Below are 57472 nucleotides of genomic sequence, written 5' to 3'. Positions count from 1 at the left end.
GCACCGTGTACACCGCCAATCTGTACTTCAGCACCGACTCCGGTCCGGGCATCAAGCTCGGTGCACAGCGGCGCTGGCTCAACAAGCGCGGTCACAAGCTCGGCGGCGAGATCGAGTACTCGTCGCGCCTGCAGGAAATCAGCACCACGTATCAGATTCCCAAGCCGGGGCCACGCAATCGCAACTACACCATCGGTGCCGGCTATCGCGACGAGGAGACCGATACCAGCAGGTCGCGCATGGCGCGCCTTGCTGCCAATGAAGTCACCGAACGCTGGAAGGGCTTCACACGCACGTTGGGATTGCAATATTTGAACGGCGATTTCGAGATTGCCGACCAGCGAGGCTCGACCAGCTTGCTGTATGCCGACGGCCTGCTGACGCGCAAGAAGGCCGATGATGCCTATTTCCCCGCGGCGGGCTACTCATTGTTGTATGGGTTGCGCTTCGCGTTCGAATCCTTGTTGTCCGACACCAGCTTTACGCAGGTGCGCGCGGAGGGAAAGTGGTTGCGCAAGGTCGGTGAGGATGGACGATTCATCGCTCGCGCTGCGCTTGGTGCCATGGTGGTAGACAACTTCGATGCATTGCCGCCGGAGCTGCGCTTTTTCGCGGGCGGCGATCGATCGGTGCGTGGGTTCGACTATCAGCAGATTGGCGAGGTGAACTCCACCGGTGGCGTCATCGGTGGCGAATACCTGGTGGTGGGCAGCGGTGAGTATGAGCACTACTTTCTGGACAACTGGGGTGCCGCGGTGTTCGTCGATGCCGGCGATGCCTTCAAGTCCAGCTTCAACGCCAACGTGGGCACGGGCATCGGCCTGCGGTGGAAATCGCCGATTGGACTGGTGCGCGTAGATATTGCGCGACCGGTGGTTACGGAACTGGATAAGTCGTGGCGCGTGCATCTGGTGATCGGGCCCGATCTGTGAGTTGCATGTGATCGATATGAAGGGTGCGGTCAAAAAAACGTTGCTCTGGACTGGCGCGGCGATCGGGTTGCTGATCGTCGTGCTGGTCGGCGCCATCCTCTGGGTGCTCAACACGCAGTCGGGGACTCGTTTTGCCGCCGCGCGTGCCAGCGCCGTGCTGGGCGAGAAGCTTGCGATCGGTTCCATCGACGGCTCGATCGCCGGCCCTCTGCGCATCACCAATTTGCGTTACTACGATCCGGCCGCGGGCATCGATGCAAATGTCGCCAGCCTGGAGCTCGATCTGGTGCTCGGCGATCTGTGGCGCTGGCTGGTCCATGTGAAGCGTCTGGAGATCAGCGGCATCGACGTTCTGCAGCTGCAGCCGACCGAGCCGCCAGCGCCTGAAGAACCTTCCAAGCCGTTCTCGCTGAAGCCGCCGATCGATATTGCTGTCGATTCCTTTCTCGCGCGCGACGTGAAGGTACGCAATCCCGAGACCACTGTTGTCGCAATCACGCGGGCCCAGTTTGTGGGACAGTGGACCCAGGAAGCCCTGGCGGTGGAAACATTGGACGTGCGATCGCCGCAGGGGTTCGTGAAATTCGGCGGTCGTGTCGCGCAGGGCAATACCTACGTCGGCAAAGGCACTGGGCAGTTTCGATGGACCGCTGGGGAACGGACCGTGGCCGGCACGCTGGTGCTTTCGGGAAACGATACCGATGCATTCCTCGCGGTGGATCTCTCCGCTCCGTTGGATGCGCAGTTGAATGCGAAGATGGCGCAGTCGAGCGATCGCAACTGGCAACTGCAGCTCGACGTGCCACCCTTCGATCCGCGCGAAGAGCTGATGCCTGACTCGAGCTTCCATAGCCTGGCCGCCTCGTTGCGCGGCGAGGGGACGTTGAATCAGGGCGTCGTCGGCGGGCGGTTGACCATCAACGACGAGCCGTTGGTACTGGATTCGGTGCGTTTCACTCGCTCCGAAGAGCGGCTCACGCTGGAAAGTCTGTTGCACATCGGCCAGAGCGCCGGCGAAGTCGTTGCAAATGCCGACATTCAGTTTGCGGAAGACTCGTGGATCAGCAAGGTCGGCGCGCGCTGGCGCGATGTGGTGGTGCCGTCCGCGTGGGTGGGACAGGAATTGTTCACTCATGGCCAGCTGGATTTCGACGGCAATCCGCAGCTGTACAACGCGCAGGGCCAACTCACGCTCGGACCGCAGAAGCAGCAGGCTGAGATTGCTCTGCAGGTGCGCGGCACTCCCGAGCTCGTTGATTTGCAGCAGTTCGACATCGTTCAGAAGCAGGGACGACTGGCCGCCAGTGGCAAGGTGAACTTGAAGCCGGAGCTGGGCTGGGACGTCAACGCGCGCGGCCAGAACTTCGATCCGGGCGCGTTCGCGGTCGAATGGCCCGGCAGCTTACGCTTTCAGCTCGCCACGCAAGGCAAGATGACCGAGCAGGGGCCGGATGCCGCTTTGAAGCTCACCGAGCTGCGCGGCCGTTTGCGAGGGCGTCCGATTTCCGGTGACGCCGATATGACTTTGAAGCCGCCTTACTTGCCCGCGGGCACGTTGGCCTTGAGCTCCGGCCAGAGCAAGTTGCGCGTGCGGGCGGCGGAGAGCGACCAGATCGATGCGAACATATCGGTCGACGTAGCATCCTTGAATGATTGGCTGCCGGATTCTGGCGGCGAACTGACGGCGAACTTTCGCGTGCTCGGCAAGTGGCCCGACGTCGACATCAACGGCAACGCACGCGGCCGCGATCTGCACATGGAGGAGATGCGGCTCGGTGAGCTGAATCTCGAAGCCGATGTGAAGAAGCCGCTCGAGCCGGATGGATCTGTGAGGTTGACCATGGCGGGTATTGCGGCCGCCGGCTTCGAATTCGACACGCTGCAAGCCAGTGCTTCCGGCAATGCCGCCGAACATCGCGCCGAGCTGAGCACCACGGGACAGCCGCTGCAATTTTCGATCGCGATGCAGGGCGGCCAACAGGAGGACGGCTGGTCTGGCAGCGTGCAACGTCTCGTCCTCGATGTGCAGAACGCTGCGCGTCTCAGCTTGCGAGAGCCGGTCAACATCGTCATGAAGCAGCAGGCTGTCGATGTTTCGCGAGCGTGCTTCGTGGATCGTGATATCGAGCTTTGCATGCAGGGCGCGTTGCAGCCCGACGGCTCCATGCAGGGCAACTATTCGCTGGCGAATGTGCCGCTGGCGTTGGCGAACTCGCTGTCGAGCGAGGAGCTGCCGCTGCGATTCAAGGGACTGATCGGCGGTCAGGGCGACATTCGTCGTGACGGGGAGGGGAATCTCTTCGGCAATGCTTCGATTCAATCCGAGTCAGGCAGCATGTCGCGGGTTCTGGCGCTGGCCGAGGGCGATGAGCCGGAGGAAGAAGAAACCTTGCTGTCTTATCGAGACTTCCGGATCGAGGCGAACCTGTCCGGCCAGGATGCGCGTGCGTCGATCAGCGCGGGGCTGCAGGAGAACGGTTCGATTCAGGGCGAGGGTGAAGTGCGTGGACTCAATCAGCCCGACGCGCAAATCAATGGGCGGTTGAATGCGAGTTTGCCGGATCTGTCGCCGTTCGGGGTGTTTGCTCCGCAGATCGCAAATCTTAAAGGCCGCTTGGATGTCCAAGGCAGCGTCACGGGTTCGTTGCAGGAGCCGGCGATCACTGGCCAGGTAACCGCGGCGGAGTTGGCGGCGGATATTCCGGCGATCGGCCTGAGATTGAAGAACGGCCGCCTGGACGTCCGGCCGAGCTCGCCGGAGGAGTTTCAGATTTCCGGTGGTGTCGATTCCGGAGAGGGCACGATCAAGTTTGCGGGTACCGCCACGGCCAGTGGCGTCATCAACATGCAGCTCGATGGCGATCGGTTCCTCGCGGCGGATATTCCTGGCGCGAAGGTCGTGATCACGCCGGATCTGGACCTGGTGCGCAACGAGGAGCGCATGACCTTGTCGGGCAAAGTCACGATTCCCGAGGCGGATGTGAATTTGCAGAAGCTGCCGAAAGGTGGCGATCAGGCGCAGGCGGCGTCGCCCGACGTCGTCATCGTAGATGCGGAAGCGCAGGATGAGGCGGCGGAGCAGGCGATTCCGCTGTACGCGAATATCACGGTGTCGCTGGGCGACGAGGTCAATCTCACCGGATTTGGATTGGTGGCCAAGGTTGCGGGCAATCTCGATGTGCGCGAGCGGCCGGGGACGGAAACGGTCGGGTCTGGCGATATCAATGTCACCGGGACATACAAAGCTTACGGCCAGGATCTCACGATTCAGCAGGGCCAGCTGCTGTATGCGTCGACGCCGCTGGACAATCCGAGATTGCGGATCGAAGCGACGCGCACGGTGGATGAAGTGACCGCCGGGTTGAGGATTCGAGGCAGCGCGCAGAGTCCGGAGCTCACGGTGTTTTCAGATCCGCCGATGGGACAGGCGAATGCGCTTTCATACATCGTGGCGGGCAAGCCGTTGGATGACATCGGTTCGGGTGAAGGCGAGGGCGACGCCGTGCAGGCGGCGACGCGCTCGCTGGGGGCTGCGGCGGGTGGTTTGCTTGCCAAGAATGTGGGCCGCCGGCTGGGGGCGGATGAGTTGGCGGTCAAGGATGACGCGATGTTGGGTGGGGCGGCGTTGACGGTGGGACAGTATCTGTCGCCGCGTGTGTATTTGAGTTATGGCGTCGGGTTGTTCGAGCCTGGCGAGGTCATCACTCTACGATACAAACTCTCCCGGGATCTCTCGGTTCAGGCGCAGCGTGGGCCTGTAGATACTCGGGCGGGGATTGAGTATCGGACTCAGCGGTAGGCGGTTAAGAGGCGGGCTTCGGATCCAAGCTGCCGGGAGGAGATACCCAGCCCTGTCACTGCTGACACGTCGGTGGTGACGTTAGGGGTGACGGGCTGGTGTTGGACGGGCTGGTGTTGATTGAGGACGCAGCCATGACACAAAGGTTCGACGCGATCGTCATCGGTGCCGGCCAGGCCGGGCCTTCTCTGACGGGCCGGCTGGTCAATGCTGGCATGAAGGTGGCGCTGATCGAACGCAAGCTGTTTGGCGGCACGTGCGTCAACACCGGCTGCATGCCTACGAAAACGATGGTGGCCAGCGCCTATGCAGCACATCTCGCCTGGCGAGCGGCGGACTATGGCGTTGTTACAAATGGATCGGTCGGCATCGATATGAAGCGCGTGCAGGCGAGAGCGGAGAAGGTGACGCTCGATGCACGTGCGGGGCTGGAGAAGTGGCTGAGGTCGATGCAGGGGTGCACTGTCATCGACGGCCAGGCGAGCTTCGAAGGTCCGAATACGATTCGAGTGGGCGAGCAAGTGCTCACCGCGCCGCGCATATTCATCAACGTCGGCGGGCGCGCCAACGTCCCGAACATGCCGGGCGTCAAGGTCGTGCCGTTCCTGACCAACACCACGATGCTGCAAGTCGACTTCGTGCCCAAGCATCTGGTCGTCGTGGGTGGAAGCTATATCGGCCTGGAGTTCGCGCAGATGTTCCGACGCTTCGGTGCGCGCGTTACCATCATCGAGCAGAGCGAGCGGCTGATCGGCCGTGAAGACGAAGATGTGTCGCTCGCGATTGCATCGATCCTGGAAAACGAAGGGATCGAGCTGCGTACTCATGCCGAATGCATTCGTCTTGCACCGCATGCTGAAGGCGTCGAAGCTCATGTGAGCTGCACACAAGGGGCGCCAGCTGTGGTTGGTAGTCACGTGCTGCTGGCGGTGGGGCGTGTGCCGAATACGCAAGATCTTGGTCTGGATCGCGCCGGCATCGAGATGAACGAGCGCGGCTATATAAAGGTAGACGATCATCTGCAGACCAACGTCCCCGGCGTATTCGCGCTTGGCGACTGCAACGGTCGCGGCGCATTCACTCACACGGCATATAACGATTTCGAGATCGTCGCGGCGAACCTGCTCGACGGAGAGGATCGTCGCGTCAGCGAGCGCATCACCGCCTACGCGCTCTACATCGATCCGCCGTTGGGCCGCGTCGGCATGACGGAAGCGCAAGCGCGAGCGAGCGGCACAAAGCTCCTGATCGGCACGCGGCCGATGACCAGAGTGGGACGGGCCGTCGAGAAGGGCGAGACGCAGGGATTCATGAAGATCATCGCCGACGCTCAGTCCAAGCGCATTCTCGGCGGATCGATCCTGGGAGTGGGCGGCGACGAAGCCATTCACGGCATCATCGACATCATGAATGCCGATGTGCCCTACACGAAATTGCAGCAGGCCGTGCCCATCCACCCGACCGTTTCCGAGCTGATTCCCACAGTGCTCGGCGACATGCAGCCGGCTCCATAGTTACTATTCACCAGTCACTTCTGCTGTAAACGGTAGCGGCTTCAGGTCCGGATCGATCCAGGCGCGCCGCGCCATCACGGAAAACAGGTGGGCGCGAACTATAGGCGTGCCCCTTGCACCGGTCAAATGCGCGCCGGTCAAATGGCCGCCGCGACGCTTGATTCGAATGGGCTATTCGCAATATTCGTCAACGAATCCTTACAAATTCGTAATGAACGGATTCGTGATATGCGCCGCGGTGAAGGCGAATGCATGCGGGGGGAATGTACCGCCAGCTCGGCAAGCCGGCGCTGGCGGCACAGGAAACATTCGCGGTGCGGTCGGCCGTGGCCCACCGCGCCGGAATGTCACAATCTGCTACTGCCAGCCGATCACTTGGCCTTGCGAGCAGCCTTCTTCTTGGACGAGCGCAGCGACAGGCCGAGCTTGTGGATGCGCTGGCGGACGGCCGCCTCGGTGCGATCCAGCTGTTTCGCGATGGCGCGGGCCGGCGTCTGCTGCTTGATCAGCGCCTTCATTTCGCGGTCATTCTGGCTCGTCCAACGGACGCGGGAAGTCGCCTTGGAGCTCTTCTTCTTGGCGGGAGTCTTGGATCGTTTTGCTTTAGTTGCCATGGTTAGTCCTCTGGGTAACGCCGCTTGAATCCGCGGCCGTAGTGACAAGTTCCGCGGTGGTGAACTCATCTGGCAATTGTTTGCACCGATACTTAAGTATCGGCTTGACAATTGCCGGCCGGCTGATGAAACTTAAGTCGCTTCTTAACTTTGGATGGAATCTGAATTACAGGTCATGCGAGGGGGGCGGATTATGAGCGAGCCGGCAGCAGTTCACAGCACATTTGTCATCGAACGTACTTATCCGGCCAGTCCGGAGCGGATATTCGCGGCATTCGCCGACCCCGTGAAGAAACGTCGCTGGTTCGCCGAAGGCGAAACGTTCGAAGTCGACCGGTTCGAAATGGACTTCAGGGTGGGCGGAATCGAGCGCGCTCGCTTTCGTTTCAAAACCGGAACTCCGATCGAACCAGGGACGCCGTGTGCCAACGATACTTACTACCTGGATATCGTACCAAATCATCGCATCGTAGTTGCATATAACATGTCGGTGGCCGAGCAACGTATCTCGGCCTCGCTGGGTACTACCGAAATATTTCCTGCAGGGCAAGCATCTAAAGTGATTTATACGGAGCAAGCGGCGTTTTTCGAGGGCGCCGACGGTCCCGCGGTGCGCGAATCGGGCTGGCAGCAGTTGTTGAATCGGCTCGCGGACGAATTGAATCGGGCGTCCCACCGGTAAAAACGGATTGGGAATGTCGCTGCGCAAGCCAAAAGTGGATGTGTCGAGGGTGTTTCATGCGCTCGCCGATGCAACGCGGCGTGAAATATTGGATCGGGTCAGCAAGGGGCCGGTCTCGGTGTCGATGCTGGCCGAGCCCCTGCAGGTGTCGCTGGCCGCGGTCGTTCAGCATCTGCAGGTGCTGGAGGACAGCGGTTTGATTGATACGGAAAAGGTCGGCCGGGTGCGCACCTGCCGTATCGAACCAGCGGGGCTGGCGGCCGCGGAACAATGGATTCACGACCGGCGTGCGCTATGGGAACGCCGCCTCGACCGGCTCGGCGACGTGCTCGCCGAAACCGATGATGAATGAATGTGCTATCCCATTGGGGGCCTGCCCCAATTGGGGCGTGAGCGTCACAACAGCGGCTTGCCACCGGTAACCGCGACGGTCGCGCCGGAAACATAGCTGGCTTCGTCGCTGGCCAGCATCACGTACACAGGCGCCAGCTCGCAGGGCTGGGCCGGACGTTTCATCGGGACCTGCGCTCCGAAGTTCTGCACTTTGTCCTCGGGCATCGAGGCCGGGATCAGCGGTGTCCAGACCGGCCCGGGTGCGACAGTATTGGCGCGGATGCCTTGCTCGGCCAGCAACTGCGCCAGCCCGGCCGTGAAATTCTGGATGGCGCCCTTGGTGGTGGCGTAGGCGAGCAGCGAAGGATTGGGAATATCGGCGTTGATCGAGGCGGTGTTGATGATGCTGGCACCCGGTTTCATATGTGGCAGCGCGGCCTTGGTGATGTAGAACATCGCCGAAAGATTGGTCGCCAGGGTCTTGTCCCATTCTTCGTCGGGAATCTTCTCCAGCTCATCGAAGGTCATCTGGTGAGCGGCGTTGTTGACCAGAATGTCGACCCGCCCGAGCGCTGCCACCGACTTCTTCACCAGTTCGCGGCAGTGCGCCGCCGAGGAAATGTCGCCGGCGACCAATAGACATTTGCGGCCGGCCGACTCGACCAGGCGCTGGGTTTCCTTCGCGTCTTCATGTTCATTGAGATAACTGACGACCACGTCGGCGCCCTCGCGGGCGAACGCAAGCGCGACCGCACGGCCGATGCCGGAATCGGCGCCCGTGATCAGCGCCTTCTTGTCCGTCAGACGATTCGCACCTTTGTAACTGTCCTCGCCGTAATCCGGTTGCGGCTGCATGGCCTTGCTCGAACCGGGTAACGATTGCGACTGCTTGGGGAAGGGTGGTTTGGGAAATTCTTTCCGTGGGGTCATCGATCTCTCCTGGCGCCTGCTCGAAATGGAACATCGACCCGGAACAAGCAGACCGCCGTCCGCAAAGTTCCGCGCTGTCATGCCCGCCCGGTGCGTGGAAAGTTCTCGGCGAGGTGTCGATTCGAGCCGGCCAGGCACGTCCTTGATGCATGAACAACGGCGGAGGCTCGGCACCGGGATAGTCTCGGGCGTCGATCCCGGCCCTTTGCGAGGAGACGTGACATGGCTGAAACGCAGACTTCGGCTCCGCCCCTGGTGCCGGCCAAGGAACTGGCAACCCGGGGCAAGATCAACTTTCCAAACGAAAGCGTGGAGTACCGGCGCGCGCGCATTGAATTGCTCGCAGAAGAAATCGAGCTGCGCCGTCACATCGAACGGGTCGCCGAGATGCGGCGCGCTTTGCCGCCGGGTGGGGAGGTCAAGAAGCGATACCGGTTTCAGGGCGAGCGCGGCCCGGTGAGCTTCGCCGAATTGTTCGGCGATAAGCAGACGCTGCTGGTCTATAGCTATATGTTCGGTCCGCAGCGCACGCGGCCATGCCCGATGTGCACCTCGTTGCTGAGCGCCTGGGACGGGGAAGCGCAGGACATCGAGCAGAACATCGCGCTGGCGGTTGTGGCGCAGTCCCCGATCGAGAAGCTGGTGGCGTTCAAGAACGAGCGAGGCTGGCGCAACCTGAAGTTGTATGCGGATACCGACCGCGACTACAGCAACGACTACCTGGCGAACACGCCGGAGTTCGAGGACAGTGCGGCCGTAAATGTGTTCACTCGGCGTGACGGCGTGATCCGCCATTTCTGGGCGGGAGAGATGGGCTTCGAACACGCCGATCCCGGCCAGGATCCCCGCGGCGCGCCCGATCTCATGCCGATCTGGACCGTGCTGGATTGCACTCCGGAAGGGCGCCGGCCCGATTGGTACCCCAGCCTCGAGTATTCTGGCTGAGCGGACCGGCATCGATAGGCGAGTGGCGCTCGATGCGCCGCTCGCCAGCAGAACGAACTGACTCCATCGAGCGACGGCCCGCGCAAGGGCGCCGCTTTCGCGCCATCTGATATATTCGCGACAAAGTTCGCTGCCGAGGAAGGATTTGCGTGTCGATTGCGCCGTCCTTGCCCGATCATGACCATGGAAGTCAGTATGTCTCGACCCACGTTGCTCATCACGCGTCGCTTACCCGCCTCGGTGCTGGAGCGGCTGCGCGCGCGCTATGAAGTGACCGTCAATCCCGACGATCGGCCGCTCGGCCGGGAAGCGCTGTTGATGGCGCTGCGAACCTATGACGCATTGTCGCCCACCATCACCGACAAACTGGATGCGGCGCTGCTGCTCAACTCGGGACTGAAGACACGCATCATCGCGAACTTCGGCGCCGGCTACGAGCACATCGACCTGGAGGCCGCCAGGAGTGCCAATCTGGTTGTGACCAACACGCCTGATGCGTTGACGGACGCGACGGCGGAGCTGACCCTTCTGTTGATCCTGATGACGAGCCGACGTGCGGGCGAAGGCGAGCGCCTGGTGCGTGCCGGGAAGTGGAGCGGCTGGGCGCCGACGCAGTTGCTGGGCACGGACGTCAAGGGCAAGACCTTGGGGCTGATCGGCTTCGGCCGCATCGCCAAGGAAGCTGCGCGACGGGCGCGTCTCGCGCTGGGCATGCACATTGCCTACCATTCACGAAGCCGCGCCAGCGCAGAGGAAGAGAGTGCGTTGAGCGCCGAGCATCATGCAACGCTGGACAGTCTGCTTGCCGTCTCCGATGTGGTCTCCCTGCATTGCCCCGGCGGCGCGGCCACGCATCACATGATCAATGCGCAGACGCTTGCGCGCATGAAGCCGAGCGCCATTCTGATCAACACCGCGCGCGGTAGCATAGTGGACGAGGAAGCCCTGGCCACGGCGCTGGCACAACGACAGATCGCGGCGGCCGGCCTGGACGTCTACGAACGTGAGCCTGTGGTTTCGCTCGCGCTGCGTGAATTGGAGAACGTTGTCCTGCTGCCGCATCTGGGGAGCGCGACGCTGGCGGCACGTACTGCGATGGGCATGCAGATGGCGGATAATCTGGACAGCTTTTTCTCGGGCAGGACGCCGCCGAATCGTGTGGCCTAGAAGGTAGTGGTTGGCGGTTAGCGGTTAGCTGTTAGTCCGAAGGCAGGCTAAATTCCCGCTAATCTAGACAACCGCTAACCGCTAACCACTAACCACTATGGTTTCGCCAAGCGCCGCTGATCTGATCGAACGCGCGATTCACGCCAGGCTCTCTGTCTGGGGGCGCCATCCGCTGGTCTTGGGCGTGTGCGGCAGCCAGGGCAGCGGCAAGAGCACGGTGTGCAAGACCCTGACCACGCGATTGACTCAGTCGGGCCTGAAGGTCGCCAATCTGTCGCTCGACGATTTGTATCTACCCCTCGCCCAGCGCGTGACGTTGGCGAAGCACGTGCATCCACTGCTGAAAACGCGCGGCGTGCCGGGTACGCATGACATCAAGCTCGGTGTTCACACCTTACATGCGTTGGCGCATGGCGGGCGTGTGCCTTTGCCGCGCTTCGACAAGGCGGTCGACGACCGTCGCCCCCAAGAAGAGTGGGATTCGATCGAGGGGCCAGCACAGGTGGTGCTGTTCGAGGGCTGGTGCGTCGGCGCTCGCCCGCAGACGCTCGATGCGCTGGATCGGCCCGTGAATGCGCTGGAAGCCAATGAAGACCTGGATGGCCGGTGGCGTAGATATGTGAACGACGCATTGGGCGGTGAGTACCAGCGCCTGTTCGGGAAGATCGATTTCCTGGTGTTGCTTGCGGCGCCGTCGTTCGACGTGGTGTTGAAGTGGCGCACTCAGCAGGAACACGAGTTGCGTGCGCAAACCGCGGGTGACACTTCAGGCGTGATGTCGGACGCTGCGTTGGTGCGCTTCATTCAGCACTACGAGCGGCTGACCCGCCACATCCTGATCGACATGCCGGGCAGGGCCGATTTGGTGATCCGCCTCGGGCCGGATCGCAGCGTCGTGAGCTGAACCGTCACGGCAACGGCCGCAATCCTTCCGCACGCACGCGCCAACCTTCCTTCGGGAAACCGGGAAGATGCGACAGCTCGCCGTCCCAACCCGCCGCCATCAAACCCACGGCGAGCAGCAATCCGCCGTTGGATGGAAAGTAGGTCTCGGCAAGCCGCCGATAGCCGGCGTCCGTTCCTGCTTGCGCGGCGGCGGTTGGCACGAGATCGGCGGCATGCTCGTTGAGATGTACGCGCGGCGTCATGCCACTGACGCCGAATTGAAGGTTCCTCGACGCGTGCAGCAGGAAGTCCACGGCCTCGTCTGGCTCGTGCAGGCGCGCAGCCGTCATTGCCAGTAACGGAAAGTCCCAGCCCCAGGTCTGGCGCAAATCCCAGTGCGATTCCACGGCGCGCAACGTTCGCCGCATGGTTTCGCGATCCACGCTCGCGCCAGGTAGTAGCCCAAGCGCACCGAGGAACGAGGGATGGTCGCGATTCCAGCATTCGTTGGCAGTCTTGCCATTGGAGCATTCCGGACTGCGAGCCTGGTCCCACTGCTGAGGAAAGGACTCGACAGCGAGATACAACCCGTCCCGTTGCGGCAGTTGAGAAAGTTTCTGCAGTATGCGATCCCACTCGGGCTTGCGCGGCAACTTCAGGCGTTCGCGCCACTTCTGCGCTGTCTCCAGGCCAAAGCGAAAATATTCCAGCTCGAAAGTCGGATTGAACGTGGTCAGGGGCGGAAATACTTCTTGCGCCGGAATCAGCGGCGGGCCGAGTACATAGCGATCGCGAGCTTCATCATGGTGAGCGTAAGAAGCGAGCAGCTCCGCGGTTTCGAACACCAGCTCTTGATACTGCGCGAGCGTGACCGGGTTGGGGCGGTCGCGATAGATCAGCTCGGCAAGAAAGATCGGATGGGGTTGCTGCCACATCAGGAACGGCGTGATCGTGCTCGGACTCTCGCGGCCTTCCGGTCCGACCATCTTCGGCCACCAGGCGCCGCTCAGGCCATGAGAAGCAGCCCGCGCGTTGGCCTGGGGCAGATGTTGTTGATACCAAGGCATGCTGCGTTCAAGCAGCTCGGTGCGACCCCAGGCAGCGAAGTGCGCGGCATGCCAGGGATGCATTTCGAGATGGAACTTGCCATTCCAACTGTTGGAGAACAGTCCTTCTTCCTGCGGCGGTAAGGCGCCTGCCGCGTTGATTGCCATCAGATACTGAGAGAGCACCACCCGACGTTCGAGCTCGTTGGCGCGCGGATCGGTGCTGCCGGAGAAATCCACCACGCCGCCATTGTTCCAGTGAGCGTCCCACTGCGTCTCGACGAGTGCGCGCGTCGTCGCAGCCGACGGCAGGGATTGCTGATGGCGTTCTTGAGAGAACAGCACGCTGAAGGTGAAGCGGCCATCGCTGTCTTGCGGCTGCACGCGAATCGTATGAGGGCCGACGGATTCGAAGCTCACGTCCTCATCGCTCGCAGCCTCGACGAAGTAGCGCGTGTCGTCGAGGCGTCGCTCCAGGGACAATTGCCGTGCCGTCCTTGTCAGCACCCGAGTCGTGTGACGCTCGGGGTGCTGCCAGTCCGCAGGATTGGGATTCAACTGCGCGGAGACGCCCGGAAATTTCAGGTCGAGCCCGAGCCGCGATCGTTCCAGCGCGGGTGCATTGACTCGCACCAGCAGCAGGTCGAGGCGGGGATGCACGCTGGTTTCGATCTCCACTGGCTGCCCTTCGAACTGGAAGTGGCTATGCAAGGTGCCGCTCCACAAGTCCAATGTCTGCCGCGTCTGCTTCAGATCGTCGAACCGTGCCGGCTTGCCATCGCTTGACAACAGATGCAGCGAGACGCGGCCCAGAGAGAAGCGATGCGGGTTCTCGCGCAGCCATTGAATCTCGGGGCGCTTGGCCTCGGACCAATCGCGCAGCCAGGGAAACAGTTGTTCCTTGCCGCGCACGTTCACGGGCACGAGGCTGTCTTCGTACTTGAACTGCCGGGGATTCGGAAAACTGTGCCAGGCCCACTGCGCCTGCGTGAGCAGCGGTGTCAGCGGCGAATACTGTTCCTCAAATGTCTGCAGCCCGGTGATGTCGGCGGTGAACGCGAAGTTGCCATTGCCGACCATCAGGGGCGCCGACGGATCGACGCGCGTGAGGGTCGGATTGTGGCGTTTGATCAGCGCTTGCCGGTCGATGCGGGTGTCTTCGACGCGCAGCCAATCGAAGTCGACGAACCCTCCGCCCTGGTCGTTCGAGCTGAAAGTGAACAATGCGGGCCGGGCGCCTTTCCACCAGCTGAACATCAGCTTGGCGCGGGTGCCAAAGGGCTGGAACGTCTTGCCTTCGTCGAGGCTGTAAGAATAGCGAGCGAGCTCGTCTTCGACGTTGACGCGCAGGAGCAGCGACTCCGCAGCGATGGGGTCGCCCAATGTGTCCTTACCTGCATATGAAAAGGTGAGCCGCCGCTTGCCGGACTGCTGCGTCAACCCGATCCAGCTGGGGCGTTTGCCGAACATGGCCAGCCCGGCCTTCTGACCATCGCGCATGTCCTTGACGAGGATGCGCGTCGTGATCTGCGACGAGCGGCCGTGCAGCACTTGAGTCAGTGTGTTCTTGGTGCTGACGAAATTGGGCGCGCCCAGCGCTTTCAGCCGCAAATGGCCGCGGCGCTCGCTCAAGCTCCAATGCGTGTCCGCGGGATTGTGATTCCATTCCCATTGCACGCCGAGCGTGGCGCTGTCGAATTCATCCGACGTTTGCAACGACACGGGGTCCGGTTTGCCGCCCACATCGGGTACCGGATGCGACAGCACCGGCTGACCATTCGGTGCGCCCGGCAGCAATTCACCCATCACGGGCCAGCCGTCCTCCCAACGCACCGGCTGCATGTGAACGATGCGCCCGTACGCGCCGGTACTGTTGAAATGCAGAAACCAGCCTTCCCCTGAAGGCGTCTCGACGTAACCGCCCTGGTGAGGCGCTTGCACATGAGTCGTGCCTTTCGAGAGCACGGTGCGCACATCATAAGGACCGTAGATGTCGCGCGAACGGAGCACCGCCTGCGGTCCTTCGCCGACGCCGCCATAAGGCGCGAAGATGTAATAGTAGCCGTCGCGCTTGAGCAGCTTGGGTCCTTCGAGAATGGGCAAACGCTCCTTGTCTTCGACGATCACCTTGCCGCCATCCAACACCGTGGCGCCGTCCGCGCTCATCTTGCGGAGGATCAACGGGCCGGCCCCGACACGTGAATGAATCAGATAGGCGTTACCATCGTCGTCCCAGAGCGGGCAGGGATCTTCCAGGTTGGGCTCGTCGATCACTTTGACCGGCGCGCTCCAAGGTCCTTCGGCGCGCGCTGCGCTGGCCATGAACACGCCTTCGGTAGGCGTGGCGAAGTACACATAGAAGCGGCCGTTGTGATGACGAATTGCGGGCGCCCATACGCCGGCGGCATAACGGTGGCCCATCCTGGTATTGAAAGGAATGCGTTCGGTACTGTCGTCGAATTCCACCGGACCGGACAGGTCGTAGCTGGGATGGAAGTCGAGCCGCGACAGCACGTGCCCGATCAGGGTCCAGTGCACCAGGTCCTTGGACTTCAGCACCGGTAGCCCCGGAGAGAAGTGAAACGTCGACGCCACCATGTAGTAGCTGTCGTCGACCCGAATCACATCCGGGTCGGAATAGTCCGAATGCAGGACCGGATTGCGATAGACGGCGGGAGAGTCGGCGGCGCTCGTCAGGGGGATGACGAGCGCCGCAGCCAGCCACACCGCACCCGCCAGGGCCGGTGTGCCAGTGCGAACGAACGCAAACGGCTTCATCGATACATCATTCCCTGTGGCGGCGTGACGTCATGGGAGTGACCGTCACGCCGCCACCTTTCGATCACAGCGTGCGGACGGTCAAGCCTATGAACATGGTGCGGCCATTGTAGTCATAGGTCGCAGGCCAGGTGTTGGCGCGGACCTGTGAGCTGCCGACCACCGGCGGGTCGTCGTCGAGCAGGTTGTTCATGCCGCCAAAGACTTCCACCGAGCGGCCGACGTCGAACGAGAACGAGAAGTCCAGATAGTTCTGCGCATCCAGCTTGGGATTCACCAGGTCGGCATAGGCCGGCGGCGTGGCGCCTGCGCGCAGCGGCAGCAGGTAACGGTCGACGGTCACATCGTCGATGTACCGATGCCGCAGGCTCAGGCTCAACGGCCCGCTGGTCCAGGTGAAGCGAGTCACGCCCTTGAGCTCGGGAATGGGCTCGCCGCAAGTGGTGCCGTAGGCGCCGACGCAGCGGTTTTTCACATTGGGGAACGCCTGCACCGGCGTCAGTGTGAATTCGTCGGTGTGCGTCCACGCCGTGCTGATATCGAGCGAGCTGCCATTGCCGAACAAGCCCCAGCCGAAGTCGAAGCCGTAGCGCGCCTGCAGATCGATGCCGGATGTTTCCAGTCCACCGGTGTTCGCCTGCCGGATCTCGGCATAGTAGGGAATGCTGATCTCGCCGGTCACCGGGTTGCGATTGATGGCTCGACAGAACTCGCTGTTGATGTCCTGGATGATGTTGTAGCAGAGGTTCAGCGTGTTGTTCAGGCCGCCGCCGAGCTGCGCGATGGCGCCATCGAGCGAGATGTCGAAGTAGTCCAGCGTGATTGCCAGTCTCGGCAACGCGCGCGGCGTGATCACCACACCGAAAGTGCGGGTGTCGGACTCTTCTTCCCCGACGTTCGGATTGCCGCCGAACAACGCGGGAATGATCGTATTCGACTGCACGCCGCTGCCGAACACGTTGGCCGCGGGGACTCCGCTGGCAATACACAAGTCACGAACGGTTTGGGTTTGACCCGAGATGGGCTGCCGGTCCGAACAAGGATCGGTCGCCGGTTCGACGCTCTGTCGCAGGCCGCCGTACAGATCCGCGACATTCGGTGCACGAATGGCGCGCTGGAATTGACCGCGGAACGCGATGTCCTCGTTCATGCGCCAGTCGAGACCATAGAGATAGGTCCAGACGTCGCCCACGCCCTCCAGATCGTAGTCGGAACGACGGAACGCGGCATTGGCGGTGAGGTTGTCGACGAAGGGCAGATTGGCGAGCAGCGGAATGCGCAGCTCACCAAAGATCTCTTTCGCCGTCACATCGCCTGCGGTCGGCAAGCCCGGATTGAAGCCGACCACGTCGCCGGAGCGCAGGAACTCATCAGGCACGAATTCCGACGAGGCGTAGCGCCACTCCACACCGAGCGAGACACCCACCGCGCCGGCGGGCATGTCGAACAACTGGCCTGACAATGTCGCGGCCGCGACTTGCAGCTCCGCTTCGGTCACGTTGGTCGCGCCGATGGAAATGGCGTCCACCGCGGCGTCGGACAGGTTGGCGCCGAAGATGTTCGCAATGGGGGCTGCTCCATTGTTCGACAGCAGCGCGGACGCGAAGCGGCTGCGCGAAACGTTGCCTGACTGCCGGCTCGTTTCTTCGGTGCGCGCAAACGTGTAGTAAACATCGTAAGCGAGACCGCGCAGGAAGCTGTCGGAAACATCGCCGATGTCGCCACGCATGCCCAAGGCCATGCGCCAGACGTTGCGATCGGAAACGTTCTCGCGCAAGCCCACTTCGACCAGGCGGCGGCCGACGTTGAGCACGGCGAAGCCGTCGTTCGGATTGTTGATGCGGGAGCTGGAGCCCGTGGTGATGGTGGTCGGCCCGGTCTCGGCCAGGTCGAGTTGTCGCAGCAACTCCTGCATCGGCGGCGCGAGATACGGGTTGTCTACGTCGAGCAGGAACGGGCCACCGATATTGGTCGGCGCCAGCTGCTGGTCGACGCGATTGTTGCTGAAGTGGAACTCGACGTAACCGGTGGCTTTTTCGGTGAAGTCGTAATGACTGAAGGCGTTCACCATCCAGCGTTCCTGCGGCACCTGCAGATAGTTGTCCGGGCCGAGATTGAAATCGTCTTGCGGCTGGAGTGCCGGACGGACCGTGGTGCCGGCGTCGTCGAATGTGAAGCCACGCGGCCCCATGCCGGCGAGTCCGGCCGCGGTCAGAGCGGCGTCGATACCGGCATTGGACGTTGGCGAGCCGAACAGCGGCACGCCGGTGAAGCGGCCGTTGGGAATGTCGCCGCTGCCGCCCGCGATCAAGCCGGGTACGCCGCCGGCCTGGCGGCAAGTCGAATTGTTCGGCACGCTGACTGGTACACCGGCGCGCCTGCGGCTGAAGGAGTCAGGCGTGACGTAGCCATCGGACAGCGAGTCGAATGCCCATTCGCCGCGTTCGCCGCGAGTGATGGCGCCGCGATTGAGGTAGTTCACCGATACCACCGCGTTACCGCGGCCTTCAGCGAAATTGCCGCCGATGGTGAGATCGATGTTGTACGTCGGCGTGGTGGTCGGGCTGTCGTAGCTGGTTTGCGCCGTTGCTTCGACACCTTCGAAGTCATCGCGCATGATGAAGTTGACCACGCCCGTGATCGCGTCCGACCCATACACTGCCGAAGAACCGCCGGTGACGATTTCAGTCCGCTCGATCAGCGCGGTGGGAATGGTGTTCAGGTCGGTGACCTGTTCCGGGCCGTAGATGGCGAAGCGCCGGCCATTCACCAGTACCAGGTTGCGCGAAGGGCCGAAGCCGCGAAGGTTCACATCCGCGGTGCCGCCGGGGACGGTGTTTGCCGAGGCGCCGCCGTTGGTGGAGGCGACGAACTGAGGCGCATCGCTGAGGATCTTCTCGATGTTCGGCGCGCCCGACAGCTTTATATCTTCAACGCCTATGACGCTGACCGGCGTCGACGTATCGATGCCCGTGCGCGCGATTCTCGAACCCGTGACCAATATTTCTTCCACTTCGGCGCCCGTTTGCGCGGCTCGAGTGTCTTGCGCCAACGCCTGCATGCCGAACGTGGAACCCGCGAATACCGCGCCAAGGCCGAGCGCCACCGCTCGCCGGCAAGGTTGATGTCTCCTGACCATTCATAACCCCCTAAGAAGAACAAATTTGTATCCAGCGCCCCGCCTGCGGCGTGAGCGGATTTGAATCGTTTTGATACTTACCGGCTGTCACCGGCCTTGGTTTTGGCTCCCCCTGGCTGATATCGGTACCATTTTGTTGCCGTCATGACCGACAATGAGCGAGAATTATCATAGTTGATCGAAGTTGGCTAGAGGCGCCGCGACCGAAGCGTGCGCCTGTCGCGCTGGCAACGCTCGACAAACGTGATCGACTGAAGCAGAGGTGTGCTTCCGGGTCAGCTCGTTCCGCAGGCGGCGCGACAGTCGCGCCAGCCGTGACAAGACGCTTGTTTTACAGGGGGTTCATGCATGACAGATCAAGATCCTTCCGGCCTCGATCGACGCTCGCTGCTGAAATCGGCGGGAGTCATGGCGCTGGGACTCGCCAGCACGGCGTATGCAGCCGTGCCCCGGAAGCGGTACGCGGTGGTGGGAGTGGGCTCCCGCGCACGCATGTTTACGGACGCCATCACGGGCAAATTTCGCGACGCCAACGAAGTAGTTGCCGTTAGCGATACCAATGCTGGTCGGGCGGCGCTGGCGGTGAAGACCATTGCGGCCACGGGCGCGAGCAAGCCAAAGGCTTATCGGGCGTCGGACTTCGATCGCATGATTCGCGAAACCAAGCCGAACACAGTCATCGTCACTTCACCGGACGCCACTCACGATGACTACATCGTGCGGGCGTTGGACGCGGGTTGCGATGTCATTACGGAAAAGCCGATGACCACTACAGCCGAGAAGGCGCAGCGCATTCTCGATGCCTGCAAGCGCAACGGTCGACACGTGCGGGTGACGTTCAACTATCGGTACTCGCCGCCACGCACTCAGATCAAGGAGATGCTGATGAACGGCGACATCGGCGAAGTGCTCTCGGTGGATTTCAACTGGTTGCTGAACACGGTGCACGGCGCGGACTACTTCCGCCGCTGGCACAGCAACAAAGCGATCTCCGGCGGGCTGATGGTTCACAAGGCCACGCATCACTTCGACCTGGTGAATTGGTGGCTGGGAGCGCAGCCGGAGTCCGTGGTGGCGGTGGGCGAGCGCCAGTTCTATACGCCCGCCATGGCCAAACGCATGGGCTTGAAGGGTCATCACCAGCGCTGCCGGACCTGCCCGGAGCAAAGCGCCTGCACCTTCTATTTCGACCTTGCCGCCGATGCGGGCCTGAAGGCGCTGTACCTGGACAACGAGCAGCACGACGGCTACTTCCGGGATCAATGCGTGTGGCGTCCGGAGATCAGCATCGAAGACACCATGAACGTCGTGGTTCGCTACGACACCGGCACGACGCTGAGCTATTCGCTCAATGCGTTCAATTCCTGGGAGGGGTATCACATCGCGTTCAACGGCACCAAGGGCCGCATCGAGCATTCCGTGGTCGAGCAGGCTGGTGTGGCGGGCGCGGACGAGACACAAGGCAAGATCAAGGAGGATGGTGTCACCACGCGAATCATTCCGTTGCGAGGCACGCCGCGTGACATCGAGCCCTGGACGGGAACCGGCGGTCACGGCGGCGGTGACGATGTGATGTTGAACGAGATATTTGGCGATGCGCCGACGGACAAATACAGGCGCGTGTCGGACGAGCGCGGCGGTGCCTATTCGATTCTGGTCGGTGTCGCCGCGAATGAGTCCTTCGAGACCGGAAAGTCGGTTCGCATCGATGAGCTGGTTACCGGGCTGACGCCGCCAGAGCGCGCGCCCATGCCGAGCCGCACGGCGTCGCTGCCCATGCCCATGCGAGTAAAGATGCCGTAAACAACAGGGGTTCGGCGCTCGCGTGTAACGCGAGCGCCGCGGCAGCCGGCTCGGTATCATCGCGAGCATGACGCGATCGATCGAACGATGACGCCCGGGCCACTACTCACATCGAAGGTGCACGAGCAACTGCTGCGAGCGTTGCGAGCGGGTGCGGTCGAAGTCACATGCTCACTGGATCTCGACCGTACCGCCACCACTGTGGCGGTCGAAGAATCGGGCTGGACCTGGCAGGGCCAACGCTATCCCTATCTGGAAAAGTGCAAGGAACGCACGATCTACTATTGGAACGATGGCGAGTTCTCGCCGGTGTCTCGCTACAGCTCGTCCCTGATCAAGCTGGTGCCCACCGAGTGGGGGCCACCGACCTTCGAGATCGACGGCATCAAGATGCTGGTCAGTGAGAAGGTGTCGCCGTACCAGGATGCCGAGAGCAAAGTGGCATTGATCGAACCGCGCGGGAAGGTGGTGCTCGATACCTGCGGCGGGTTGGGGTACTTCGCGGTGTGGTGTCTGGCGGCAGGCGCGGCGCGGATCGTTTCGTTCGAGAAGAACCCCGATGTGATCTGGCTGCGGACCTTGAATCCCTGGTCGCCGCAAACAGGCGGCGCGCTGTCACTCACTCCAGGGGATGTCGCCGAGAAGATCATCGAAATACCGGACGCCTCGGTCGATGCCGTGCTTCACGATCCGCCGCGCTTCGGCATTGCTGGTGAGCTGTACTCGCAAACGTTCTACGATCACCTGGCGCGCGTGCTGAAGCGCGGCGGGCGAATGTTTCATTACACCGGTGCGCCGAACAAGCTCACCACCGGCCGTGACGTACCCAACGAGGTTGCCAGCCGCCTGAAACGCAGCGGCTTCAGAACGAAGCTGCAGGGCGACGGTGTGCTGGCGATCAAGACCGGCAGCCGGTGAGGCAGGACTACTTGCCGCGCTTTCGCAGACGCGCCGACCGCACGCCCCGGAGGCACCTCCGAGCCGCGCGCTGACAGTCCCGGGCAGTACGGCTGCAGGAACGCGTGGCTGGCTGTGGTAGTCGAAAGCCAGAAGGGTGGTTTCGCGGATGGCTCGACAAATCTGCTGCGCGCAGGCGCTGGCCGCCCTGACTGGGCTGCGTAGTCCTGCGCCAGGGCCGCTGATTATAAGAGCTTATAGACTGCATTAGTTTTCGTGAAGAAATCGTTGCGCTGCTCGTGAGACCATGGCGTGGCCCGGGTAAGGCTAGGCCGACTGGGCTCCCGGGCGCCGCGGCCGACGAAATTGGACGCATTTCACGGTCGTGGCGGTTTTGTCGGGGTCCTGGCCGCTTTCGCCTGCTGGAAAGCCAGCGTGCCGTGGTCGAGTCCGCACATCGGTGTCACAATCGTCATCGGCCGAATGATCGGTCAGGACGCGCCCAAAATGGACAGGGCCGCGCCGCAGAGGGGGCGAAGTACCATGAATGCAGATCGGGCGATTCGAGATCCGTTGGACCAGCACACGCGTGAGCAGGTCGAGGCCGCCCTCGCAGCCCATCAGGGGCAACCCGGGCCGTTGCTACAGATACTCCATGACGTTCAGGACCGGGTTGGCTATGTGCCACCTGCGGCGATCCCTCTGATCGCCGACGCGCTGAATCTGTCGCGCGCGGAAGTTCATGGCGTCGTTACCTTTTATCATCATTTCCGGCAGGCCCCCGCGGGCCGGCACGTGATTCAGGTGTGTCAGGCCGAGGCATGCCGCTCCATGCATTGCGAGAAGCTGACCGAGCACGTCCAGCGCAAACTCGGTGTGTCGCTGCACGGAACCACGCCTGACGGCCGATATACGCTGGAGCCGGTGTATTGCCTGGGCAACTGCGCCTGCAGCCCCGCCGTCATGATCGATGGCGAATTGCACGGCCGTGTCACTCCGGAATCCTTCGACGCGCTGATCGCGCCACTATCATGAATATCAAAGTCTATGTTCCCCGAGACGCCACGGCGCTGTCGCTCGGCGCGGGGCGAGTTGCTGCGGCCATCGAGCGCGAAGCCCAACGGCGTGGCCTGCAGGTTCAGCTCATTCGGAACGGCTCGCGCGGCCTGTTCTGGCTGGAACCGCTGGTAGAGGTCGCAACGGCCGCCGGCCGGCATGCGTACGGACCGGTCAGCGCCCAGGACGTCGCAAGTCTGTTCGACGCGGGCTTTCTGGAAGGGCGCCCACATCCGCTGCATCTCGGGCTCACCGAGGAGATCAAGGAGCTCAAGAGTCAGCAGCGTCTGACATTTGCACGGGTCGGCATTGTCGATCCCGTTTCAGTGGACGATTACCTGGCCAACGGCGGCTACGCCGGCTTGAGCCGGGCACTGAGCATGTCACCGGCAGAAATCGTCGACGCTGTCACTCAATCCGGCCTGCGCGGCCGCGGTGGCGCCGCGTTTCCCACCGGCATCAAATGGAAGACGGTGCTGGATCAGCCGCCACAGCAGAAGTACGTGACCTGCAACGCCGACGAAGGCGACTCGGGCACCTTCGCCGATCGGCTGCTGATGGAAGGCGATCCGCTCATGCTCATCGAAGGCATGACCATCGCGGGCATCGCGGTTGGAGCGACGCAGGGATACATATATTTACGTGCGGAATATCCTCACGCGCATCGGACGTTGAACGAAGCCATCGCCGCGGCCCGCGCCGCCGGCTACTTGGGCCCCAACGTTCTCGGCAGCGGCAAGCAATTCGAGCTGGAGGTCCGGCTCGGCGCGGGGGCCTACATCTGCGGCGAAGAAACCTCGATGCTGGAAAGCCTGGAAGGCAAGCGTGGCGAGGTTCGCGTCCGTCCGCCGTTGCCCGCGATCAAGGGCTTGTTCGGGCAGCCGACCATCGTCAACAACGTGATTTCACTGGCGTCCGTGCCGGTCATCCTTGCCAAGGGCGCGGACTTCTACAAGAACTTCGGCACCGGCCGATCGCGCGGCACGATCCCGCTGCAGCTGGCGGGGAACATTAAGCGCGGTGGCTTGATCGAAAGAGCATTCGGGCTCACTTTACGTGAGCTGATCTACGATTACGGCGCTGGAACGGCCTCGGGCAGGCCGGTTCGCGCAGTTCAGGTCGGGGGTCCGCTGGGCGCCTACATTCCTGAATCGCAGCTCGATACGGCAATCGACTACGAAGCCCTTTCCGCCATTGGCGCGTTGTTGGGACATGGCGGCGTGGTGGTGTTCGACGACACGGTGGACATGGCAGGAATGGCGCGGTACGCGCTTGAATTCTGTGCCAAGGAGTCGTGCGGCAAATGCACGCCGTGCCGGATCGGCTCGACGCGAGGCGTGGAGCTGATGGATCGCGTGATCGCCAACATCGATCGCGAGCGCAACCTGCAGCTCGTGGAGGAGTTGTGCGACACCTTGCTGCACGGATCGCTGTGCGGCCTGGGCGGGATGACACCGTTCCCCGTGCAGAGCGCACTGAAGTATTTCCCTGAAGATTTTCGCAAGACGGTGCAGTAGCCGGAGCTTTAGCCATGCACGCGCTCGATTACATTGATCCAGGAACACCAGCTGCGCCGCAGCCCACGGATGCGCCGGCCAGGCAAGTGACTGTCGAGATCGACGGTTTCTCGGTCACCGTGCCCGATGGCACCTCCATCATGCGCGCGGCCTCGATGCTGGGAAACCAGATTCCGAAGCTGTGCGCCACCAGTTCCTTGAAGGCATTCGGTTCGTGCCGCCTGTGCCTGGTGGAGATCGAGGGACGCAAAGGCTATCCGGCCTCGTGCACCACCACCGTCGCCGATGGCATGAAGATCCGCACGCAGAGCGAGAAGCTGTCGCAGCTGCGCGAGAACGTGCTGGAGCTGTATCTGTCGGATCATCCTTCCGAGGCGGAGTGCTGCTCGACGAACAATCGCTGCGAGTTGCATGAGCAAGCCGCGAAAGCAGGCGTGTCCGAGTCGCGCTATTCGTTGCCGAAGGTCGATGGCGTGCCGGCAGGCCGCAACCATCAGCATTCGCCGAAGGACGAGAGCAATCCCTATTTCGTCTTCAACCAGGATGCCTGCATCGTGTGCTCGCGCTGCGTGCGCGCCTGCGACGAGATTCAGGGTACGTTTGCGCTCACCATCGAAGGGCGCGGCTTCGATTCCAAAGTAGCGGCGAGTCAGAACGAGCCGTTCCTGCAATCGGAGTGCGTTTCCTGCGGCGCCTGTGTGGAGGCGTGCCCGACGACGGCGCTCACGGAGAAATCCATGATCGCGCTGGGCCGGCCGGACAGCACGGTAACGACCACTTGTGCGTACTGCGGCGTCGGCTGTTCGTTCAAGGCCGAAGTCAAAGGCGAGCAAGTCATCCGCATGGTGCCCAACCGCGACGGTCATGCGAACCATGGTCACGCCTGCGTCAAAGGCCGCTTTGCCTATGGTTATGCGACTCATAAGGATCGCATCACCAAGCCGATGATTCGCAGCAAGATCACCGACCCGTGGCGTGAGGTCAGCTGGGACGAGGCGATCAACCATGCGGCGTCCGAGTTCAAGCGCATTCAAGCAAAGTATGGGCGCGATTCGGTGGGCGGTATCACGTCGTCTCGCTGCACCAACGAGGAAACATTCCTCGTGCAGAAGCTGGTGCGTGCGGCGTTCGGCAACAACAACGTCGATACCTGCGCGCGCGTCTGCCATTCGCCGACGGGCTATGGCTTGAAGAACACGTTGGGCGAATCGGCGGGTACGCAAGAGTTCGACTCGGTCATGTACGCCGACGTGATCATGCTGATCGGCGCCAATCCGACCGAGGGTCATCCGGTGTTCGGCTCGCAGCTGAAGCGCCGGTTGCGCCAGGGCGCCAAGCTGATCGTGGTCGATCCGCGGCAGATCGGACTGGTGCGCGCGCCTCACATCGAGGCGGACTATCACTTGCAGCTGCGGCCAGGAACGAACGTCGCGCTGCTGAACTCGATCGCGCACGTCGTCGTTACGGAAGGTTATGCGAAGGACGCCTTCGTGGCCGAACGCTGCGAGATCGACTCGTGGAACAAGTGGAAGGCGTTCGTCAGCGATCCGAAGAATTCGCCGGAGGCGATGGAGTCGGTGACCGGCGTGCCGGCACTGGCCGTGCGCGGCGCCGCCAGGTTGTACGCTTCCGCGAACAACGGTGCGATCTATTACGGTCTCGGTGTCACCGAGCACAGCCAGGGCACGACGGCGGTCATGGCGATCGCCAATCTGGCCATGGCGACCGGCAATCTCGGCCGTGCTGGCGTCGGCGTGAACCCGCTGCGCGGACAGAACAACGTGCAGGGCTCGTGCGACATGGGCTCGTTCCCGCACGAGTTCAGCGGCTATCGCCATGTGTCGGACGATGCCGTGCGGGCGATGTTCGAGTCGGCGTGGAACGTGCAATTGCAGGCCGAGCCGGGGCTGCGTATTCCGAATATGTTCGAAGCGGCGCTCGATGGCAGCTTCCGCGCGCTTTACGTCCAAGGTGAAGACATCGCGCAGTCCGATCCCAACACCAATCACGTGACGGCGGCGCTCAGCGCGATGGAATGCATCGTGATTCAGGACCTGTTCCTGAACGAGACGGCCAAGTTCGCGCACGTGTTCTTCCCGGGCTCGTCGTTCCTGGAAAAGAACGGCACGTTCACCAACGCCGAACGGCGTATCTCGCCGGTGCGCAAGGTGATGAAGCCGCTGGGTGGCTATGAGGATTGGGAGGTGACGGTGCGCTTCTCCAATGCGCTCGGCTATCCCATGCACTACACCCATCCGTCGCAGATCATGGACGAGATCGCTGCGCTCACGCCGACGTTTGCAGGCGTCAGCTACGAGAAGCTCGACAAGCTGGGCAGCATCCAGTGGCCTTGCAACGATGCTGCACCGACGGGTACGCCGACCATGCATGTTGGTGAGTTCGTGCGCGGCAAGGGCAAGTTCTTCGTCACGGAGTACGTGCCGACGCGGGAGAAGACCACGAGTCGCTTCCCATTGCTGCTCACGACCGGGCGCATTCTCACGCAGTACAACGTGGGCGCGCAGACCCGACGAACCCAGAACGTCTTGTGGCATTCCGAGGACCGGCTGGAGATTCATCCGCACGATGCCGATGTGCGCGGCATCCGCGACGGCGATTGGGTTGGCATTGCCAGCCGTGCCGGCGAAACCGTGCTGCGCGCACAGGTGACGGAGCGCGTGCAACCGGGCGTCGTTTATACGACGTTCCACTTCCCCGAATCCGGCGCCAACGTCGTGACCACCGACAATTCGGACTGGGCCACGAACTGTCCGGAGTACAAGGTCACGGCAGTGCAGGTGGTGAAGGTCAGCCAGCCCGGGGAGTGGCAGAGGCGTTATCGCGAGCTCACCGAGCGCAACACGCGGATTCGCCGCGGTGCGGGCGTAGATGCGTGAGATCAGTCCCACGCCGGCAACGACCCGTGAAGTCACGGTGCAGCGCTGGCGTGATGGCGAGATCGAGCGAGTCCAGGACGAGGTTGCCGAAGAGGTTCCTGTCGCGCTGACGTTTCACGGCGTGCCGCACGTCGTGATGTTGGCGACGCCGGCGGACCTCGAGGATCTCGCAGTCGGTTTTACGCTGAGCGAAATGATTGTCGACTCGCCGGGCGAGATTCAATCGGTCGAAGCGGCGATGCGTGACGATGGAGCGCTGGAGGTGCGCATCGGCATTGGCGCCGCGAGGTTCTCGGAATTGCTGCGGCGTCAGAGGAACCTCACTGGCCGCACCGGTTGCGGGTTGTGCGGAGCCCAGACGGTCGAAGATGCGATTCGGCAGCCGGCACCGGTGAGCGATGGCGTGAGCATCGACGTGAAGGCGTTGCATGCCGCACTGAAGGATTTGCGACAGCGGCAAGAAATCAATCTACGCACCGGCAGCGTTCATGCCGCGGCGTGGGTCTTGCCGGAGTCGGGCATTCAGATCGTGCGTGAGGACGTCGGACGCCATAACGCGCTCGACAAAGTCATCGGCGCGGTAACGCGTGCCGGTGGCGACTTTCACTCGGGCTATTTCATAGTGACCAGTCGCGCCAGCTACGAAATGGTTCAGAAGGCTGTCACGGTCGGCGGAACGCTGCTCGCCGCGGTCTCGGCGCCAACTGCATTCGCGGTTCGCCTGGCCGAGGCCAGCGGCCTGACCCTGGTAGGATTCGCGCGCGAGCATCAGCACGTTGTTTACGCTCATCCATCCCGGCTCATATGCACATCGACTATCTAGTTCGCATGGCCAATGACATTGGCAGCTTCTTCGCCAGCGAGGCGGATGCGTCCGTGGCGGCAGACAACATTCTTTTGCACATCAAGCGTTTCTGGGACCCGCGCATGCGCCGCCGCATCGTTGTGCATTTCAAAGAAACCGGCGGGCAGGGACTGGAAGGGCCGGTGCGAACCGCGGTTCAGCGACTGGCCGGGGAAGCGGAAGCCGCCAGGGCGTAACGAATGGCAGCGGGCAGTTCCCCCGCTGGCCCGATCCGACGCTAGGCCGTCACGCAGCGGTTGCGGCCGGCTTGCTTGGCTTGATACATCGCCTTGTCGGCGCGATCGAAAGCGTTGCCGGGTGAATCGTCCGGCATGAAGGCAGTCACGCCGGTGGACACCGTGATCGATACGGGTTTGCCGCGGAAGTGGAAGCCAATCCCTGCAATGGCAGCGCGCAACCTGTCGGTGAACTGCGTGGCATCCTGAATCGGCGTGCCAGGCAAAATCGTCACGAACTCTTCGCCGCCATAGCGTGCGACGAAATCAGTGGTGCGAATTTCACGGGCGAGGCATTCCGCCACCGCCTGCAACACGCGATCGCCGGCGCGATGGCCGTAGGTATCGTTGATCCGTTTGAAATGATCGACGTCCCAGACGGCGAGACAGGTGGGTTGATTGAATCGCCGCCAGCGATGGAATTCTTCCTCGACGCGTTTTTCATACGCCAGCCGATTGGGAATGCGCGTGAGCGAATCGATGGTCGAGATTCGCTCCTGGGCCTGCAGCTGGTTGTGCAGCCGATTGGCCTCGGCTTCGAGCTCGGCAATCCGGGCGCGCATCTGCTCGTTACGGACGCGGATGGCCGCGGCAAATTTGGCTTCGCGCTGGCGGAAATCCTGCAGATGTCGATCGATGGATTCGATGCGGCTGCGCACCTGCTGGCGGATCTGCTGCAGGTCCTTGGCTGATTCCACGGTTTCGCCCATGGCCTGGATTTCGCCGACCAGTTGCGTGTTCAAGGTGTCGCTGCTGGCTTGCGACTGGCGCTGGTTGTGGTGCTGCTCGGCGACGAACTGGCTGATCTCGTCCAGCTTGCCCACCATGTGAGTGAGCAGGCTTTCGATCTCCTGCTTGGCACCTTCGATGCGATGGATGCGCTTGCCGACCAGCTCGGTCAGCGCCGCCAGCACGTCTGTGAGCTGTGCAGTGTTCAGAGGCGCGGCAAGCTTGGAGTCCAGTGCGTCTGCTTGCTCGATCAGTTCGGAATCGCGCCGCAGCTCGCCCACCAGAGCGGCGAGGATGGAACGTATGCGTGGATCTTCGGCGCCATCCCGCGCCGGCTCCTGCGGTTGACTGTCCGGCCGATGCGCAGGCATCGGTCCGCTTGCCATGGCCAGAGAGGCCATCCCGCCCGACCGGTCGAGCGCGCTGATCGCCTCGGTGAGCGTCGGGGTCAGCTTCTCGAGCTCTTCGCTACCGGCTTCCCGGCGAATCAGCGAATGCAGTTTCCGGACGTGCTCGTCCAATTGCGGCGACTGGCCGAGCGCGGCGATGCACAGCCTGCTGACGAGCCGCTTGAGTACGGTTTCCTGCGTGCGAAACTGCTGCTGCTGGCTGTCCAGCTTGTCCAGGCTGTCGAAGTATTTCTTGCGCCACTTCTCGGGATCGGTGCCAGTCACAACACGTTACTCAATATGTCCATGTCCGCCGGATTCTCGTTCTTGGTCCCAGGCAGGCATGGCCTGGCGTCTGTATCGGCAAGATGCGGGCCCGATGCGTCTTCTGTAGTAATCGAAACAATTGGCCCGCGCTTGAGTGAAATGCATCGCAAAATGAGCAATGAAGTGGGCTGTACCTCGCCGCTTCAGGGTTCCCCCGATGAACCCGGCAATGCCCGCGAGTGACGCCCTCGAGCCGCAGCAGTTACGCTCCGTGCCGCAGCCATTAAGATGTCGGCACATGAAAACCAGAACCTCCGATGCCGTAGCCGTCGACGATGAAGCTGGCAGGACGATTGTCACGCGCAGCGTTGGCTCCAAGTCCTGGCGTGCGTCGCTGATCGATCGTCAGAATGAGCTATGGCAGCGCGTGCGGGAGCATGGCGAGCAGCGCCGTCGTCACTTGTCGTCGCACGCGACCGTTGTTCTGGCGGATGCGATTCAATGGCTGGCCGAGCTGCCCGAGCATTCCATTCACGCGGTGGTCACCGATCCGCCCTATGGGATCGTCGAGTACGAAGAAAAGAATCATGGGAAGCTGCGTGCCGGCCGCGGCGGTGTGTGGCGCATTCCTCCATCGTTCGATGGCGCCAAGCGCAACCCTCTGCCGCGGTTCACGGTGCTGTCTCAGGAAGAGACCAGCGCGCTGTGTAACTTCTTCGGTGCGCTGGCCTATGGCCTCAAGCGCGCGCTCGTGCCTGGCGGCCACGTGTTTCTAGCTTCCAATCCATTGCTCTCGACCATGACGTTTCATGCGTTCCAGCGTGCTGGATTCGAGAAGCGGGGCGAATTGATCCGGCTCGTTCAAACGTTGCGTGGTGGCGATCGGCCCAAGGGTGCGGAGCAAGAGTTCTCCGAGGTATCCATGATGGCGCGTTCCTGCTGGGAGCCTTGGGGTATCTTCAGGAAACCGTTCGAAGGCACCGCGGCCGACAACTTGCGCAAGTGGGGGGCCGGTGGACTGCGGCGCATCTCCGGCGAAGAGCCGTTCAAGGATGTGATTACCTGCTCGCCAACTCGCGGCGTCGAACGCGAGTTGGCGCCACATCCTTCATTGAAGCCGCAGCGATTTCTTCGCCAGGTGGTGCGTGCCTGCCTGCCGCTGGGCATCGGTATCGTTTATGACCCGTTTGCCGGCAGCACCTCGACACTCGCGGCGGCCGATCGAGTGGGTTATCTCTCGATCGGCACCGAACGCGATGCCAGCTACTTCGCCATGGGATGCAAGGCATTCCCACGGCTGAAAGCGCTGGATCTTTATACCGCCTGAACCCAACCGCGCGTATCCGGCACGGTACCGCGCTGGATTCCGACGAGCTGCTCTTTGAGCCGCTGGCTGACCGGGCCGGAGACGCCATTGCCGAAGCGGAAGGAATCCTTCGAGCTGACGATTTCGCCGATGCTCGCGACCACCGCGGCAGTGCCACAGGCGAATGCTTCGCTCAAGCGGCCGCTTTGCGCGTCGCTGCGCCACTGGTCCAACGAGTACGGCGCTTCCTTCACCTGCATGCCCAGCGACCGCGCGATTTCGATGATACTGGCGCGCGTAATGCCCGGCAGGATGGTGCCGGTGAGCGGCGGCGTGATGATGGAGCCGTCATTCATCACGAAGAACAGGTTCATGCCGCCAAGCTCTTCGATCCAACGGTGCTCGGCAGCATCGAGGAACACCACCTGATCACAGCCGTGCCTGGCAGCTTCGGCCTGGGCGATGAGGCTGGCCGCGTAGTTGCCGCCACACTTGGCGGCGCCGGTGCCGCCGGGAGCGGCACGCGTGTATTCATCGGAAACCCATAGCTTCAGCAGCTTGTCGCCACCCTTGAAGTACGGACCGACCGGGCTCGCGATCACGCAGAAGATGTATTCGAGCGCCGGACGCACGCCGAGGAAGGCTTCGCTGGCGAACATGAAAGGGCGCAGATACAGGCTGCCGGCACCGCGGGTCACCCATTCCTGGTCGATCTTCACCAGCGCCTTGACCGCCTCGATGAACAGCGACTCGGGTATGGTCGGCATCGCCAGACGCTCGGCCGAGCGGTTGAAGCGGCTGGCATTCATGTCCGGACGGAACAGCACCACCTGGCCGTCGCCGGTGCGATAGGCCTTCATGCCCTCGAAGATTTCCTGCGCGTAGTGCAGGACCGCGCTGGCGGGATCCATCGCGAACGGCGCGCGCGCCTTGACCTCGCCATCGTGCCAGCCTTTGTCCGCGGTCCAACGCAGCGTGACCATGTGGTCGGTGAAGATGCGGCCGAAGCCGGGATCTTCGAGGAGCTTGCGACGGTTCTCGGCGGAGACAGGCGATGCGTTCGGCGTGATGGCGAAATTCATGTCGATACCCCAAGGTTGCAAGCAGGCCGCGATGCCTGACCGCGAACATGCTGTTGTACTATGGACCTCATCGCTTGCTCGCGTCGCGAGACAGCTCCAACGGTCACGGTTCGGATTGTATGGTAAAGGCCAGGCCCAGCCTCGGGAATATTGTCCGACACATCCGCAACAGCCACGGCTGGACGCTGGCCGAGATGAGCCGGCGCGTGGCCATCCCGCTGTCGACGCTGGCCAAGGTGGAGAAGGATCACCTGACGCTGACCTACGACAAGCTGGTGGACCTGAGCGAGAAGCTCGGCATGAGTTTGTCTGATTTTCTCAATACCTCTCCGGCAGCGGCGCCCGGCAAGGGCATGGCGCGCCGGAGCGTCGGCAAGGTGGCCACGGACGCGCTGACTATCGAGACCAAGAACTACGATTACAGCTATCTGTGCACCGAGCTGCGCGGCAAGATCATGATCCCGCTGATCAGCCGCGTGCGCGCCCGGACCCTGCAGGAGTTCGGCGAGCTGATCCGCCATCCCGGCGAGGAATTCGTGTTCGTGCTCGAGGGCGCGATCGAAGTGCACTCGGAATTTTACGATCCGGTGACGCTGCGAGTGGGCGAATACATCTATCTGGATAGCGAAATGGGCCACGGCTATCTGGTGACCGACGGATTCGACGAAGCCGCGGTGCTCGCGGTGTGCGCCTCCGTGGCGGCGAACTTGCAGCAGGAGCTCATTTCTAAAGCACGCGCCGAAGTCCAGAAACCCACGCCACGCGCTGCGAAGGCTGCAGCTCCCGTGCCGGCGCCGGTTCAGAAGAAAACGGCGGCGAAAGTTCGGCGACGCGTCGGCGCGGCGTAGCCACCTCGCGACACTCCCTCCGATTGGCTTCTCGCGCCCCGGCGCAACGGATTTGCAGTGCCATTTCGATGCCCGGCCACGCTGGTGCTCGATTCCCATTTCCGGGAATATTAGCCCGATAAGAGAAATTTGTCTTGACAGAAACGCACCAGACCCTAGACTGGCCTGGCTCATGAACTATCAAACCTGCGATGTCATCGTGATCGGGGCTGGCATGGCCGGTGCCGGCGTAGCCGCGCACCTGGCGGAGCATGCCCGCGTGATCTTGCTGGAACGCGAGTCGCAGCCCGGCTATCACAGCACCGGCCGTTCGGCGGCGCTGTTCTCCGAGGTCTACGGCAACGAGCACGTGCGGGCCCTGTCGCGCGCGAGTCGCGACTTTTTCTTTCGGCCGCCAGCGCAGTTCACGCAGATCGCTCTGGTCAAGCAGCGTGGCATGTTGTTCGTGGCGACTCGCGAGCAGGAACCTCTGCTCGAGACCTTGTTGCAGGAGCCAGGTGTCGCTCAGCTCACCAAGCTCATCGACGCGAGAACAGCCCGTGAGAAATGTTCGGTCCTGGATGAGTCCAAGCTCTCAGGCGGCCTGTTCGAGGAAGCGTCGCAGGACATCGAAGTGCACGAGTTGCACCACGGCTACCTGCGAATGTTTCGTGCTCGCGGCGGCGTGCAGTTCTCATCGACTGAGGTCCATGGGATCGAGCATGCGAACGGCGGCTGGGACGTCGCCGCAGGCAAGCTGAGATTCAGAGCGCCGTACGTCGTGAATGCCGCCGGCGCCTGGGCGGACGTCATTGGCACGATGGCCGGATTGGCTCCGCTGGGACTCACGCCGAAGCTACGCACCGCGGCTCTCGTGGCAGCGCCCGAGGCGCTCGATGTCGCCAGCTTTCCGCTCGTCGCCGACATTGCGGAGCAGTTTTATTTCAAGCCGGACGCCGGCGACTTGCTGGTTTCACCCGCGGATGAGACGCCGGTTCAGCCGTGCGATGCGCAGCCCGACGAGTTTGACATCGCGGTGGCGATCGATCGCATCGAAAGGGTCACCACACTGCAGATCAATCGCGTCAAACATCGCTGGGCCGGACTGCGCACGTTCGCTCCGGACAAGACGCCAGTGGTTGGTTGGGACGATCGCACCACGGGTTTCTTCTGGCTCGCTGGACAAGGGGGCTACGGCATTCAAACCGCGCCGGCACTTTCCGAGCTCGCGGCCGCATGTGTGCTCGGGCGCCCGGTGCCCGAGCATTTGCTCGAGCATGGCATCGATACGAACGCGCTCCATCCTCGGCGCTTGTGCTGATCATCTGGTATTGCATGCGCGTCGCGCGCACCGATAGAAACAAATATTGCATCACCACAAATTGCTGAGTGCTGCATCACCACATAAATCGTCCGACATTTCAGTCAAACCCCTAAGTTAATCATCATCTTTAGGGTGCAGTGCGTGCTGCCGAACACCGAGGAAATCCCATACATGGGTGCTGGGAAATCTGAGGTAAGCACATGCGTAACAACGGACCAGTGACCAACGCGGAATACGTTTTGCCGGCGGGCGAGGTCATCATCACGCACACGGATCCCGATAGCCGGATCACGTACGCGAATCCGGCATTTCTGACCAGCAGCGAGTTTTCACTCGAAGAGTGTCTCGGCCAGCCGCAGAATCTGGTGCGCCATCCGGACATGCCCAAGGAAGCATTCGCGGATCTGTGGGCAACGATCCGCTCGGGCAAGAGTTGGACGGGCATCGTCAAGAATCGCCGCAAGCATGGCGGGTTCTACTGGGTGCGCGCCAACGTCACGCCCATGAAGGATGCGACCGGGCGTATCGAGGGCTACATGTCCGTACGCGTGAAGCCGACCGCTGAAGAGATCTCCAAGGCGGAACGAGCATATGCGGATATTCGCGCGGGACGTGCTGGCAGCATGCGCATCAAGGAGGGCAAGGTCGTCAACACGTCGATCTTCGCCTGGCGCGAGCGCTTGGCGAATATGTCCTTGCGTACCGGCAACTGGGTACTCCTTGGATTCCTGAGCGCGCTGCTCGTCACTGCAGCGGCGACGAATCATCTGAGCGGTGGATCATTGCAGGTTACGTTGGGTAACGCGCTGGCCGCGGTGATCATCGTCGCCAACATGCTCTATATTCAAGGCTCGGTGGTGAAGCCGCTGATCGCTCTGCAGCGGGCCACGTTCCAACTGCTCAGCGGGGATACCTCGACTCGTATACCTGCCGAAGGCGTGTCTTGCATCGTTGCCGTGGCGGAATCGCTCGAGCAGGTGCGCGTCAAACTGGATGGTGTGCTGAAAGACAATATAAGTGCCGCGTCCGACGTGCGCGAGCGAGTGTTCGTCGTCGTGGATGCCAACACTGAGTTGTCCAACCGAACGAACGAGCACGCCGCCAGTCTGGAAGAAACCGCGGCGTCGATGGAAGAGCTCACGGCGGCCGTTACTCGAAACACCGAGAGCTCGCTGCAGGCGGCGGAGCTGGCGCGTCATTCGGCCTCTGCAACCGAGCGCGGCCGCGACATCGTCGCCAACGTCCACTCCACCATGGATGCGATCTCCGAATCTTCCAAGCGCATCGGCGAGATCGTCGGCATCATCGATGGCATCGCGTTCCAGACCAATCTGCTGGCGCTGAATGCCGCTGTCGAGGCGGCTCGGGCGGGCGACCAGGGGCGAGGCTTTGCCGTAGTCGCGCAGGAAGTCCGGCAGCTGGCGCAACGTTCGGCAACTTCGGCACGAGAAATCCGCGAGTTGATCCAGGCCTCGCAACAGACCGTTGAGCGAGGTACCAGTCTCGCGCTCCAGGCACAGGACTCGATGCAGCAGGTGGTCGACTCGGTGCAGCGAGTCACGCAAGTGGTCAATGAGATCCAGGCCGCCAGCCGCGAGCAAGCCGCGGGCATCGAGCAGATCAACAGCGCGGTCACGCAGATGGATTCGATGACGCAACAGGATGCTCGCATGGCGCAGGAACTGATGGGTGCGGCGGAAGCCTTGCAGGCGCAGTCCGAGCAGATGCTCGCGGCCATCTCGGCCTTCTCCATGCGAGAGGCGGTGCGGGCTCCGGACAGGCGGACAGCCGCACCATCGCAGCAAGCGAATAGCGTGACGCCTATGCGACGGCCAAAGGCGGCGTAGCTGAACGCGTTCGCTTTTTTAGTTGCGCGGCGTTGCTGCCGTTGTCCAGTTGATAACGTGATAAGTCGCGGGCCCGTCACCGATGTTACGCAGCGAGTGCATTTCGTTCGACCCGTTGAAGACCACCGAGCCCGGGCCCACGCGCTTCATCTGCCCGTTGACCAGCACTTCGACCGTACCTTCCTTGATGATCACCAGCTCTTCGTTGGGATGTTTGTGAGGCGCATGTGAAGTTGCCCCGGCGGGCAGCGTCGTGACATGCAGTTCCAGTTCCTCCAGCGTCGCGGTGGGTGCGCGCATGAACTGACGAACCGCACGCACTTCCTCCTGCTGGACCGGCACGTCCGCCCATTCGATGGCCGCCGATCCCATGACCTTCGAGTCCGGCGCCGCTATGGAGGCAAGTCCGAACGTGGCGGTCACGGAGAGAGCGGCAATGGCGATGTCGCGGCGTGTGATCACGATGAGCTCCTGGAGGGGACGACGGGCGTGGACCGATTCTGCCGTGTACCCTAACCGAGTCAAGCGACGATGCGAGCTGGCCTTGACTGACCACAGTCGTGCGGTTATAGCTCGAGCGATAGCCAACGAGTGGTTGTCACATGGCAAAAGCCGGATCAGCGAAGATCGCGAAGGTTGCGAAGAAGGCTCCCGCCAAGCGCGCAGCGAAGAAGAGCGCCAGTCGTTAGCGCCTGGCGGCGTTGCGTACGTCGCTTGCGTTGATGAGCGTCCCAGTCGCTAGCGGTGACCGCTGCTCATCACTCGACGGCCCAGGGATCTCTCCAGCTGAGCTCCGCGATCATCTCGGCGCCGGTTTCAAGATAGTCCTCGGGGAGGACGTCTGTGACGATCAATTGCAGTAGCACGTCGCGATGAGTGCACTCACGCAGATCGTCCGCCCACTCCTGGTTCTGAGCGAACCAGACGGGAAGGGGATCATCGCCATCCGAAGTCGGCTCGAGCCGGACGAAAACGTTGAGCGTATCCGGGCTGTCGACCGCCCACAGATTGCGGATGGATGCTTGCGCGGCATACCAGCGCGCCAGAGTGGTGGAAAGATCCGCAATCTGCCGTTCGCTGGGATTCATGATGTCCTCCGGAGCATCAGTTGCCACACTCCGAACCCTAGGTCTATTGGCTCGTGCCCGCAAGCCATAACGCGACGTTGCGTACGTAGGCGTGGACCGACGCCCGTTGGGCCGGCTGCCCGGGCGTGGCTTTGCTTCGCGTTGCGGCTGACGGGAGCCGACTGAGTTGTCGGACGTGTGGCCTGCCCGTCATCGCCGTTCGAATCTTTCCCCTTTGCCAAGGAATATCCCCTGGCTGGTCGCAATGCCCATTTCGAGGCTGGTCGCGATACGGCGTGCGCGTTCCAGGAAGTAGTCCGCGATCTGCTCGCTGAACAACTCCCGCGCGGTCTGCTCGAAGAGCTCGAGCCAGTGATCGAAGTGCCGCCCTTCAACCGGCAGCGGCAGGTGCATGCGCATGGGCTGGCCGTGATAGACGCCGCTCGACAACACGACCGACGACCAGAAGCTGCACATGCGCTGCAGATGAGGCTCCCAGTCTTGGATGCGGGCGTCGAATATGGGGCCGAGCAGGGCGTCTTCGCGGATGCGGGCGTAGAAGCCTCGAACCAGCCGCTCGATCATGCTTTCGTCGATGCCGGTTTGTTCGCGCATCTGCTGCACGATCGCCGCTCGGCGCTGTTCGTCTGCCAGGTCGGTGTCACTCATTACTGTAGGTTGGGCTGCACTCGGTGAAGGATCATGGGGCTGGCGTCAGGCCATTTCAATCGGCGGCATCGGCGACCCCCGAGTCTGAGTTGGCGAGGCTGCGCCGGCGCTGATCTGGATCAAGAATCTCGCGATTGAGACTCATGGGCTCAAAGTACACATGGATGGCGCGCGTCTGGCGAACGCGCTCGCGTCTCTGGATTGTCACCCGGGGGACGTCACCTGGCGCGCCGGCATCGATGTCTTGTCCTTCGGTGCGACCAAGAACGGCGCGCTCGCTGCCGAAGCGGTGGTCTTCTTCGATCGCAGCCTGGCTCACGATTTCCAATGGCGTCGCAAGCGCTCCGGACATCTGCTCTCGAAGTCACGATTCGTCGCCGCGCAACTGCTCGCCTACATCGAATCCGATGTCTGGTGTCGCAACGCCAGATGGGCAAATAGCCTGGCACAGCAGATCGCCACTGCCGCCGGCCCTCGCTTGCTGCATCCAGTCGAAGCCAACGAGATCTTCATACGTCTCGCGGGCCACGAAGCACAGGCTCTCCGCGAGGCCGGATTCGAGCTCTACGACTGGGGCTCTCGCGACTCCGGCGAAGCTCGCCTGGTCGTTTCATGGGATCAGCGAGAAGAAGAAGTGGTTGCGCTATGCCAAGCGCTCGCTCGCTGGACATGAGCCCGTTCCGTCCCGCATGAACCTGCGCTGGACGGGCGCGTGTTCAGGGCTTCTGATCGCGTGCGCGGCACCGCAGCGACCAGGGGCATGAAGTCCCTGCTCTAGACCCCCAACCCAATCTGTTTCGCGTTGATAAAAAATGCGGGACGAGGCACGGTCCTCAACCGGTCATTAGTTTGCTGCCCCGAAAAGGGGCGCCGCAGCGAACATGCAGGTTGCGCTCCCGTGGCCAGACCGGGGGCCTATCAACAGTCTATGGGCCGGTGGAATGTCAAAGAGTCAGCTTGGACGACGAATCAAATTGCTCATGAGCGTCTGCTTTGCAGCGTTGTTATCGGTTGGCTCACTTCGTGCGGAGGACGGCAAAGCGTCAGAAGAGGAGATCAAGCCAGATACGCTCGTCAAGTTCAACATTCCGCGGCTTCCTTTGATCGAAGCGCTCGAGCGGTTCACCGACGCGCTGAGCGCTGCCTCGTTCGAGGGGCTGAACCCTGATGATCACCAGCGGGCCCCGAACATCGTTGTGGGGCCGGTGCGGGGGCGCATGACTCCTGCAAAGGCATTCGACAAACTCGCGAGGGATGTGTGCGCCGAGCACCGCTACGAGGAACGGGATGTTCCGCTGGTCACCCTTCAGGACGTCCCCATCACCTACCAGTCGCGTTCGAAGCGCCCGGAAGCCATGTATGGCTACTTGGACCTCGGACGAATGACTCGACTGGCTGCCTTGCAGGAGCTCGAGAAGCAATTCGGCATCGAGATCCTATGGGCAGTATGGGTGCCACGACGTGATGAGCAAGGAAGAACACAATTTGTCCCGGCTTCCTACGTGCTGGACCTGGTCGGCCCCATCACCGGTGAACAATCCATCTTCATGGCGCTGACGACGATTCTCAAAGGAACCGGCATGTTGGGGCGGTGGGTGGGAGGTGGGCGAAAGCCATTGTTACTGATCGAGCCGGCCAAGAAGCGATTCGTGGTGGGGGACTGCCAGGAGAATGTGCTGGTCACGGAGAGGAACCTGTCGTCCTTGGACGTTGACGCAGTCAAAACTCTTGACCGACAACGGCTTGAAGAGCTCGGCGTTGCAACAGTGCCGGATGCTTTGCGCTACATCTCACAAACTGCGTTTACCAGACCCCGCGGCCATCGGCTCAGCGGTGCGCAGTTCGCCGAGTTGCGCGGCCTCGGAGCAGCACATACAAAGATTCTTATCAATGGCAGGCCGGCGGATGCAAGCGCCCCGGATCTCGCGGAGTCGGCAGCCTTTGATCTCAACACAATACCGATGAGCGCCGTAGAGCGGATCGAGATCAGTGCCGATGTTCCATCCCTGCTGCACGGCGCAGATGCAATCGGTGGTGTAGTCAATATCGTGCTTCGCGAGTCTATTGAGACTCCGCATGTTGCTGTCCGCTATGGCGCAGCGGAGAGCGGTGGCAGTGAATGGACCGGCACCATTGCAGGTGGTACCAACGGCGATGAGTTGAGATCGGCGGCCGTCCTTGAAGTGTTTGACGGTGCCGAGCTCTTGGGGTTTGAGAGGGATCGATGGCGAAACCAAGACTTCAGGCGTTTTGGGGGAAGAGATCACAGATTGCTCTTGGCTACTCCGCCGAATGTGCGCTCGATCGACGGCCTGGCTTTGCCAGGTCTCAACTCGGCTTTCGCCGCTGTCGCCGCCGGCCCGGATGGCAGCATACAGTTGATTGACGGAGCCCAGAATCGCACGAGTCTGCTTGCCTGGCAGGCAATCAGACCTGCCGTCAAGCGGACGACTCTCTCAACGCGCGCGGACTTTTCGCTCAACAGGGCGACCGTACGTGGAGAGGCTATGATCGGCAGGCGTTCCTCCACCTTTCGATTGGTACCTGCTCTCGTCCCTGGGCTCATTCTCGGCAGAGATCATCCTCAGAACCCGTTCGGCGTGGATGTGCAAGTGGACGCGGCGCTCACAGGCCTCCAACGACGCCAGCACCGCGTGACGTCCGAGCTTGGGCGTGGGGTTCTTGAGATCGAGGGCAAACTCCGCGGCAGCTGGGGCTACAGCCTGTTCGGGCTCTACTCTGAAGATCGCGCAAAATCATGGCGCGAGAACACAGTGGATACTCTGGCGTTGATGGAGTCGCTGTCTGGGGCGGCTGAACATTCCGTCGATATCTTTTCCCTGACGCCGGGTGCCGGCGCATCGTCACTTCTAGTGCCGGCAAAAGTCGATCACTACCAAGTGGGCAGCAGGCAGTTCACAGCAAAGATGAGCGGTGATCTGCTCGACCTGCCAGCAGGTGCAGTCAGCGCAAGCCTGGGCGCGCAAGCGCGTAATGCGTTCGCCCGCTTCCATGAACAAGTGGGTCGCGTTGAGCGAGACATCCACTCCGGATTCGGCGTTCTGAATATTCCCGCCTTGGATCGATTCAATCTATCGCTGGGTGCGCGTCGCGATTTCTACAGCGATGTCGGGCCCATTACACGCATGCAGTATGGAGTAACGTGGCGACCAGCTCGTATTGAACTGCACGCGGTTTACAGCGAGGCATTCAATGCTCCAACCCACTTTGAGTTGTACCTTCCTCGCTTTGAGGTTCCGTATCAGACATTCGACGCTCAGCGCCAGGAGATCGCCTCCCTGAGGCTCATTTGCAGGATTTCCTGTGATTGGACCCGCTTGATTTCCTAGGAATGGGACCACCTGATTTCCTGGGAATGGACCCACCCGATTTCCTCGGAATGGGCCCACCGGCCGGAGCCGCTTTTGGAGCCCGGTGGCACGCGCTGTTGCGTGCCGCCGCGGCCTCAGGAGCGGAGCGGCGATGTCAACCCAGGCGATGTCCTTTTCGGGGATAGGCCCCGAACCCAACCCGGCGCCCGATCGTGGCGCCAACGCCGTCTACGGCGACCACAGTCGCTCCGCAATTACCCAGTCGCGGGCTTCGGCCCGCTCATATAGCCAATCCGGCTTATCGTCGTGCATTTCTCGCACGGGGGAGCTGGATGGCGCGGAGGGAATTGACGGTGCAGAGATACGAAGAAATCAAACGACGGCTCGCCGAGGGCCGTAGCGTGCGCGAGATCGCGAGCGCGTTGAGTTGTTCTCGCCGCTTGGTGCGTGAGATCCGCGACGGCGTGCGCGTGACACACGCTGTCGCAGCCAGCCCGGATCCGTTGTGGATGTCGCAGCTCGATTGGCCGATGGTCATCCACGATCTGGGTCTCGGTCATCCGCTGAAGTTCATTTGGGAAGAGAAGGCGCAGACGCTGACGACCTACTCGAACTTCTGGAAACAGTTCTATCGCAAGTTCCCGCAGTGTCGTGATGCCAGCGTCACCGCGCGGACGTTCGAGCCCGCCGAGCGCGTCGAGGTTGACTATGCCGGCGACGCGATCGAGTGGTACGACATCAAAACTGGCGAGATCCACAAAGCCTATGTGTTCGTGGCAGGTCTCGGCTTCAGCCAATTGCTGTTCGCCTGGGCGGCGGAGGACATGAAGAGTCGGAACTGGATCGCCAGCCATCGACGCATGTACGCCTTTTACGGCGGCGTGCCTCACGTCACCGTGCCCGATTGTTTGCGGCAAGGAGTCGTCAAGTGTCACTTGTATGATCCCGATCTGAACGAAGACTACGCGCACATGGCTGCGCACTTCTCAACCGCAATTGTTCCGGCGCGGGTCAGAAAGCCGAAGGACAAGGCGATCGTCGAGGGGCTCGTCAAGATCCTCGGTCGCTACTTTCGCTTCCGCTTTCGTCATTCACGATTTACCTCCATCACCGAGATCAATCGCGCACTCATGGTCTGCGTCGAGCGCATCAATGAGCAGCGGCATCGACGCTTTGTCGTCTCGCGCCGAGAACGCTTCGAGACGATCGAGAAGGCGGCACTCAAGGCGTTGCCCGCCACCGAGTACGATGGCGGCGAGTGGAAGGAGGCGAAGTTGCATCCGGACTGCTTCGTCGCCGTGGAAGGCGATTACTACAGCGCGCCACACATCCATCGTCATAAAACACTACGAATCAAGCTCACCGAGAACCAGGTCGAGATCTTCCTGGACCTGGAGCGTTTGGCGATCCATCCACGCTGCCGCATGAAAACCGGTCAACGGATCAAGATCAAGGAACACTTCCCGCCGAACTCCGATGCCTACTACGAGGCGACACCGCAGCGGCTGTTGTCGCAATCGCGCTTCATTCACGCCGATCTTCACGCGCTCTTCGTCGAGTTGTTCAACGAAGACGTCTTTGCACATATCCGTCGCGCCATGGGGTTGGTCTCGGCTTGTACCAAAGAGATCAATCTCGTTGGACACGAGCTCGCCAGCGTACGCATCGCTGCGGCGATTGTCACCATGCGACGCTACAACCGGATCCGCGTTCCGTACTTCAAGGATCTGCTCGCTCAGGCGCGTAAACAATCGACGAACTCCCAGGCCGAGCGCGACATCGTGCGCAAGCCCGGCAATCCCATGCTCCGGTACGTTGGCGGCGCGGCGCTGCAGGCCGCCGACGAGCCTCCTCTCTCTTCCACTGCAGCCCAGGAGAATCTACCGTTATGAGTATTGCACTCGTGAAGAATCAGTTGGCCGAGATGAAGTTGCTCGGCATGCTCGGCGTGTTGGACAACGCGCTCGCCGAGGCCACCCGCGATCAGCTCAGTGGCAGCGAGCTGCTCAATCAGTTGGTGCAAGCTGAAATCGATTACCGACAACAGCGCAAAACCGCCAACCGCATCAGAACCGCCCGGTTCCGCGATCGGCCGGCCTTCGAAGACTTCGACTTCACCGCGAAGCGTTCGCTTACTCGACCGCAGATCAAAGAGATCCAGAGTCTCGGCTGGCTCGACGATGCGCGGCCACTGATGCTCATTGGGCCAACCGGCGTCGGCAAGACCTTCGTGGCGCAGGCCGCGGGACTGCACGCCTGCGCGAGCGGCAAATCCGTCCTGTTCACCAGCATCACCAAGTGGCTCGAGAATCTCAATCTCGCCCGCGCCAGCGGCACGTATCTTCGCTATCGTGACAAGCTCGCCAAGTTCGACCTGATCATCTTCGATGAGATGGGCAGCCGAAAGCTGACTGCCACCGAGGCGCAGGATCTTTGCGAAGTCTTGGAAGAGCGATCGAGCAGCAAGTCCGTGGTGTTCACGTCTCAGTTGCCACTGGCTCACTGGAGCGAGGTGATCGCGGACACCGTCATCGCAGACGCCATCTTCGATCGGCTGCAGCACTCGGCGCTCACCATCGAGGTCACCGGCGAGAGCTACCGCGGGGTCAAAGCCAGGAAACTTGCTTCGCGCAAAAAGGACGCGTAAAACCCGTCGCCTGCGGCTCCGCCGGTATCCCATGCAAGGTGGGTCCAATCAGAGGAAATCGGGTGGGCCCAATGCGCGAAATCCTGCATCATTGGGGGAGGCAACGTGAATTTGCGGCCGACTACCTCTCATTCGATCAGCGTGGGCGCTTCTTGGAAAGACAGCGCTGATCGTTGGCGGTCATCGATCACCCTGTGGAATGTGAGAATGCGCAACCGGGTTGGCGTGGTCCCGCCCTTCGTGTTGCTCGCCAATGAGAATCAGCTGACAATTGATCGAGTTCGTCGGGACCCACCCACTGCCGCCGACAACTTGGCGGGCTTGCCCGGCAGGCTTCGACTCGTCGACATCACTCGGGGGAACTTCGGCATTACGCAGACGAGCGGCATCGATCTGGCCTTACAGAAGCGTTTTGACATCGGAGCCATCACTGTCGAGCCGCGCCTCGACCTCACCTACACCGACGAATTTCGCGAGAGCGAGCTCCCGATACGGAACGGAACTCTTCGCAATCGCGTCGGTGTGGCCAGTGTATTTGGGACCATCCCGCGGTGGCGCGCAGTTGGTTGCGTAAAGTCGGAGAGTGCCGTGTGGAGGATTGATCTGTGCGGCCGCTATCACTCGTCGTACAGCGACTACTTCGCAGCATCGGGTGTTCGCGCCGATCGTGACATCCCATCGAGCACGCTTTGGGACGTCAACTTGACGTGGGATTTTTCGGAGCGCTTCTCCTTATCCGCGGGCGCCTTCAACGTTCTGGACAAAGGCGCCCCATTTGCAGAGATCGGTGATAACTACGGATTCGACACTTCCCAGTCGGATCTTGAGGGACGGACCTGGTGGCTGAAGCTGACCAGTGCATTCTAAAGCCACTAAGCGTCTGCTTTACCCCAAGGGCCAATACCATAAAAGTGATCGAACACCGTAAGGCCATCTGCTTGCTTCGTTTGCTGCAGGGCGTTTCCAAAATCAATCAGTTCAATATCGGTCAGTTCGATGGCTGTTTGAGCGTTCATTGCTGCGCTTCCCCGGAGAATTGTGTCCGACTGGAGAGTGGCACTTCGGCGTCGTCAGTCAAGATTGGCTTCGCCCTCGCCCGAAGTGGCGGCGGCGTAGATGCATCGACTTGTATTATTGGCAAATAGCTGCGTCGATATGAGCCGAGGAGATCCAGATCTCGAGTGGGGGCGGCGCGGATCATCAAACCAGGTCGCAACAAGCATCGCTCCTTTGAGGATGAAGCGGTTCGGCAGCGCTGCCGATCCGCGAAGCGCGATCATCACGGCGCTGGATTTGCTGATTCCAGGTGCGTAACCGAGAGCGGGCATTCGTCCATAATTGAAATTCTGCAATCCGATCGATTTGTAATCGATTTTATGCACGCATAATCGAGCGATGACCAGGAGAGCCGTGGGTGCTCGACTCATGTGGCGTGCGAAGTCATCGAGAACGTGAGCGCGTCGCGCCGCTGAAGCTGGCCGAAGCTGGCAGCGGCGGAAAGGGCGCGCGCATATGAAGAATTTATAGTTAGCTATCGAAGGGATCTATGGATATCGGCATTAATCTGCATAAAAGTGCGCAAAACGCCATTTATATAGGCTGATATCGCTAATCGATAGCGACGGAGATTGCCTCCATCAGATACTGGGAGGTATATTCGACATCAAATAATCACGAGGCGCCTGGTCGCCCGAGCGGAGCTCACAGATGCAGCCGGTCATCCCCCTGAACTACAAGCGCACCTTCGTCGTGGCGGCCTCGCCGTCGCGCGCCTTCGAGGAGTTCGTGAACGGCAAGGGCGGCTGGTGGCCGCACGATCATCGTCGGGGCGCCGACGGCGTGCTCGGGGTGGGGTTCGAGCCGCGAGTCGGGGGCGAATGGTACGAGCGCGTCCAAGGCGGCGGCCGGGTTCATCGCGGAACGGTACTCGCCTTCGATGCGCCGAATCGCTTGCTCGCCTCCTGGCCCTTGATCTTCTCGCCCGATGCCGACCGGCAGGCCATCGGGGAGAGCCAGCTGGAGGTGCGGTTCATGCCGCACGTCGGGGGCAGCACGCTGGTGGACCTGGAACACCGCGACATGCATCGCACGACCAACGTCGAACTGGTGCGCCGCGCGTTCTTCTCGCCGTATGGTTGGGATCTGGTGGTGAGCGCCTATACGGCATATCTCGCCAGCGAACCCTGGCCCGTGCGCTGAAGGCAGTTGCAAGTGGATCCACAGACACAGCCGATCGAGCTGCTGTACTGGCCCACGCCGAATGGCTGGAAGGTCCCGATCGCACTGGAGGAGATGGGGCTGCCCTATGTCCTGCGCCGCGTCGATCTCTACAGCGGCGAGCAGCACCGGCCGGAGTTCCGCTCGGTGAATCCGCACGGCAAGATCCCCGCGATCGTCGATCCCGAGGGTCCCGGCGCGGCGCCGATTACCGTGTTCGAATCGGCTGCGATACTGCAGTATCTCGGCCGCAAGACGGGCTTGCTGTATCCGGCCGATCCGCGCACACGTTGCGCGATCGATCAATGGATGATCTGGCAGGCAGCCAATCTCGGCCCGGTCAGTGCGCAGCTTGCCTACTTTCTCCACGTCGCGCCCAAGACGGTGGAGAACGCCGATGCCCTCTCGTTTGCATCACGCAAGTACGCCGCGGACCTGGCCACACTTTACACAGCGCTCGATCGTCGCCTCTCGGATCGGGAGTACCTCGTCGACGACTATTCGCTCGCGGACATCATGTGCTGGCCCGGGGTTACGCGATATGCCATCCACGGGTTGCGGCTTGACGACTATCCGTACGTGCGCGCGTGGCTCGAGCGGATTGCGGCACGTCCGGCAGTCCAACGCGGAGCATTTGCCGGCTACGAGTGGGATCCGTCGCGCCGAGGCATGAGCCCGCAGGCGTATGAACTGCTCACCGGACGCGCGCGCGAGGAGTCGATAAACCCGTGAAGCTCTTATCACCCTATTCGTTCGCCGGCCTCGAACTGCCGAATCGGATGGTCATGCCTGCGATGACGCGCAGTCGCGCGCTATCCGGCAACATCCCCGGGCCGCTCACCGTCGAGTACTACACGCAAAGAGCAAGCGCGGGATTGATAGTCACTGAAGGTTCGCCCGTCAGTCCGCAAGCAGTGGGCTACGTGCGCACGCCCGGGATTTACTCCGAAGAGCAAGTGAACGGCTGGCGAGCAGTCGTCGACGCCGTTCACCGCGCGGGCGGCAGGATCATGTTGCAGCTGTGGCACGTCGGCCGCGCGTCGCATCCGGAGTTCCAGGGCGGCGAGTTGCCGGTCGGACCCTCGGCTATCGCGCCGGAGGGCAACGTCTACACTTCGAAGGGCTTTCAACCCATCCCGACGCCTCGCGCGCTGCGGATCGAGGAGATGGCAGGCATCGTCGAGCAGTTTCGTCAGGCCGCGGCGCATGCCAAGGCTGCGGGCTTCGACGGCGTGCAGCTGCACGGGGGCAATGGCTATCTGCTCGATCAGTTCGTGCGTGATGGTTCGAACAAGCGGACAGATGCTTACGGCGGATCCGTGGAGCATCGGATTCGCCTGCCACTGGAGATCGCCGCGGCCGTCATCGAGGAGTGGGGAGCTGAGCGTGTCGGCTACAAGATTACGCCGTGGAGCTCGATGCTCTCGGCATTCGACTCCGATCCGGTCTCGACATTTACCTGCCTCGTCGAAGCGCTCGATGCCCTGGGCATCGGCTTTCTAGAGGTCGTCGAGCGCGAAGTCGGTCGTCCGCCGGGTATCGCACCGATAGCGCCCCTCATCCGGCGCAAGTTCCAGCGCTCATTGATCCTTGGCGGCGGCTACGACGCTCAACGCGCCGAGAGGACACTGCAAGCTGGGGAAGCGGATTTGATCGCGTTCGGCGCCGCGTACATTGCCAATCCTGATTTGCCGGAACGATTTGAGCGGCAGCTGCCGCTCAACGCACCGGACACCTCGACTTTCTACAGCGGCGACGCTCGCGGCTACGTCGATTATCCGCGGCTGGACAGCGGCGATGCTGAAATTCAGGCGACCGCTCGAGGCAGCTGATGAAGTTCTGCGGGGAGTGCGGCGCCGGGGTGACATTGCGCGTCCCAGCCGGCGACCGCTTGCCGCGTTACGTTTGTGATGCGTGTGGTTGGGTCCACTACGTCAATCCGCGTCTGGTCGTGGGCTGCGTGCCGCAGCTCGACGGTGGCATTCTGCTCTGCCGTCGCAGCATCGAGCCGCGGCGCGGTTACTGGACGATTCCGGCGGGCTACATGGAGACCGGCGAGACTCTCCAGGAAGCGGCCGCGCGCGAGTCGATGGAGGAGGCGCATGCGCGAGTGCGCATCGGCAAACTATTGGCGATCGCGCACCTGCTGAATGCCGAGGAAGTGCATGTCGTGTTCCGCGCGCAGCTGGAGTCGGCCGAGTTTGGCATCGGCGCCGAGAGCCAGGAGGTTGCGTTGTACCCGCTGCATGCCATTCCGTGGCACGAGATCGCGTTCTCCAGCGTGGCGTTTGCATTGCGTTGTCTCGTCGACGACACGGCTGCGGGCCACGAGCAATATCACTTCACCACGTTCGATGCGCGTTTGCCGAGCGGTGAGCGGCTCGACTGGCGTTACCGGCCGCCTGTCGGGTACGGCGCCGGCCGTAAGCGATGAGCTTAGAGATCCTCGCTCGGTGCCACGTCGCCGTGCGCCGCGGCGTCCGCGCTCAACGCGTCGAGAATGCGCAAGAGCATGTCACGTAGTGTCGCAACTTCGGACTTGCTGAACCCGCTCAGTGCAATCTCGTTGATCTCGGTTGCATACTTGGACAGGGAGCGCTTCAGGTCCTTGCCGGCGGAAGTCAGATAAATGTTGATCTTGCGGCGGTCATCGGGATTGCGGCTGCGGCGAATCAGCCCGCGCCGTTCGAGGTTGTCCATGGCGGCAACGGTGGTTGGCTGGGTGAGGCCCAGCTCGGCGCTCAGATCCTTCTGAGTCAGGCCGTCTCCTTCCCATAGCCGGCGCAGGAAGAACCACATGCTGATCGAGACATCGTGCTCCGCGAGACGCTGCTCGAGCGCGCGCGTGAACGCGCGGAACGTCTTGCGCACCAGATAGCCCATGCTGTCATCGAGCGCGGTCCGCCTGGCCGAGCTACCCGCACCCTGTGCCGTTGCACGCTTGCCTTGAGCCACTTGCCAGTCCTCTGCTCGTTGATAGATGCCGAAGTATATGCCATCTCAGGAATCGGCAGGGCGTTCGCGCCGGTCGGTGCTTGCGGACGCTCGGCCGCGGCGAGCGGCGCGCTGGGTGACGGATTCGAAGCGATCTCGTACAATAAGATATCGAATTAATGGCCACGGTCCATGAGCATGTCCCCGCTGCCTCGTTTGGAGTTCCATGAGTTGCCGCCGAGCCTGGCCGCCAAGCTCGAGCCGCGCGTGCAGCGGCTCGGCTACCTCGGAGAGTTCTTCCGCTGCGCGGCCCATCAGCCCCAGGCGCTCGAGGCGTTCATCGACTTCACCGAGGCTGCCAAGCGCGACCTGCCGAAGCGGCTCGTGGAGGTCGTCGCGCTCACTGCGGCACGATGGATGGATAACGCGTATGAGCTGAATCAGCACGAGCGGCTGTCGGTCCGCCTCGGGTTTGGGCGGGACTGGGTGGCCGAGGTCATCGCGCTGCGCCCCAGTGAGGCCAAGCTGATGAGCCGCGAAGATTGCGAGGTGCAAAGCCTGGTGCTCACAGTGCTCGAAAGCCGCGGCAAGGCGGCCGGTCCGCTGTTCGAGCAGAGCGTGCGCTCGCTCGGAGCGGCGAATGCGATTGCAGTGATGATGGTCATCGCTCGCTACGTGGCGCATGCGATGATCGTCAACACGCTCGCTCTGGCGCCGCCCGTACCTTCAATCTTCGAAGATGGGTTCAACGGATGAGTGCCGTGCCGACCATTCTCGTTGCGGGAGCAACCGGCAAAGTGGGCCGGGAACTGGTGAAACTGCTGCTCGATCGCGGCCAGGCGGTGCGGGCGCTGACCCGCCATCCCGAAACCGCTCGGCTGCCGGGGGGCGTCGAAGTGGTGCGCGGGGATCTCGACGACGCGGAAGCGATCGAGCGCGCACTCGCGGGCATCGACCGCATGTTCTTCATGGGGCCGGACACAAGCTTGCCTGCCCAGGCGGCGAACCTTGCCCGTGCCGCGCGCTCGTCGCCGCTGCGGCATGTCGTCATGCTGTCCTCGCTGGCCGCCGAAATGACCGATTCCAATCCGCTCGCGCTCGAACATCGCGAGGCCGAGCGCATTATCGAAGCGTCTGGGTTCGACTGGACGCTCTTGCGCGGCGGAGCGTTCAGCTCCAACACGCTCGGCTGGGCGCAAGCCATCAGGAACGAAGCTACCGTGCGATGCGTGCTGCGGAACATTCCATATGCGCCGATCGACCCTTACGACATCGCATGCGTCGCCGCCGAAGCGCTCACAGCGACCGGGCACATCGGCCAGACTTATGCGCTAACGGGTGAGGAATCGATCACGCCTGAACAGCAGACTCAAGTGCTGGCAACGCTACTCTCGCGCCCCTTGCGTTTCGTCGAGCTTTCGGACGACGAGGCGCGCGCCGCGTTCCGGCGCGTTTACGCCAACCAGGCTGAGGCGGACGGAAAGTTGCGCGCGCTGCGTTCGCCCGAAGCGCCGTGGAATTTCCCGCGCCCGGACACGCGGCGGATCACCGGGCAGCGCTCGCGCACCTACCAAGAGTGGGCGCAACGAAACATCGACGCATTCCGATAAGTTGCGCGCAGCGCGGAGCCTGATCAGCCAGCGCGCTGCTGCGCGCCTGCCTGGCTAACCTTCGCACGCCACTTCTCGAGCGTCTGCGTCTGTAGATATTCCTGCTGCATTTCAGACGTGAGCACTTCGAACAGGACCGCGTTCTCGACCCATACCTCGATGATGCCGAATTGATCGCCTCGGCGAAGATACCGCGCCATCCAGCCTTCCTGTTCGGCAAGCGCGAATACTTCCTCGCGCGTGAGCGGTGTCCCAATTGCAGCATGCGTCGCCGAGCGTCGCAGCTCCTTGGCGGCCGCGGGCCACTTCTCGTCGCGATCCTCGCCGGGCGTCAGGACATAGCCGCGCGGATAGACCTCGACCGCCGAATTGCGATCATCGCCTGCCATCGCCATCCATGATCCCTTCGCGCCTTGCGGAAATGCGAAGGCTTCGCCGCGCCACAATCGCGCGAGCGCCTGCGCGACGCGGGCCGGGTCGTCTGCTGCAATGGAAAGATGGAAGATCATACGCCTGCACCTCTTCAGATTGACCGGGCAACACGCACAGCGTCCATCGTGCGCGGGCTCATTGAGACTGTAACATCGGGTCGGTTTGACGGATCGACCGATAGCGACCGTTGAGATAGATCAGTGGGTTCACTTCCCCGTGAAGCAAGACGCGCTCCACCAGGCCGATCACGATGCCATGCGTGCCGTACTGGTGGACCGCGTCCATCGAGCAAATGAGGCTGGCCTGGGCATCACCAAGATACGGAGTTCCTGTGTCGGAGTCATCACGCCAGTCGCCCACCGCGAAGCGCGCTTCGCCTTTGCGTGCGCCGCTGCAGGCGGCCGACACAGCTTCGTGCGCGGCCGAGAGGACATTGATGCAAAAACGGCTGCCCGCGGCGAGGACCGGATAGATCGACGCTTCGCGATTTATGCACACCAGCAACGAGGGCGGATCCAGCGACAGCGATGTAACGGCGGACGCCGCCATCGCATATCGTTCGCCTGCCCGTCGCGAGCTCACTACCGCGACAGAGGCGGCCATGCGACGCATTGCCTCCCGCATCTGTTTTGCGAGATCGGGGGCCGTGGGCGTCGGCGTGGACTGATCGCCAGGAGGCATGAAGTTACTCCTTCATATCGTGACGCATGATTGCTCAGCCGCTGCTTGCGAGGCACAGATCGCCGCCAACAGCGCTGATCGCACGTCGAAGTGCGCAAGATGTTGGCGCGCAATTGCAGCTAGAGTCTGGCGCGTCGCCAGCCGGTGACCGCTGCGGAACTCGTTTACTTCATCACTGCTCGGCAACTCCTCCGCCAGCGCGAGACGCGCCAATTCTTCGGAGGACCATTCGCCGCACGAGTGTAGTGCCGCAGGCAGCCCGTCGACGCCGACCGCGCGATCGCTATGAATACGAGGCAGGCTGAACACTGCGGGACCGCTCGCGCGGCAATACCAATCATCGCCCATGCGTGCCACGGCATCGAGTGCCTGCGGATCGATGCTCATTGAATCGGCCGTGAGCACTCGATCATCAATATGCATCACACGGATCTGGCAGATGACGAGCGTCCCGGCGCCCCGCGCGGTGCCGAGCGGAATCGACTGGATGAGCGTGCATTCGAACGCGATCGACGCTTCAGCGACGCGCGGCGGCTGCACCTGCAAGGAGGGGACCGGGGTGAAGCCGGTCCTGGCGAATTCATCCACGCCGTTCGGATAGGCGACGCTGGCCAGGTTCATGCGCTCGACGATCGCATGGCTCACGATGTGGATCACTGCCTCTCCACTCGCCAGGACGTTCGTCAGCGTGTCTTTCTTGGCCCGGTCCGCGGGCTGGGTCACTGAGAACACAGCTACGGGCGGCGCGGCGCTCATGAGATTGAAATAGCTGAACGGCGCGAGATTGCGCTGGCCCGCGGCATCGATCGTGCTCACGAGCGCGATCGGGCGCGGTGCAATTGCCCCGACCAGGAAGCGATAGGAAGACCGGCCCTTGGCGGTACTGAAATCGATGTGCATGGCTGGCTCGATCGGGTCAGCGCGATGGCAGGTTCAGCGGCGCGGCGCCGGGACGGTATGCATACCCCGGCGGCGCGGGCACTTCGACGATCGGATCCGGCCGGTCGTCGAACTCCAGGCGCAGCGCGCGGGTCATGGTGGAATGCATGATGTACATGGAAGTGAAGTACGTGAGCTCGAGGATCTGCTCTTCGTCCAGGTGCCGCTTGAGCTCATCGAACAATGCATCCGGCGTTCGCCCGTGCTGCTGGCACAAGCAATCCACATAAGCGAGAACGGCGCGTTGTGGCGCGGTGTAAGCGGATGAGACCTGCCAATGCGGGATGGCGGCCACACACGCTTCGTCGGCACCTTCTCCACGCAGGACCTTGCAGTGCTGGGAGTACGCGAACTGGCAGCCGCATACCCAACCCACGCGTGTAATCGCCAGTTCGCGCAGGATGGGGTCGAGCTTGCGATTGGGGCTCTGCCAGGCTTGAAAGCCGCGCATCGCGTGCTCGAGCAGGTCGGGGGATTGGGCGAAGACTGTCTCCCAGTTGCCCGGCGCGCCGCTCGCGGTGCCGGGCTCGGCCACCGGATCGCGGTCACCGAACTTGCGCTGGTACACGTATGCGGTCACCGGATCGGTGACCTCGGCTCGGCTCACTTGGCGTAGGCGCGGCATGCGGGTTCTCCACGAGTCGTTGTACTGAAAAGTATATTGCATGGGGCATCGCGCAGCCAGCGGACCTGCCGCTGAAGCGGCGGCGACGGCTTGGCGGCGCTCGTCCGAAAAGCACCCGGTGGGCGCATTCGGAGCGACATTAATAGGGAAGTTGCCACTCGGTCATCGGCTCTTTCGGACTTTGCGATACGTCAGGGGCTATACAGATTCGTTGTGATGTGCATAATGCGATAAAAATACTTCGAGGTCGTATAATTATATCAGTAACGGGGTGGGGGAAATGAAAAATCCAAGCTCAATCGTAACCGCTGCGGTCGTTGCGACGCTGGCGCTCGCCAGCGGACAGGCCGCGGCACAGGACACTGCGAACAACCAGAGCGCGGGCCAGGACCTCCTGCAGATCGAACAGGTGATCGTCACGGCCCGCAAACGCGCCGAGCAGGTGCAGGACGTGCCGATCTCGATCACTGCATTGTCCGGGCAGGACCTGCAAGAGCGTGACGTGACGACGCTCGATCAGCTGGATCGATTTACGCCAGGCCTGACGTTCCAGTCCGGCGCGCGTACCGGCGGCGGCGGCTCGACCGCTACGGTCTTCATCCGCGGCATTGGTCAGATCGACTACAACCCGCTGAGCGATCAGGGTGTCGGCGTGTATGTCGACGGCGTGTTTCTCGGCCGCGCGACGGGTCAGGTGATGGACGTGGTGGATCTCGCGCGCGTCGAGGTGCTGCGCGGTCCGCAGGGCACGTTGTTCGGCAAGAACACCATCGGCGGCGCGATCAATATCGTCTCGGCGCTGCCGACCGGCGAGACGGGTGGATACGTGGAGCTGCGCGCCGGTTCCTATGATCAGTTCGATCAGAAGCTCGGGCTGCAATTGGCCGTCACCGACAATCTCACGACCAAGCTGTCGTTGTCGAACCGCCGCCGCGACGGTTACGCCAAGAGCCTCATCACCGGTGATGAATTCGGCGACGTGGACAGCCAGAGCGCGCGTTGGGTGACGCATTGGTCATCGCCTGAGAACAACCGCAGCTTCGTGCTCATCGCCGACGGCACTCGCCAGCGGCAGGCCGGACAGTTCAATCGTCTCATCGGCACGGTGGGTTCGGCGCCCGGCACGATTCCGACGATCTATAACAATGTGATCGCCGGTCCGCCGTATGGCCCGTTCGACAGCAGCTGGGTGACGACCGGGGACTTCCAGAACAACGCGGCGCAGAGCGATCTCAACTTCAACGACCTCGATGTGTTCGGCGTGTCCGGCACGTTGGAGTGGGAACTGACTCCCGACGTGTCCATCACTTCGATCACCGCGTTCCGCACGCTCGAGGCGGCCGTCGGGCTCGACACGGACAGCGCTCCGCAGCGCATTCAGGAAATCGAGGGCTACACGGACCAGAAGCAGTGGAGCCAGGAGCTGCGGCTCGCCGGCGCCAGCTTCGAGGACGCCCTGCAGTGGATGGTCGGCGCGTACTACTTCACCGAAGAGATCGACGAGCTCAGCCGCAATCGCATTGCGCCCGAGGTGCCCGTCATCAACACCGATCAGTGGATGAACCCCGAGACGAAGACCTGGGCGTTGTTCACGCAACTCACCTATGACTTCACCGACAAGTTCAGCGTCACGGCGGGCCTGCGTTACAGCGAAGAGACGAAGGATCTCGACGCGTTCTCGATCCGCGTCCCGACCAACACGCCGCTGATCCCAGCCGGCACGCAGCGCCACGCCGAATGGGACTCGTGGACGCCGAAGTTGAGCTTCGAGTACCACGCGAGCGACTCTGCGTTGCTGTACGTCTCCTACGCTGAAGGGTTCAAGAGCGGCGGCTTCAACTATCAGGTCATCAATGGCATCCAGGATCTGCAGCCGTACGATCCGGAAACCGCGACGACCTACGAGGCGGGCTTCAAGACCGAGTGGTTCGACAGCCGCCTGCGCGTCAACGGTGATGTGTTCTACAGTCAATACGATGATCTGCAGTTCCGCGCGACCTTCTCGGGCGGTGCCGGCGCGTGCCCGCCGTCCGCGGGATTCTGTTCGCTGGTTTACAACGCCGCCGAAGTGGTCGTGAGTGGCGCGGAGCTGGAAATCACGGCGCGGCCGGCACGCGGCTTCGACATATTCGCGGGGCTCGCGTACATCGACAACGAGTTCGAACGCGTCGATGACCGCTTGCGCCCGACATTCAGCGAGCGCTCGCAGTTGCCGAAGACGCCGGAATGGGCGGCGAACCTCGGCCTGCAGTACGAGATGCCGATCTCCTTCGGCTCCGTGGTGCTGCGAGCGGACTATGCATACAAGAGCAGCATGTTTACGGATTTCGAGAACAGCCCTTCGATCGAGCAGGATGCGTTCGGACTGTTGAGCCTGCGTGCCGCGCTGCGCTCGGCCGACGAGCGCTGGGAGTTCGCTGTGTCCGGCCAGAACGTGACGGACGAGACATATATCACCAGCGGCTTCAGCTCCGGCTTCGTCGGCATCTCCGTGGCCTCATATGGATTGCCGGCCACATGGACGGCGTCCGTGCGCTACCGCTTCGGTGAATGAGAGCACGGGGAGCGCGGCCTTGCGTGTGCTAGTGACAGGAGCGACGGGCTATATCGGCTGTCACGTCGTCTCGGCACTGCAGGAATGCGGGCACCGCGTGATAGCGGCGGTGCGCACGCGCGATTCGGCGCGACGCCTCACAGATGAAGGCGTCGCAGTCGAAGTCACGCTGGCCGATCTCGACGATCCTGGGTCCATGGCATCCGCGGCTGCTGCCGCGGATGCGACGATCCATCTCGCGTTCGATCACCAGGCCCGGGATCTGAGCTTGGCGATGCAGAAAGACGAGCGCGTGATTCGTGCAATCCTGCACGCGTATGCCGGCACGCAGAAGTGCCTTGTCGTAACGACCGCGACCGGCATGTTGGGCAACACCGGACCCGTGCCCGTCGATGAGTCATTTGCAGGTGAACCGGGCTTCGTGCTCGAACGCCGCAGAGCTGCCGAAGCCCTGTTGAAGGAGGGTAGCAGGGCCGGTGTTCGCAGCGTCTCGATCCGCGTGCCGGTCATCACGCACGGATTTGCGGCGAAAGGTCTATTGCAGCGTCTCATGCTTGCAGCGCAAGCGGAGGGCATTAGCGGATTTGTCGGAACGGGGGTCAACCGCCTGCCCACGGTGCATGTTCGAGATCTCGCGCAGCTGTATGTCAGCGCGCTCGGCGTCGGGTCTTCGAGCATATACAACGCAGTTGGCGCGGAGATTTCGATGCGTGCGCTTGCCGAGTCCATCGGCGCGGCGCTTGGTGTGCCTGTGCGCAGCATCTTGCGACATCGTGCTGACGATCTCTGGGGAGCGTTCTACACGACGCTTCTGACACTGGATAACAGACCAAGCGGCGCCCGCGCACGCGCTGAGCTCGATTGGGCCCCGTACACGTCGACGCCTACTCTGGTGCAAGACATCTTGACGTTTGCGCCGATCGAGTCCGCCGCGGCCAGTGCAGGAATGCCCGGCGGGCCGATGCGCGTGAGCGGTTCCGCGAGGCTTCACTGAAATGATCGCGAGCACCGGCCTGGCTTCGATCGTCGTCGGGTGCGCGATCCGGACGGGGTGGCGTTCATTGGTTTCGCAGCAGGGGTATCGGTTACACGATGGCTAGAGTTGAAGTCACTGCCAGCATCGCCGGCATCGTCCTGAGGCTCGAGGCAGCTGAGGGCGCGCATGTGAGCGAAGGCGAGCCGATCCTGATCCTCGAATCCATGAAGATGGAGATCCCCGTTGAAGCGCCGTGTGCGGGGCGCGTCGTGCGCCTGCACGTGGCTGTAGATGGCGCTGTGGCGGAAGGCGACGTGGTCGCAACGGTGGAGAGCTGACACACCATGTCGCAATCCGATCGCAGTTGGGCTGAGCAGATCGCCGAGCTGCGTGCGCGGCAGGCCGCGGCGCTCGAGATGGGCGGGCCAGAGAAGGTCCGCATTCATCGCGAGCGGGGCAAGCTGACTGTGCGCGAGCGCATCGACCAGCTGCTCGATCGCGGTAGCTTTCGCGAGCTGGGCTCGATCACCGGAGCGGCAAGCTACCGCGAGGACGGCACGATGAGCAGTTTCGTGCCTGCCAATTCCCTGTTCGGGCGCGGCAAGATCGATGGCCGTGTCGTGGCGGTGTGCGCAGATGATTTCACCGTGCGCGGCGGCGCTGCGGACGCAGCGATTCACGAGAAGCAGATCCAAGCCGAGCAGATGGCGCATGAGCTCGGTCTGCCGATGGTGCGGCTCATCGACGGCAGCGGTGGCGGCGGCTCCGTCAAGATGCTCGAGACGAATGGTTACACCTACGTGCCGGCGAATCCCGGCTGGAACTGGGTGGTGGCCAACCTCGCGCGCGTGCCGGTGATCTCCCTCGGCCTGGGCTCCATCGCCGGGCTCGGCGCAGCGCGGCTGGTGTCGAGTCACTATTCCCTGCTGTTGCGCGACGTGGGCCACATGTTCGCAGCAGGGCCGGCCATCGTTGCGGCGCTTGGCCAGAACGTCTCCAAGGAT

Annotated in this window: 50 protein-coding genes (2 of these 50 only partly in view); 34 read left to right on the top strand and 16 right to left on the bottom strand. The window is 62.3% G+C overall.

The window, feature by feature from the left end; all coding sequences use genetic code 11:
* The 3 genes from VGE08_RS15545 to VGE08_RS15535 all read left to right on the top strand — a co-directional run.
* A protein-coding gene (locus VGE08_RS15545) for an autotransporter assembly complex family protein (RefSeq protein WP_331068822.1) crosses the window boundary here: on the top strand, window positions 1-932 show its 3' portion. It extends 832 nt beyond the left edge of the window; only the last 932 of its 1764 coding nucleotides appear in the window; the start codon falls outside the window, past its left edge; the stop codon is at window positions 930-932.
* A gap of 16 nt (window positions 933-948) precedes the next feature.
* Window positions 949-4731, top strand: coding sequence for a translocation/assembly module TamB domain-containing protein (locus VGE08_RS15540; RefSeq protein ID WP_331068971.1), 3783 nt, complete (start codon window positions 949-951; stop codon window positions 4729-4731).
* A 134-nt stretch (window positions 4732-4865) separates the two neighbouring features.
* The gene (locus tag VGE08_RS15535; protein WP_331068821.1) at window positions 4866-6245 is read left to right on the top strand and encodes an FAD-containing oxidoreductase; all 1380 of its coding nucleotides are present in this window, start codon (window positions 4866-4868) and stop codon (window positions 6243-6245) included.
* Between the two features lie 371 nt (window positions 6246-6616).
* On the opposite strand, the gene VGE08_RS15530 is transcribed toward VGE08_RS15535, so the two are convergent.
* Window positions 6617-6859 (bottom strand): hypothetical protein, encoded by a 243-nt coding sequence (locus VGE08_RS15530; protein WP_331068820.1) that lies wholly within the window; start codon window positions 6857-6859, stop codon window positions 6617-6619.
* Window positions 6860-7052: 193 nt separating this feature from the next.
* Here VGE08_RS15530 and VGE08_RS15525 point away from each other — a divergent pair, with 193 nt between their 5' ends.
* Entirely contained in the window at window positions 7053-7541 is a 489-nt protein-coding gene (locus VGE08_RS15525; RefSeq protein WP_331068819.1) for an SRPBCC family protein, read from the top strand.
* 13 nt (window positions 7542-7554) lie between these two features.
* Window positions 7555-7893: a metalloregulator ArsR/SmtB family transcription factor gene (locus tag VGE08_RS15520; protein WP_331068818.1), complete on the top strand. Its 339-nt coding sequence runs from the start codon at window positions 7555-7557 to the stop codon at window positions 7891-7893.
* A gap of 44 nt (window positions 7894-7937) precedes the next feature.
* Here VGE08_RS15520 and VGE08_RS15515 read toward each other — a convergent pair whose 3' ends face one another.
* The gene (locus tag VGE08_RS15515) at window positions 7938-8804 is read right to left on the bottom strand and encodes an SDR family oxidoreductase (protein ID WP_331068817.1); all 867 of its coding nucleotides are present in this window, start codon (window positions 8802-8804) and stop codon (window positions 7938-7940) included.
* 222 nt (window positions 8805-9026) lie between these two features.
* Between VGE08_RS15515 and VGE08_RS15510 the strand changes: the two genes are divergently transcribed.
* From VGE08_RS15510 to VGE08_RS15500, 3 genes are all read left to right on the top strand, one after another.
* Window positions 9027-9749: a DUF899 family protein gene (locus tag VGE08_RS15510; protein ID WP_331068816.1), complete on the top strand. Its 723-nt coding sequence runs from the start codon at window positions 9027-9029 to the stop codon at window positions 9747-9749.
* Window positions 9750-9944: 195 nt separating this feature from the next.
* The gene (locus tag VGE08_RS15505; RefSeq protein WP_331068815.1) at window positions 9945-10916 is read left to right on the top strand and encodes a D-glycerate dehydrogenase; all 972 of its coding nucleotides are present in this window, start codon (window positions 9945-9947) and stop codon (window positions 10914-10916) included.
* Window positions 10917-11013: 97 nt separating this feature from the next.
* Window positions 11014-11820 carry a hypothetical protein gene (locus VGE08_RS15500; RefSeq protein WP_331068814.1) on the top strand — a complete coding sequence of 269 codons (807 nt, stop codon included), beginning with the start codon at window positions 11014-11016 and terminating at the stop codon, window positions 11818-11820.
* Between the two features lie 4 nt (window positions 11821-11824).
* On the opposite strand, the gene VGE08_RS15495 is transcribed toward VGE08_RS15500, so the two are convergent.
* Entirely contained in the window at window positions 11825-15625 is a 3801-nt protein-coding gene (locus VGE08_RS15495) for a glycoside hydrolase 43 family protein (protein WP_331068813.1), read from the bottom strand.
* Between the two features lie 64 nt (window positions 15626-15689).
* Window positions 15690-18764 (bottom strand): TonB-dependent receptor domain-containing protein, encoded by a 3075-nt coding sequence (locus VGE08_RS15490; RefSeq protein WP_331068812.1) that lies wholly within the window; start codon window positions 18762-18764, stop codon window positions 15690-15692.
* Between the two features lie 348 nt (window positions 18765-19112).
* Here VGE08_RS15490 and VGE08_RS15485 point away from each other — a divergent pair, with 348 nt between their 5' ends.
* The 7 genes from VGE08_RS15485 (at window position 19113) to VGE08_RS15455 (ending at window position 27975) form a co-directional block, all read left to right on the top strand.
* Window positions 19113-20567 (top strand): Gfo/Idh/MocA family oxidoreductase, encoded by a 1455-nt coding sequence (locus VGE08_RS15485; RefSeq protein WP_331068811.1) that lies wholly within the window; start codon window positions 19113-19115, stop codon window positions 20565-20567.
* Between the two features lie 87 nt (window positions 20568-20654).
* Window positions 20655-21485, top strand: a complete 831-nt coding sequence (locus tag VGE08_RS15480) for a class I SAM-dependent methyltransferase (RefSeq protein ID WP_331068810.1) — start codon at window positions 20655-20657, stop codon at window positions 21483-21485.
* 522 nt (window positions 21486-22007) lie between these two features.
* A complete protein-coding gene (locus tag VGE08_RS15475) occupies window positions 22008-22499 on the top strand; it encodes a formate dehydrogenase subunit gamma (RefSeq protein ID WP_331068809.1) in 492 nt (163 codons plus the stop codon).
* Window positions 22496-24037: an NADH-quinone oxidoreductase subunit NuoF gene (locus VGE08_RS15470; protein WP_331068808.1), complete on the top strand. Its 1542-nt coding sequence runs from the start codon at window positions 22496-22498 to the stop codon at window positions 24035-24037. The genes VGE08_RS15475 and VGE08_RS15470 overlap by 4 nt, the downstream gene beginning before the upstream one ends.
* A gap of 14 nt (window positions 24038-24051) precedes the next feature.
* Window positions 24052-26934: a formate dehydrogenase subunit alpha gene (fdhF, locus tag VGE08_RS15465; RefSeq protein WP_331068807.1), complete on the top strand. Its 2883-nt coding sequence runs from the start codon at window positions 24052-24054 to the stop codon at window positions 26932-26934.
* Window positions 26927-27757: a formate dehydrogenase accessory sulfurtransferase FdhD gene (gene fdhD, locus VGE08_RS15460; protein WP_331068806.1), complete on the top strand. Its 831-nt coding sequence runs from the start codon at window positions 26927-26929 to the stop codon at window positions 27755-27757. The genes fdhF and fdhD overlap by 8 nt, the downstream gene beginning before the upstream one ends.
* Window positions 27758-27762: 5 nt before the next feature.
* On the top strand, window positions 27763-27975 hold the full coding sequence (locus VGE08_RS15455) for a formate dehydrogenase subunit delta (protein ID WP_331068805.1): 213 nt from the start codon (window positions 27763-27765) through the stop codon (window positions 27973-27975).
* 41 nt (window positions 27976-28016) lie between these two features.
* Here VGE08_RS15455 and VGE08_RS15450 read toward each other — a convergent pair whose 3' ends face one another.
* Complete coding sequence (locus VGE08_RS15450) at window positions 28017-29417, bottom strand: diguanylate cyclase (RefSeq protein WP_331068804.1); 1401 nt, start codon at window positions 29415-29417, stop codon at window positions 28017-28019.
* Between the two features lie 280 nt (window positions 29418-29697).
* On the opposite strand from VGE08_RS15450, the gene VGE08_RS15445 reads away from it, so the two are divergent.
* Window positions 29698-30726, top strand: a complete 1029-nt coding sequence (locus tag VGE08_RS15445) for a DNA-methyltransferase (protein ID WP_331068803.1) — start codon at window positions 29698-29700, stop codon at window positions 30724-30726.
* Here the strand turns inward: VGE08_RS15445 and VGE08_RS15440 are convergent.
* Complete coding sequence (locus VGE08_RS15440) at window positions 30714-31787, bottom strand: branched-chain amino acid aminotransferase (protein ID WP_331068802.1); 1074 nt, start codon at window positions 31785-31787, stop codon at window positions 30714-30716. The genes VGE08_RS15445 and VGE08_RS15440 overlap by 13 nt on opposite strands.
* Window positions 31788-31906: 119 nt before the next feature.
* On the opposite strand from VGE08_RS15440, the gene VGE08_RS15435 reads away from it, so the two are divergent.
* From VGE08_RS15435 to VGE08_RS15425, 3 genes are all read left to right on the top strand, one after another.
* Window positions 31907-32635, top strand: a complete 729-nt coding sequence (locus VGE08_RS15435) for a helix-turn-helix domain-containing protein (protein WP_414717500.1) — start codon at window positions 31907-31909, stop codon at window positions 32633-32635.
* 172 nt (window positions 32636-32807) lie between these two features.
* Entirely contained in the window at window positions 32808-33935 is a 1128-nt protein-coding gene (locus VGE08_RS15430; protein WP_331068800.1) for an FAD-binding oxidoreductase, read from the top strand.
* 203 nt (window positions 33936-34138) lie between these two features.
* A complete protein-coding gene (locus VGE08_RS15425) occupies window positions 34139-35785 on the top strand; it encodes a methyl-accepting chemotaxis protein (RefSeq protein WP_331068799.1) in 1647 nt (548 codons plus the stop codon).
* Between the two features lie 18 nt (window positions 35786-35803).
* On the opposite strand, the gene VGE08_RS15420 is transcribed toward VGE08_RS15425, so the two are convergent.
* The 3 genes from VGE08_RS15420 to VGE08_RS15410 form a co-directional block, all read right to left on the bottom strand.
* Window positions 35804-36247, bottom strand: a complete 444-nt coding sequence (locus tag VGE08_RS15420; protein WP_331068798.1) for a cupin domain-containing protein — start codon at window positions 36245-36247, stop codon at window positions 35804-35806.
* 296 nt (window positions 36248-36543) lie between these two features.
* A complete protein-coding gene (locus VGE08_RS15415; protein ID WP_331068797.1) occupies window positions 36544-36873 on the bottom strand; it encodes a hypothetical protein in 330 nt (109 codons plus the stop codon).
* 189 nt (window positions 36874-37062) lie between these two features.
* Entirely contained in the window at window positions 37063-37521 is a 459-nt protein-coding gene (locus tag VGE08_RS15410) for a group III truncated hemoglobin (RefSeq protein ID WP_331068796.1), read from the bottom strand.
* Between the two features lie 109 nt (window positions 37522-37630).
* On the opposite strand from VGE08_RS15410, the gene VGE08_RS15405 reads away from it, so the two are divergent.
* The 5 genes from VGE08_RS15405 to VGE08_RS15385 all read left to right on the top strand — a co-directional run bounded on the left by VGE08_RS15405 (window position 37631) and on the right by VGE08_RS15385 (window position 44367).
* Complete coding sequence (locus VGE08_RS15405; RefSeq protein WP_331068970.1) at window positions 37631-38194, top strand: threonine aldolase family protein; 564 nt, start codon at window positions 37631-37633, stop codon at window positions 38192-38194.
* A gap of 268 nt (window positions 38195-38462) precedes the next feature.
* Window positions 38463-40871 (top strand): TonB-dependent receptor plug domain-containing protein, encoded by a 2409-nt coding sequence (locus tag VGE08_RS15400; protein ID WP_331068795.1) that lies wholly within the window; start codon window positions 38463-38465, stop codon window positions 40869-40871.
* Between the two features lie 335 nt (window positions 40872-41206).
* Window positions 41207-42745, top strand: coding sequence for an IS21 family transposase (gene istA, locus VGE08_RS15395; protein ID WP_331068794.1), 1539 nt, complete (start codon window positions 41207-41209; stop codon window positions 42743-42745).
* A complete protein-coding gene (gene istB / locus VGE08_RS15390) occupies window positions 42742-43500 on the top strand; it encodes an IS21-like element helper ATPase IstB (RefSeq protein ID WP_331068793.1) in 759 nt (252 codons plus the stop codon). The genes istA and istB overlap by 4 nt, the downstream gene beginning before the upstream one ends.
* A 105-nt stretch (window positions 43501-43605) precedes the next feature.
* Window positions 43606-44367: a TonB-dependent receptor gene (locus VGE08_RS15385; protein WP_331068792.1), complete on the top strand. Its 762-nt coding sequence runs from the start codon at window positions 43606-43608 to the stop codon at window positions 44365-44367.
* Window positions 44368-44372: 5 nt separating this feature from the next.
* Here VGE08_RS15385 and VGE08_RS15380 read toward each other — a convergent pair whose 3' ends face one another.
* Entirely contained in the window at window positions 44373-44516 is a 144-nt protein-coding gene (locus VGE08_RS15380) for a hypothetical protein (protein ID WP_331068791.1), read from the bottom strand.
* 54 nt (window positions 44517-44570) lie between these two features.
* Window positions 44571-44927, bottom strand: coding sequence for a hypothetical protein (locus VGE08_RS15375; protein WP_331068790.1), 357 nt, complete (start codon window positions 44925-44927; stop codon window positions 44571-44573).
* A 280-nt stretch (window positions 44928-45207) separates the two neighbouring features.
* Between VGE08_RS15375 and VGE08_RS15370 the strand changes: the two genes are divergently transcribed.
* From VGE08_RS15370 to VGE08_RS15355, 4 genes are read left to right on the top strand one after another with little or no spacing between them, the layout of a single operon-like run.
* Window positions 45208-45699, top strand: a complete 492-nt coding sequence (locus VGE08_RS15370; protein WP_331068789.1) for an SRPBCC domain-containing protein — start codon at window positions 45208-45210, stop codon at window positions 45697-45699.
* Between the two features lie 12 nt (window positions 45700-45711).
* Window positions 45712-46449: a glutathione S-transferase family protein gene (locus VGE08_RS15365; protein WP_331068788.1), complete on the top strand. Its 738-nt coding sequence runs from the start codon at window positions 45712-45714 to the stop codon at window positions 46447-46449.
* A complete protein-coding gene (locus VGE08_RS15360) occupies window positions 46446-47549 on the top strand; it encodes an alkene reductase (protein ID WP_331068787.1) in 1104 nt (367 codons plus the stop codon). Before VGE08_RS15365 ends, VGE08_RS15360 begins: the two co-directional genes overlap by 4 nt.
* Window positions 47549-48151, top strand: a complete 603-nt coding sequence (locus VGE08_RS15355) for an NUDIX hydrolase (protein WP_331068786.1) — start codon at window positions 47549-47551, stop codon at window positions 48149-48151. The genes VGE08_RS15360 and VGE08_RS15355 overlap by 1 nt, the downstream gene beginning before the upstream one ends.
* Before the next feature lie 2 nt (window positions 48152-48153).
* Here VGE08_RS15355 and VGE08_RS15350 read toward each other — a convergent pair whose 3' ends face one another.
* The gene (locus VGE08_RS15350; RefSeq protein ID WP_331068785.1) at window positions 48154-48672 is read right to left on the bottom strand and encodes a MarR family transcriptional regulator; all 519 of its coding nucleotides are present in this window, start codon (window positions 48670-48672) and stop codon (window positions 48154-48156) included.
* A 171-nt stretch (window positions 48673-48843) separates the two neighbouring features.
* Between VGE08_RS15350 and VGE08_RS15345 the strand changes: the two genes are divergently transcribed.
* Both VGE08_RS15345 and VGE08_RS15340 read left to right on the top strand, forming a co-directional pair.
* A complete protein-coding gene (locus tag VGE08_RS15345) occupies window positions 48844-49407 on the top strand; it encodes a carboxymuconolactone decarboxylase family protein (RefSeq protein WP_331068784.1) in 564 nt (187 codons plus the stop codon).
* Window positions 49404-50261 (top strand): NAD(P)H-binding protein, encoded by an 858-nt coding sequence (locus VGE08_RS15340; protein ID WP_331068783.1) that lies wholly within the window; start codon window positions 49404-49406, stop codon window positions 50259-50261. The genes VGE08_RS15345 and VGE08_RS15340 overlap by 4 nt, the downstream gene beginning before the upstream one ends.
* Window positions 50262-50284: 23 nt before the next feature.
* Here the strand turns inward: VGE08_RS15340 and VGE08_RS15335 are convergent, their stop codons facing one another.
* From VGE08_RS15335 to VGE08_RS15320, 4 genes are read right to left on the bottom strand one after another with little or no spacing between them, the layout of a single operon-like run.
* Entirely contained in the window at window positions 50285-50770 is a 486-nt protein-coding gene (locus VGE08_RS15335; protein WP_331068782.1) for a hypothetical protein, read from the bottom strand.
* Between the two features lie 58 nt (window positions 50771-50828).
* Window positions 50829-51374: a flavin reductase family protein gene (locus tag VGE08_RS15330; RefSeq protein WP_331068781.1), complete on the bottom strand. Its 546-nt coding sequence runs from the start codon at window positions 51372-51374 to the stop codon at window positions 50829-50831.
* Window positions 51375-51386: 12 nt separating this feature from the next.
* On the bottom strand, window positions 51387-52274 hold the full coding sequence (locus tag VGE08_RS15325) for a flavin reductase family protein (protein ID WP_331068780.1): 888 nt from the start codon (window positions 52272-52274) through the stop codon (window positions 51387-51389).
* A 16-nt stretch (window positions 52275-52290) separates the two neighbouring features.
* Window positions 52291-52938: a carboxymuconolactone decarboxylase family protein gene (locus VGE08_RS15320; RefSeq protein ID WP_331068779.1), complete on the bottom strand. Its 648-nt coding sequence runs from the start codon at window positions 52936-52938 to the stop codon at window positions 52291-52293.
* A gap of 280 nt (window positions 52939-53218) precedes the next feature.
* Between VGE08_RS15320 and VGE08_RS15315 the strand changes: the two genes are divergently transcribed.
* The 4 genes from VGE08_RS15315 to VGE08_RS15300 all read left to right on the top strand — a co-directional run.
* A complete protein-coding gene (locus VGE08_RS15315; protein WP_331068778.1) occupies window positions 53219-55492 on the top strand; it encodes a TonB-dependent receptor in 2274 nt (757 codons plus the stop codon).
* 25 nt (window positions 55493-55517) lie between these two features.
* A complete protein-coding gene (locus VGE08_RS15310; protein WP_331068969.1) occupies window positions 55518-56486 on the top strand; it encodes an NAD-dependent epimerase/dehydratase family protein in 969 nt (322 codons plus the stop codon).
* A 98-nt stretch (window positions 56487-56584) separates the two neighbouring features.
* The gene (locus tag VGE08_RS15305; RefSeq protein ID WP_331068777.1) at window positions 56585-56806 is read left to right on the top strand and encodes an acetyl-CoA carboxylase biotin carboxyl carrier protein subunit; all 222 of its coding nucleotides are present in this window, start codon (window positions 56585-56587) and stop codon (window positions 56804-56806) included.
* A gap of 6 nt (window positions 56807-56812) precedes the next feature.
* Window positions 56813-57472, top strand: the beginning of a protein-coding gene (locus tag VGE08_RS15300) for an acyl-CoA carboxylase subunit beta (protein WP_331068776.1). Its footprint extends 903 nt past the window's final position; only the first 660 of its 1563 coding nucleotides appear in the window; it begins with the start codon at window positions 56813-56815; its stop codon lies beyond the right edge, outside the window.

It is taken from the genome of Steroidobacter sp., from assembly GCF_036406195.1.
Classification (GTDB): domain Bacteria; phylum Pseudomonadota; class Gammaproteobacteria; order Steroidobacterales; family Steroidobacteraceae; genus Steroidobacter.
This window is presented reverse-complemented; position numbering and strand designations above follow the sequence as displayed.

What these genes read in the sequence shown, in the direction of transcription:
- VGE08_RS15540 (WP_331068971.1), top strand. Translation starts at nt 949, where the DNA reads ATGAAGGGTGCGGTCAAAAAAACGTTGCTCTGGACTGGCGCGGCGATC.
- VGE08_RS15535 (WP_331068821.1), top strand. Translation starts at nt 4,866, where the DNA reads ATGACACAAAGGTTCGACGCGATCGTCATCGGTGCCGGCCAGGCCGGG.
- VGE08_RS15530 (WP_331068820.1), bottom strand. Translation starts at nt 6,859, where the DNA reads ATGGCAACTAAAGCAAAACGATCCAAGACTCCCGCCAAGAAGAAGAGC.
- VGE08_RS15525 (WP_331068819.1), top strand. Translation starts at nt 7,053, where the DNA reads ATGAGCGAGCCGGCAGCAGTTCACAGCACATTTGTCATCGAACGTACT.
- VGE08_RS15520 (WP_331068818.1), top strand. Translation starts at nt 7,555, where the DNA reads ATGTCGCTGCGCAAGCCAAAAGTGGATGTGTCGAGGGTGTTTCATGCG.
- VGE08_RS15515 (WP_331068817.1), bottom strand. Translation starts at nt 8,804, where the DNA reads ATGACCCCACGGAAAGAATTTCCCAAACCACCCTTCCCCAAGCAGTCG.
- VGE08_RS15510 (WP_331068816.1), top strand. Translation starts at nt 9,027, where the DNA reads ATGGCTGAAACGCAGACTTCGGCTCCGCCCCTGGTGCCGGCCAAGGAA.
- VGE08_RS15505 (WP_331068815.1), top strand. Translation starts at nt 9,945, where the DNA reads ATGTCTCGACCCACGTTGCTCATCACGCGTCGCTTACCCGCCTCGGTG.
- VGE08_RS15500 (WP_331068814.1), top strand. Translation starts at nt 11,014, where the DNA reads ATGGTTTCGCCAAGCGCCGCTGATCTGATCGAACGCGCGATTCACGCC.
- VGE08_RS15495 (WP_331068813.1), bottom strand. Translation starts at nt 15,625, where the DNA reads ATGAAGCCGTTTGCGTTCGTTCGCACTGGCACACCGGCCCTGGCGGGT.
- VGE08_RS15490 (WP_331068812.1), bottom strand. Translation starts at nt 18,764, where the DNA reads ATGGTCAGGAGACATCAACCTTGCCGGCGAGCGGTGGCGCTCGGCCTT.
- VGE08_RS15485 (WP_331068811.1), top strand. Translation starts at nt 19,113, where the DNA reads ATGACAGATCAAGATCCTTCCGGCCTCGATCGACGCTCGCTGCTGAAA.
- VGE08_RS15480 (WP_331068810.1), top strand. Translation starts at nt 20,655, where the DNA reads ATGACGCCCGGGCCACTACTCACATCGAAGGTGCACGAGCAACTGCTG.
- VGE08_RS15475 (WP_331068809.1), top strand. Translation starts at nt 22,008, where the DNA reads ATGAATGCAGATCGGGCGATTCGAGATCCGTTGGACCAGCACACGCGT.
- VGE08_RS15470 (WP_331068808.1), top strand. Translation starts at nt 22,496, where the DNA reads ATGAATATCAAAGTCTATGTTCCCCGAGACGCCACGGCGCTGTCGCTC.
- fdhF (WP_331068807.1), top strand. Translation starts at nt 24,052, where the DNA reads ATGCACGCGCTCGATTACATTGATCCAGGAACACCAGCTGCGCCGCAG.
- fdhD (WP_331068806.1), top strand. Translation starts at nt 26,927, where the DNA reads ATGCGTGAGATCAGTCCCACGCCGGCAACGACCCGTGAAGTCACGGTG.
- VGE08_RS15455 (WP_331068805.1), top strand. Translation starts at nt 27,763, where the DNA reads ATGGCCAATGACATTGGCAGCTTCTTCGCCAGCGAGGCGGATGCGTCC.
- VGE08_RS15445 (WP_331068803.1), top strand. Translation starts at nt 29,698, where the DNA reads ATGAAAACCAGAACCTCCGATGCCGTAGCCGTCGACGATGAAGCTGGC.
- VGE08_RS15440 (WP_331068802.1), bottom strand. Translation starts at nt 31,787, where the DNA reads ATGAATTTCGCCATCACGCCGAACGCATCGCCTGTCTCCGCCGAGAAC.
- VGE08_RS15435 (WP_414717500.1), top strand. Translation starts at nt 31,907, where the DNA reads ATGGTAAAGGCCAGGCCCAGCCTCGGGAATATTGTCCGACACATCCGC.
- VGE08_RS15430 (WP_331068800.1), top strand. Translation starts at nt 32,808, where the DNA reads ATGAACTATCAAACCTGCGATGTCATCGTGATCGGGGCTGGCATGGCC.
- VGE08_RS15425 (WP_331068799.1), top strand. Translation starts at nt 34,139, where the DNA reads ATGCGTAACAACGGACCAGTGACCAACGCGGAATACGTTTTGCCGGCG.
- VGE08_RS15415 (WP_331068797.1), bottom strand. Translation starts at nt 36,873, where the DNA reads ATGAATCCCAGCGAACGGCAGATTGCGGATCTTTCCACCACTCTGGCG.
- VGE08_RS15410 (WP_331068796.1), bottom strand. Translation starts at nt 37,521, where the DNA reads ATGAGTGACACCGACCTGGCAGACGAACAGCGCCGAGCGGCGATCGTG.
- VGE08_RS15400 (WP_331068795.1), top strand. Translation starts at nt 38,463, where the DNA reads ATGTCAAAGAGTCAGCTTGGACGACGAATCAAATTGCTCATGAGCGTC.
- istB (WP_331068793.1), top strand. Translation starts at nt 42,742, where the DNA reads ATGAGTATTGCACTCGTGAAGAATCAGTTGGCCGAGATGAAGTTGCTC.
- VGE08_RS15380 (WP_331068791.1), bottom strand. Translation starts at nt 44,516, where the DNA reads ATGAACGCTCAAACAGCCATCGAACTGACCGATATTGAACTGATTGAT.
- VGE08_RS15375 (WP_331068790.1), bottom strand. Translation starts at nt 44,927, where the DNA reads ATGAGTCGAGCACCCACGGCTCTCCTGGTCATCGCTCGATTATGCGTG.
- VGE08_RS15370 (WP_331068789.1), top strand. Translation starts at nt 45,208, where the DNA reads ATGCAGCCGGTCATCCCCCTGAACTACAAGCGCACCTTCGTCGTGGCG.
- VGE08_RS15355 (WP_331068786.1), top strand. Translation starts at nt 47,549, where the DNA reads ATGAAGTTCTGCGGGGAGTGCGGCGCCGGGGTGACATTGCGCGTCCCA.
- VGE08_RS15345 (WP_331068784.1), top strand. Translation starts at nt 48,844, where the DNA reads ATGAGCATGTCCCCGCTGCCTCGTTTGGAGTTCCATGAGTTGCCGCCG.
- VGE08_RS15340 (WP_331068783.1), top strand. Translation starts at nt 49,404, where the DNA reads ATGAGTGCCGTGCCGACCATTCTCGTTGCGGGAGCAACCGGCAAAGTG.
- VGE08_RS15335 (WP_331068782.1), bottom strand. Translation starts at nt 50,770, where the DNA reads ATGATCTTCCATCTTTCCATTGCAGCAGACGACCCGGCCCGCGTCGCG.
- VGE08_RS15330 (WP_331068781.1), bottom strand. Translation starts at nt 51,374, where the DNA reads ATGCCTCCTGGCGATCAGTCCACGCCGACGCCCACGGCCCCCGATCTC.
- VGE08_RS15325 (WP_331068780.1), bottom strand. Translation starts at nt 52,274, where the DNA reads ATGCACATCGATTTCAGTACCGCCAAGGGCCGGTCTTCCTATCGCTTC.
- VGE08_RS15320 (WP_331068779.1), bottom strand. Translation starts at nt 52,938, where the DNA reads ATGCCGCGCCTACGCCAAGTGAGCCGAGCCGAGGTCACCGATCCGGTG.
- VGE08_RS15315 (WP_331068778.1), top strand. Translation starts at nt 53,219, where the DNA reads ATGAAAAATCCAAGCTCAATCGTAACCGCTGCGGTCGTTGCGACGCTG.
- VGE08_RS15305 (WP_331068777.1), top strand. Translation starts at nt 56,585, where the DNA reads ATGGCTAGAGTTGAAGTCACTGCCAGCATCGCCGGCATCGTCCTGAGG.